The 57,671-nt window shown below is 41.2% G+C and carries 47 protein-coding genes and 1 pseudogene (1 of these 48 running past the window's edge); 36 read left to right on the top strand and 12 right to left on the bottom strand.

What is annotated here, in order from left to right:
- From sdhD to ACS8FC_RS05480, 12 genes are all read left to right on the top strand, one after another.
- Positions 1–215 carry the 3' portion of a succinate dehydrogenase, hydrophobic membrane anchor protein gene (gene sdhD, locus ACS8FC_RS05535; protein WP_439262617.1) on the top strand. The gene continues 172 nt to the left of window position 1, outside the view, so 215 of the gene's 387 nt are visible here — the last part of the coding sequence; its start codon lies off the left edge, out of view; the stop codon is at positions 213–215.
- 381 nt (positions 216–596) lie between these two features.
- Positions 597–2,447, top strand: a complete 1,851-nt coding sequence (gene sdhA, locus ACS8FC_RS05530; RefSeq protein WP_439262447.1) for a succinate dehydrogenase flavoprotein subunit — start codon at positions 597–599, stop codon at positions 2,445–2,447.
- Positions 2,448–2,626: 179 nt separating this feature from the next.
- Positions 2,627–3,337 carry a succinate dehydrogenase iron-sulfur subunit gene (locus tag ACS8FC_RS05525; protein WP_439262445.1) on the top strand — a complete coding sequence of 237 codons (711 nt, stop codon included), beginning with the start codon at positions 2,627–2,629 and terminating at the stop codon, positions 3,335–3,337.
- Between the two features lie 937 nt (positions 3,338–4,274).
- Complete coding sequence (locus tag ACS8FC_RS05520) at positions 4,275–7,160, top strand: 2-oxoglutarate dehydrogenase E1 component (protein WP_439296104.1); 2,886 nt, start codon at positions 4,275–4,277, stop codon at positions 7,158–7,160.
- Between the two features lie 184 nt (positions 7,161–7,344).
- Positions 7,345–8,598: a 2-oxoglutarate dehydrogenase complex dihydrolipoyllysine-residue succinyltransferase gene (gene odhB, locus ACS8FC_RS05515; protein ID WP_439296103.1), complete on the top strand. Its 1,254-nt coding sequence runs from the start codon at positions 7,345–7,347 to the stop codon at positions 8,596–8,598.
- A 332-nt stretch (positions 8,599–8,930) separates the two neighbouring features.
- Positions 8,931–10,382, top strand: a complete 1,452-nt coding sequence (gene lpdA, locus ACS8FC_RS05510) for a dihydrolipoyl dehydrogenase (RefSeq protein ID WP_439296102.1) — start codon at positions 8,931–8,933, stop codon at positions 10,380–10,382.
- A 222-nt stretch (positions 10,383–10,604) separates the two neighbouring features.
- Positions 10,605–11,771 carry an ADP-forming succinate--CoA ligase subunit beta gene (gene sucC / locus ACS8FC_RS05505; RefSeq protein ID WP_439262437.1) on the top strand — a complete coding sequence of 389 codons (1,167 nt, stop codon included), beginning with the start codon at positions 10,605–10,607 and terminating at the stop codon, positions 11,769–11,771.
- A 134-nt stretch (positions 11,772–11,905) separates the two neighbouring features.
- Positions 11,906–12,781, top strand: a complete 876-nt coding sequence (sucD, locus tag ACS8FC_RS05500) for a succinate--CoA ligase subunit alpha (protein ID WP_439296101.1) — start codon at positions 11,906–11,908, stop codon at positions 12,779–12,781.
- A 431-nt stretch (positions 12,782–13,212) separates the two neighbouring features.
- The gene (gene neuC, locus ACS8FC_RS05495; protein WP_439296100.1) at positions 13,213–14,331 is read left to right on the top strand and encodes a UDP-N-acetylglucosamine 2-epimerase; all 1,119 of its coding nucleotides are present in this window, start codon (positions 13,213–13,215) and stop codon (positions 14,329–14,331) included.
- Positions 14,332–14,349: 18 nt separating this feature from the next.
- The gene (locus ACS8FC_RS05490) at positions 14,350–15,033 is read left to right on the top strand and encodes an acylneuraminate cytidylyltransferase family protein (RefSeq protein WP_439296099.1); all 684 of its coding nucleotides are present in this window, start codon (positions 14,350–14,352) and stop codon (positions 15,031–15,033) included.
- On the top strand, positions 15,030–16,070 hold the full coding sequence (locus ACS8FC_RS05485) for an N-acetylneuraminate synthase family protein (RefSeq protein WP_439296098.1): 1,041 nt from the start codon (positions 15,030–15,032) through the stop codon (positions 16,068–16,070). The genes ACS8FC_RS05490 and ACS8FC_RS05485 overlap by 4 nt, the downstream gene beginning before the upstream one ends.
- Positions 16,071–16,073: 3 nt before the next feature.
- On the top strand, positions 16,074–17,189 hold the full coding sequence (locus tag ACS8FC_RS05480) for a DUF6716 putative glycosyltransferase (protein WP_439296097.1): 1,116 nt from the start codon (positions 16,074–16,076) through the stop codon (positions 17,187–17,189).
- Between the two features lie 93 nt (positions 17,190–17,282).
- Here the strand turns inward: ACS8FC_RS05480 and ACS8FC_RS05475 are convergent.
- Positions 17,283–17,348, bottom strand: a pseudogene (locus ACS8FC_RS05475) (transposase); the annotation flags it as partial.
- A gap of 1,270 nt (positions 17,349–18,618) precedes the next feature.
- On the opposite strand from ACS8FC_RS05475, the gene ACS8FC_RS05470 reads away from it, so the two are divergent.
- From ACS8FC_RS05470 to ACS8FC_RS05450, 5 genes are all read left to right on the top strand, one after another.
- Positions 18,619–19,914 (top strand): alpha-2,8-polysialyltransferase family protein, encoded by a 1,296-nt coding sequence (locus tag ACS8FC_RS05470; protein ID WP_439296096.1) that lies wholly within the window; start codon positions 18,619–18,621, stop codon positions 19,912–19,914.
- A 481-nt stretch (positions 19,915–20,395) separates the two neighbouring features.
- Positions 20,396–22,261, top strand: a complete 1,866-nt coding sequence (locus ACS8FC_RS05465) for a hypothetical protein (RefSeq protein ID WP_439296095.1) — start codon at positions 20,396–20,398, stop codon at positions 22,259–22,261.
- A gap of 43 nt (positions 22,262–22,304) precedes the next feature.
- Positions 22,305–22,682 carry an HAD family hydrolase gene (locus ACS8FC_RS05460; RefSeq protein ID WP_439296094.1) on the top strand — a complete coding sequence of 126 codons (378 nt, stop codon included), beginning with the start codon at positions 22,305–22,307 and terminating at the stop codon, positions 22,680–22,682.
- A gap of 1 nt (position 22,683) precedes the next feature.
- Positions 22,684–23,412: a glycosyltransferase family protein gene (locus tag ACS8FC_RS05455; RefSeq protein ID WP_439296093.1), complete on the top strand. Its 729-nt coding sequence runs from the start codon at positions 22,684–22,686 to the stop codon at positions 23,410–23,412.
- Positions 23,409–24,974 (top strand): hypothetical protein, encoded by a 1,566-nt coding sequence (locus ACS8FC_RS05450; RefSeq protein WP_439296092.1) that lies wholly within the window; start codon positions 23,409–23,411, stop codon positions 24,972–24,974. The genes ACS8FC_RS05455 and ACS8FC_RS05450 overlap by 4 nt, the downstream gene beginning before the upstream one ends.
- Positions 24,975–25,007: 33 nt before the next feature.
- On the opposite strand, the gene ACS8FC_RS05445 is transcribed toward ACS8FC_RS05450, so the two are convergent.
- A complete protein-coding gene (locus ACS8FC_RS05445; RefSeq protein WP_439296091.1) occupies positions 25,008–26,006 on the bottom strand; it encodes a capsular polysaccharide export protein, LipB/KpsS family in 999 nt (332 codons plus the stop codon).
- Positions 26,007–26,137: 131 nt separating this feature from the next.
- Here ACS8FC_RS05445 and ACS8FC_RS05440 point away from each other — a divergent pair, with 131 nt between their 5' ends.
- The 3 genes from ACS8FC_RS05440 to ACS8FC_RS05430 are packed head-to-tail and all read left to right on the top strand — an operon-like array spanning position 26,138 to position 30,118.
- Positions 26,138–27,025 (top strand): UTP--glucose-1-phosphate uridylyltransferase, encoded by an 888-nt coding sequence (locus ACS8FC_RS05440; protein ID WP_439296090.1) that lies wholly within the window; start codon positions 26,138–26,140, stop codon positions 27,023–27,025.
- Positions 27,026–27,044: 19 nt separating this feature from the next.
- Entirely contained in the window at positions 27,045–28,724 is a 1,680-nt protein-coding gene (pgi, locus tag ACS8FC_RS05435) for a glucose-6-phosphate isomerase (protein WP_439296089.1), read from the top strand.
- A 47-nt stretch (positions 28,725–28,771) separates the two neighbouring features.
- Positions 28,772–30,118: a UDP-glucose/GDP-mannose dehydrogenase family protein gene (locus tag ACS8FC_RS05430; RefSeq protein ID WP_439296088.1), complete on the top strand. Its 1,347-nt coding sequence runs from the start codon at positions 28,772–28,774 to the stop codon at positions 30,116–30,118.
- Between the two features lie 224 nt (positions 30,119–30,342).
- Here the strand turns inward: ACS8FC_RS05430 and ACS8FC_RS05425 are convergent, their stop codons facing one another.
- The gene (locus ACS8FC_RS05425; RefSeq protein ID WP_439296087.1) at positions 30,343–31,842 is read right to left on the bottom strand and encodes a phosphohexomutase domain-containing protein; all 1,500 of its coding nucleotides are present in this window, start codon (positions 31,840–31,842) and stop codon (positions 30,343–30,345) included.
- A gap of 300 nt (positions 31,843–32,142) precedes the next feature.
- Here ACS8FC_RS05425 and mazG point away from each other — a divergent pair, with 300 nt between their 5' ends.
- From mazG to ACS8FC_RS05375, 10 genes are all read left to right on the top strand, one after another.
- Entirely contained in the window at positions 32,143–33,039 is an 897-nt protein-coding gene (gene mazG / locus ACS8FC_RS05420) for a nucleoside triphosphate pyrophosphohydrolase (protein ID WP_439296086.1), read from the top strand.
- Positions 33,036–33,410, top strand: a complete 375-nt coding sequence (locus tag ACS8FC_RS05415; RefSeq protein ID WP_439296085.1) for a ComEA family DNA-binding protein — start codon at positions 33,036–33,038, stop codon at positions 33,408–33,410. Before mazG ends, ACS8FC_RS05415 begins: the two co-directional genes overlap by 4 nt.
- Before the next feature lie 166 nt (positions 33,411–33,576).
- Complete coding sequence (gene pcnB / locus ACS8FC_RS05410) at positions 33,577–35,823, top strand: polynucleotide adenylyltransferase PcnB (RefSeq protein ID WP_439296084.1); 2,247 nt, start codon at positions 33,577–33,579, stop codon at positions 35,821–35,823.
- On the top strand, positions 35,816–36,337 hold the full coding sequence (folK, locus tag ACS8FC_RS05405) for a 2-amino-4-hydroxy-6-hydroxymethyldihydropteridine diphosphokinase (RefSeq protein WP_439296083.1): 522 nt from the start codon (positions 35,816–35,818) through the stop codon (positions 36,335–36,337). The genes pcnB and folK overlap by 8 nt, the downstream gene beginning before the upstream one ends.
- A 242-nt stretch (positions 36,338–36,579) precedes the next feature.
- The gene (panB, locus tag ACS8FC_RS05400; RefSeq protein ID WP_439296082.1) at positions 36,580–37,380 is read left to right on the top strand and encodes a 3-methyl-2-oxobutanoate hydroxymethyltransferase; all 801 of its coding nucleotides are present in this window, start codon (positions 36,580–36,582) and stop codon (positions 37,378–37,380) included.
- Positions 37,381–37,438: 58 nt separating this feature from the next.
- Complete coding sequence (gene panC, locus ACS8FC_RS05395) at positions 37,439–38,314, top strand: pantoate--beta-alanine ligase (protein WP_439296081.1); 876 nt, start codon at positions 37,439–37,441, stop codon at positions 38,312–38,314.
- A 282-nt stretch (positions 38,315–38,596) separates the two neighbouring features.
- Complete coding sequence (gene rapZ / locus ACS8FC_RS05390; protein WP_439262613.1) at positions 38,597–39,556, top strand: RNase adapter RapZ; 960 nt, start codon at positions 38,597–38,599, stop codon at positions 39,554–39,556.
- Positions 39,557–39,675: 119 nt separating this feature from the next.
- Positions 39,676–40,188: a ribosome biogenesis factor YjgA gene (yjgA, locus tag ACS8FC_RS05385; RefSeq protein WP_439262397.1), complete on the top strand. Its 513-nt coding sequence runs from the start codon at positions 39,676–39,678 to the stop codon at positions 40,186–40,188.
- 319 nt (positions 40,189–40,507) lie between these two features.
- Entirely contained in the window at positions 40,508–40,780 is a 273-nt protein-coding gene (locus ACS8FC_RS05380) for a hypothetical protein (RefSeq protein ID WP_299218612.1), read from the top strand.
- A 44-nt stretch (positions 40,781–40,824) separates the two neighbouring features.
- Positions 40,825–42,486 (top strand): S8 family peptidase, encoded by a 1,662-nt coding sequence (locus ACS8FC_RS05375; protein ID WP_439262395.1) that lies wholly within the window; start codon positions 40,825–40,827, stop codon positions 42,484–42,486.
- A 176-nt stretch (positions 42,487–42,662) separates the two neighbouring features.
- Here ACS8FC_RS05375 and ACS8FC_RS05370 read toward each other — a convergent pair whose 3' ends face one another.
- Entirely contained in the window at positions 42,663–43,283 is a 621-nt protein-coding gene (locus ACS8FC_RS05370) for a thiol:disulfide interchange protein DsbA/DsbL (RefSeq protein ID WP_299218608.1), read from the bottom strand.
- 455 nt (positions 43,284–43,738) lie between these two features.
- On the opposite strand from ACS8FC_RS05370, the gene ubiG reads away from it, so the two are divergent.
- The 4 genes from ubiG to ACS8FC_RS05350 all read left to right on the top strand — a co-directional run bounded on the left by ubiG (position 43,739) and on the right by ACS8FC_RS05350 (position 46,553).
- Entirely contained in the window at positions 43,739–44,566 is an 828-nt protein-coding gene (gene ubiG, locus ACS8FC_RS05365; protein ID WP_439296213.1) for a bifunctional 2-polyprenyl-6-hydroxyphenol methylase/3-demethylubiquinol 3-O-methyltransferase UbiG, read from the top strand.
- Between the two features lie 14 nt (positions 44,567–44,580).
- Entirely contained in the window at positions 44,581–45,291 is a 711-nt protein-coding gene (locus ACS8FC_RS05360) for an HAD family hydrolase (protein WP_439296080.1), read from the top strand.
- 103 nt (positions 45,292–45,394) lie between these two features.
- Positions 45,395–46,183: a YciK family oxidoreductase gene (locus ACS8FC_RS05355; protein ID WP_439296079.1), complete on the top strand. Its 789-nt coding sequence runs from the start codon at positions 45,395–45,397 to the stop codon at positions 46,181–46,183.
- 103 nt (positions 46,184–46,286) lie between these two features.
- On the top strand, positions 46,287–46,553 hold the full coding sequence (locus ACS8FC_RS05350) for a DksA/TraR family C4-type zinc finger protein (protein ID WP_439296078.1): 267 nt from the start codon (positions 46,287–46,289) through the stop codon (positions 46,551–46,553).
- A gap of 52 nt (positions 46,554–46,605) precedes the next feature.
- Here the strand turns inward: ACS8FC_RS05350 and ACS8FC_RS05345 are convergent, their stop codons facing one another.
- Positions 46,606–47,307, bottom strand: coding sequence for an exopolysaccharide biosynthesis protein (locus ACS8FC_RS05345; protein ID WP_439296077.1), 702 nt, complete (start codon positions 47,305–47,307; stop codon positions 46,606–46,608).
- A 20-nt stretch (positions 47,308–47,327) separates the two neighbouring features.
- The gene (gene ompR / locus ACS8FC_RS05340) at positions 47,328–48,089 is read right to left on the bottom strand and encodes an osmolarity response regulator transcription factor OmpR (protein ID WP_439262386.1); all 762 of its coding nucleotides are present in this window, start codon (positions 48,087–48,089) and stop codon (positions 47,328–47,330) included.
- Positions 48,090–48,661: 572 nt separating this feature from the next.
- On the opposite strand from ompR, the gene ACS8FC_RS05335 reads away from it, so the two are divergent.
- Positions 48,662–51,178 (top strand): Tex family protein, encoded by a 2,517-nt coding sequence (locus tag ACS8FC_RS05335; protein ID WP_439296076.1) that lies wholly within the window; start codon positions 48,662–48,664, stop codon positions 51,176–51,178.
- A 129-nt stretch (positions 51,179–51,307) separates the two neighbouring features.
- Here the strand turns inward: ACS8FC_RS05335 and ACS8FC_RS05330 are convergent, their stop codons facing one another.
- From ACS8FC_RS05330 to ACS8FC_RS05320, 3 genes are all read right to left on the bottom strand, one after another.
- Positions 51,308–51,907, bottom strand: a complete 600-nt coding sequence (locus ACS8FC_RS05330; protein ID WP_439296075.1) for a hypothetical protein — start codon at positions 51,905–51,907, stop codon at positions 51,308–51,310.
- A 418-nt stretch (positions 51,908–52,325) separates the two neighbouring features.
- Positions 52,326–53,141 carry a hypothetical protein gene (locus ACS8FC_RS05325; RefSeq protein WP_439296074.1) on the bottom strand — a complete coding sequence of 272 codons (816 nt, stop codon included), beginning with the start codon at positions 53,139–53,141 and terminating at the stop codon, positions 52,326–52,328.
- Positions 53,142–53,657: 516 nt separating this feature from the next.
- Positions 53,658–54,953: a saccharopine dehydrogenase family protein gene (locus ACS8FC_RS05320; protein WP_439296073.1), complete on the bottom strand. Its 1,296-nt coding sequence runs from the start codon at positions 54,951–54,953 to the stop codon at positions 53,658–53,660.
- Between the two features lie 433 nt (positions 54,954–55,386).
- On the opposite strand from ACS8FC_RS05320, the gene ACS8FC_RS05315 reads away from it, so the two are divergent.
- The gene (locus ACS8FC_RS05315; protein WP_021814049.1) at positions 55,387–55,542 is read left to right on the top strand and encodes a DUF1328 domain-containing protein; all 156 of its coding nucleotides are present in this window, start codon (positions 55,387–55,389) and stop codon (positions 55,540–55,542) included.
- Between the two features lie 127 nt (positions 55,543–55,669).
- Here the strand turns inward: ACS8FC_RS05315 and ACS8FC_RS05310 are convergent, their stop codons facing one another.
- The 3 genes from ACS8FC_RS05310 to ACS8FC_RS05300 all read right to left on the bottom strand — a co-directional run.
- Positions 55,670–55,963 carry a 4a-hydroxytetrahydrobiopterin dehydratase gene (locus tag ACS8FC_RS05310; RefSeq protein WP_299218597.1) on the bottom strand — a complete coding sequence of 98 codons (294 nt, stop codon included), beginning with the start codon at positions 55,961–55,963 and terminating at the stop codon, positions 55,670–55,672.
- A gap of 359 nt (positions 55,964–56,322) precedes the next feature.
- The gene (locus ACS8FC_RS05305; RefSeq protein WP_439262375.1) at positions 56,323–56,607 is read right to left on the bottom strand and encodes a GNAT family N-acetyltransferase; all 285 of its coding nucleotides are present in this window, start codon (positions 56,605–56,607) and stop codon (positions 56,323–56,325) included.
- A 56-nt stretch (positions 56,608–56,663) separates the two neighbouring features.
- On the bottom strand, positions 56,664–57,671 hold a 1,008-nt coding region (locus ACS8FC_RS05300), incomplete at its 5' end, for a fatty acid desaturase family protein (protein WP_439296072.1).

Genomic DNA, 57,671 nt, shown 5'->3' with positions numbered 1-57,671 from the left:
TATTCAGTTTGGTTGCGGTACTTGCACTTGCTGGCCACGCTTGGGTCGGTATGTGGACCATATTCACTGACTATATTACCTCTGGTAAGATGGGTGAAAGCGCGCCAAAACTACGTATGGTATTACAAACCTTAATGATTATCGCCATTTTAGTTTATCTATTCTGGGGAGTTATGATCTTTTGGGGTAGTGGCTTCGGTGTTGTGGCTGTTTAATTATTATAGACACCTCATTTTTAGACGCTACGATGACAGACTGTATAGTTAACTTTAATTGCTTTTAACGCCTTTAAAAGCAGTCAGTCAGTGGCCATATTAGATTCATCATATTGTATTGGGCGGATTTACAGTGTCAATTAGGCGTATCCATAACTATAGAGTACGCGACATCATGTAGTGAGCACCGTTACAAAGCTTATTGAGCGACAGACATCCTAAGCTGAGTATGATGAAGAATATGCAAATTTTAGTAAGTGGCTAAAGGTGGTCTACAAATATTACTAGATTGATGAGCATGGTCAAAAGACGCTTAAAAATCTGACGTGATATTTGATTGGACTTCCTTATATTTACTTCACAAGCATTAGGAAAACCGTAATGGCAACAAGACAAGATAATACCATTAGTAACATCAAAACCTTAAATTACGATGCAGTCATCGTCGGTGGTGGCGGTTCAGGTATGCGTGCTTCACTACATTTGGCTGAAGCGGGTATGAAGGTTGCAGTTTTGACCAAAGTATTCCCAACCCGTTCGCACACAGTTGCAGCGCAGGGCGGTATTGGGGCAAGCTTAGGTAACATGAGTAACGACAACTGGCACTTTCACTTTTATGATACTGTAAAAGGCTCAGATTGGTTGGGTGATCAAGACGCTATCGAGTATATGTGCCGTGAAGCGCCAAAAGTCGTCTATGAGCTTGAGCACATGGGTATGCCATTTGACCGTAACGAAGATGGCACGATTTACCAGCGTCCATTTGGTGGTCATACGTCGAACTATGGTGAAAAAGCGGTTCAACGTGCTTGCGCTGCTGCTGACCGTACTGGTCACGCACTATTACACACTTTGTATCAGAAAAACTTACAGCAAGGTACTGAGTTCTTTATCGAGTGGATTGCACTTGATTTGATCAAAGACGAAGCTGGCAACATCAATGGTGTGGTAGCACTTGAGCAAGAAACAGGCGCGGTAGCTGTGTTCCAGTCACCGATTACGGTGTTAGCGACAGGCGGTGCTGGTCGTATTTTTGCCGCTTCTACCAACGCTTATATTAACACTGGTGACGGTATTGGTATGGCGGTTCGCGCTGGCATTCCATTACAAGATATGGAGTTTTGGCAGTTCCATCCAACGGGTGTTCACGGAGCAGGGGTGCTGTTGACTGAAGGTTGCCGCGGTGAAGGGGCAATCTTACGTAATAAAGACGGTGAAGCCTTTATGGAGCGTTATGCCCCAACCGTTAAAGACTTAGCACCCCGTGATCTGGTATCGCGCTCTATGGACCAAGAGATCAAAGAAGGTCGTGGTTGTGGTCCCAATGCAGATCATATCGTTATGGATATGACGCATTTAGGGGTAGATACCATCATGAAGCGCCTACCATCGGTATTTGAGATTGGTAAAAACTTTGCGAACGTTGATATCACTAAAGAGCCTATTCCAGTTATCCCTACCATTCATTATATGATGGGCGGTATTCCTACTACGATTCATGGTCAAGTGGTTGTACCAGATTTAGAAGCGGGTAAGGATGAAGACGGTCTTTATGCCAAAGGCGATGTCGTCAAAGGTCTATATGCTATTGGTGAGTGTGCGTGTGTTAGTGTCCATGGTGCCAACCGTTTAGGTACCAACTCATTGCTTGATTTATTAGTATTTGGACGTGCAGCAGGTAAGCATATCGTTGATGAATATCATCATGCTGATCATAACTACAAGCCGCTCGACCCGCATGTACTAGACTTTACGGTACGTCGTTTGGATAAATTGCAGCAATCTACAGAAGGCTACAATGCGCAAGACGTGGCAGATGAGATTCGTGCAACTATGCAAAAGCATGCAAGTGTATTCCGTACGCAAGCATTGATGGATGAAGGCGTAGAGAAAATCCTAGCATTGGGCGAGAAGATTGATCAGATTCATTTGGCTGATAAATCACAAGTATTTAATACAGCTCGTATCGAAGCATTTGAAGTCGCTAATCTGTATGAAGTTGCAAAAGCCACGATGATATCAGCAGCGAGTCGACATGAGAGCCGCGGTGCACACAGTGTCTCTGACTACGATCGTCCAGAAGACGATGATTACGCACCAAACGGTCGTAATGATCACGACTGGATGAAGCATACTCTATGGTATTCTGAAGGCAACCGTATTATCTACAAGCCAGTTCGTAAAGTTCCACTAACTGTCGATTATGTTGAGCCAAAAGTTCGCGTTTATTAATTTTATACGACATGCATCTTGTATACGTATAGGATTACCGTTTTATCCCTTATTAATTTATTAAAAAGGTGACCGCTAGCTACAAGCTTATACCAGTGCTATGATATAAATTGAACAATAGCGCTGGTATGATGCACATTTTGTATGCCCGCCATCACCTACGTGTGGAGTTTAGCATTATGAGCCGAGGTACTCGCACCATCGAAATCTATCGCTACGATCCTGATGTGGACGCAGCGCCGCGCATGCAGACTTATACGATTGAGCTACAAGACTCAGATCGTATGTTGCTTGATGTGTTATTGCGTCTCAAAAAGGAAGATGAAACCATCACCTTTCGCCGCTCATGTCGCGAAGGCATCTGTGGTTCTGATGGCGTAAACATTAATGGTAAAAATGGTTTGGCCTGTTTGATTAACATGAACACATTGCCTGAAAAAGTTACTGTTCGTCCATTGCCGGGCTTACCTGTTGTCCGTGACTTAGTCGTTGATATGAACCAGTTCTATGAGCAATACGAAAAAGTACATCCGTACTTGATCAATGAGCAGCCAGCGCCGCCAACCGAGCGTTTGCAGTCACCTGAGCAGCGTGAAAAGATGAATGGTCTGTACGAATGCATCTTATGTGCTTGCTGTTCTACCAGCTGTCCGTCATTTTGGTGGAACCCTGATAAGTTCTTAGGACCAGCAGCACTACTTAATGCCAACCGCTTTGTGGTTGATAGCCGTGATACTGATACCCAAGCTCGCCTAGCACGCTTGGATGATCCGTTCAGCCTATTCCGTTGCCGCGGTATTATGAACTGTGTATCGGTCTGTCCAAAAGGTCTAAACCCTACTAAAGCGATCGGCAACCTACGTAATTTATTATTAGATCAAGCTGGTTAACCAAATATCTAGGTATTCTTATACATACAAAGACACCGTCTGTTAATCAGGCGGTTTTTTTATTGCACAAGATGCTCTATTGCTAGATTAGCAAGAAGAGAGTCATTTATCTTAACTAATGTAAGTCTATGCGTACAGTACGTTGGTAGCATGTAAGAGATTATAGATTGACTATTATTTACCTGTACAATTTATACATGATAAAAAGCTTGTTGATTTGATAGGTCATCATACAATTTTGTCGATTGTAAAAGTTAAAGATTCGTTTAGCGCGAAGAAATCGTTTCTTTATGAGTTTTTTAGGAAAGTAACGTCTGTCATAATCAAGACTGTCTTATAAATAAAGTTGGTGTTTCGCAACTTATGATAAATATTGCTTCATAAAAATGTTATCATAGCGCTACTAAACAACGTTAAAAAATAGACTCTTTACACTAACTCTCTACGAACTTTTAGCCATGCCATCATTAATAATATACGCCTGATGTCCGTAAAGTGATGACTAATATTCGAAAAGTAATAGTTAATATTTAATATGTAAATACTTAGTATTGAACAAACAAACTATGTCAGGTAATTTATGCATGTTACCTTATACAGCAGTGTATGCTCGTTATAGATGACACTTTAAATGGTTTTTAAACATTTTTTGCAAAGCAATTGTTTATCTAAGTGACTAACATCAGTGAAGCTTGGACTTGATATTATCGTGGCTCATACTCATTTATAATATCAAGCGATCATAAGTAGCGCTTAGCGTAATCAGTCAATGACCATTATTCACAAACTATTACTCAAGAACAGTAACTATCGATAAGTAATAACTAGTAAATAGTATTTCATGATGTATACCAACTTTTTTAAAAGCTTAGCGTATAATAGAACACACAATAATAAGCACGATTCCATTCATTTATCTATCAAATAGACGATTATTATGAATAGTATAACGAAAGAAGCAGCCGGCGTAGAACATACTGAACTTGCCGCTGACAATGCCCTTTATATCGAATCCCTTTATGAGCAGTTTTTAAGCGACCCAGACAGTGTCGATACGGATTGGCAAGATTATTTTAAGCAGTACCAATCTCCTAACGATGCCAAGCATAATGCCATTAAAGATCAATTCTTATTGCTTGCCCGTAATCAGACAGCCAATAAAGTTGGCCCCGCCTCTGACAATACAACTACAAGCACCCCAGAAGACTGTGCAGACCCTAAACAGATGGCTGTCCAGCAATTGATTTCGGCGTATCGTCGTCGTGGTCATCGCCGTGCACAGCTTGATCCTTTAGAGCTGCATCCGCGCGCTGAAGTCGAAGATTTGACCCTCGCTTACCATGGCTTATCAGAAGCCGATCTCGATACTGTATATCCTACTAGCGATCTTAATATCGGTAAAAAAGAAGCGCCATTGCGTGAAATTATCGAAATTATGGAGCGCGTCTATTGCCGTCATATCGGTGTAGAGTACATGCACGTGACCACCAGTACCGAAAAACGTTGGATGGAAAAGTATCTCGAGACCAATCTAGGTTATATCAAGTTTGACGAGGAAAAACGCTTATCTATTTTGGAGCGTTTGACGGCTGCTGAAGGATTAGAGAAGTACTTAGCGCGTAAATATACGGGCGTAAAACGTTTTGGTTTAGAAGGCGGCGAAAGCTTTATTCCTGCGGTTAGCGAAATCATTCAACGTGCTGGTAGTTACGGTACCAAAGAGATGGTTATCGGTATGGCTCACCGTGGACGTCTTAACTTATTGGTTAACGTCTTGGGTAAAAATCCTGCTGATCTATTTGACGAGTTTGATGGGAAAGTACAGCCAGAAAAAGGCTCAGGCGATGTCAAATACCACAATGGTTATTCATCTAATGTAATGACACCAGGCGGTGAAGCGCATTTAGCACTGGCCTTTAACCCATCGCACCTTGAGATTGTTGCTCCAGTACTACAAGGTTCAGTACGCGCACGTCAAGTACGCCGTAATGATCAAGCTCGTCATAATGATAAAGATGGCAACTCAGTATTGCCAATTGTTGTGCATGGTGATGCAGCGTTTGCTGGTCAAGGCGTGGTGCAAGAGACTTTTCAGATGTCACAGACGCGTGCTTATACCACGGGTGGTACGGTACATATTGTCATAAACAACCAAGTTGGCTTTACGACCAGTCGTCAAGAAGATTTGCGTTCGACAGAATACTGTACCGATGTCGCCAAAATGGTTCATGCTCCTATTTTACATGTAAACGGTGATGATCCTGAATCGGTTGTTTTTGCCGCGCAGCTTGCACTTGATTACCGTCATGAGTTTGATAAAGATATTATTATCGATCTGTTTTGTTATCGCCGTAACGGTCACAACGAAGCCGATGAGCCTTCTGCAACTCAGCCATTGATGTATGCCGTTATCAAAAAGTTACCAACGACTCGTGCACTCTATGCACAGCAATTAGTAGAAGCTGGTGTGATCGATGAAGAAAAAGCCAAAAACTACGAGGACTTATACCGTGAGTCGCTAGATCGTGGTGATTATGTGGTGAATTCTTTAGTCAACGATCCTGATGAAGCGCTTTTTGTTAACTGGAAACCGTATTTAGGTCATGACTTGGTTGACGATTGGGATACCAGTGTCGATATCGAAAAGTTAAAAGAGTATGGTCACCGCATGGCGAAAATGCCAGAAGGTTATAAGCTACAGCGTCAAGTGCAAAAGCTTGTTGATCAGCGTTTAGCGATGCAAACTGGTGAAGAGCCTCTTAACTGGGGCGCAGCAGAAACGCTTGCTTATGCTTCTCTTGTCGACAATGATGATGTATTAGTACGTATCACTGGTGAAGATGTTGGCCGCGGTACTTTCTCACATCGCCATAGCGAAATTTATAACGTCAACGATGGCAGTATGTATGTGCCACTTGCGCATATAAGCGAGACCCAAGCGCGTTTTGCCACCTACAACTCATTGCTATCAGAAGAAGCGGTACTAGCCTTTGAGTATGGCTATGCAACGACAGTTCCTAACGCGTTGATTGTATGGGAAGCGCAGTTTGGCGATTTCGTTAACGGTGCGCAGGTGGTTATCGACCAGTTTATCTCTAGTGGTGAGACCAAATGGCAGCGTGTTTGCGGTCTAACGATGCTCTTACCACATGGTTATGAAGGTCAAGGCCCTGAACATTCTTCAGCACGTCTTGAGCGCTTTTTACAGTTATGTGCTGAAGACAATATGCAGGTCATTACTCCGACTACGCCAGCGCAAATCTATCATGCACTACGTCGTCAAGCAGTACGTCCAATTCGTAAACCCTTGATCGTGATGTCACCCAAAAGCTTATTACGTCATAAGCTTGCAACTTCACAATTAGAAGAGCTTGCTAACGGCAAATTTGAAACAGTACTACCAGAGATTGATCAGCAAAACGCCGATCAGATCACACGTTTGGTACTGTGCGGTGGTAAAGTTTATTATGACCTACTTGAGCAGCGCCGCGCATTGGGTCTGGAGCATGTGGCCATCGTTCGTATTGAGCAGTTATATCCACTTCCAGAAAAACGCTTGATTGCTGAGATAGAAAAATACAGCAATCTAGAAGAGATCGTTTGGTCACAAGAAGAACCATTGAACCAAGGTGCTTGGTATTATTTAGCGCCGCATATGTTCCGTATTGTGGTACCGCATCCGACTAAAGCGAAAGTGATGGATCCAGTAGCACGTCCTCCTAGTGCAGCGCCAGCGACTGGTTCACCAAAGTTGCATGCTCAGCAGCAGCAAACACTGGTTGCCGAGAGTCTAGGTGTTAGTGTGGATAAATTGGCTGAATAAGTGTCACCAATATAAGATTAATCAATGAGACGATAGCAGTTAGCTCCTATTACATGGTTATATGATCAAGAAGTAAATGAGGTATGAGGGTATGTTTTTATTAATGACATATCCTTAAATAGGAAATAGCTGTCTATCACGACGTAATAATAAATAGTAATATCTAAATCTAAGGAGTATATCGATGGCTGAAATCAATGCCCCCGTTTTTCCAGAATCGATTGCCGACGGCACGATTGTTGAATGGCATGTCACTGAAGGTCAACAGGTTAATCGTGATGACCTATTAGCAGAGATCGAAACTGATAAAGTAGTATTAGAAGTCGTTGCACCTGATGACGGTGTAGTGACCAAAATCGTCAAGCAAGTCGATGATACTGTTGAATCAGCTGACTTAATCGCAGAGTTCGAAGCTGGCGCAAGTGGCAGTTCTGATGCTGGCTCTAATGAAGCGCCAGCCGTAGATCCAGATCAACCTGCTGCACCAGTACAACAAAAAGAAACTGGTTATGGCGATACCCCAAGTCGTCCAGATGCGCCGCATGATGAAGCCGATCATAAAGATCAAAGTCCAGCGGTACGTAAAGCTGCCAAAGAAAGTGGCGTAAATCCTAAAGAAGTCGAAGGCAGTGGTCGCGGCGGCCGAGTAACCAAGACTGACATGGCAAGCCCAAAGCTAAAAGCTGATAGCTCTATCAAGTCTGACAGTGGTCGTCCTGTCGCTGAGTCAACGGGCGAGCGTACTGAAAAACGCGTACCAATGACCCGTTTACGTAAGCGTGTTGCTGAGCGTCTATTGTCAGCATCACAAGATACAGCGATGCTAACGACGTTTAACGAAGTCAACATGAAGCCGTTGATGGACTTACGTACTAAGTATAAAGAGAAGTTTGAAAAACGTCATGGTGTACGTCTAGGCTTTATGTCATTGTTCGTACGCGCCGCTACCGAAGCGCTAAAACGTTTCCCAGCAGTAAACGCCTCATTAGATGGCGATGATATCGTTTATCATGGTTTTTATGATATCGGTGTTGCCGTCTCATCAGATCGCGGCCTAGTTGTGCCAGTATTGCGTGATACCGATCGCATGAGCATGGCAGATGTCGAAAGCAAAATCCGTGAGCTTGGCGGTAAAGCACAAGAAGGCAAATTAGGTCTAGATGAGATGACTGGTGGTACGTTCACTATCTCAAACGGCGGTGTCTTTGGCTCACTGATGTCAACGCCTATCTTGAATCCGCCGCAAACGGCTATTTTAGGTATGCATGCTATCAATGATCGCCCAATGGCTGTTGATGGCAAAGTTGAAATCCTACCGATGATGTATCTGGCGCTGTCTTACGACCACCGTATGATTGATGGTAAAGAGGCGGTACAGTTCTTAGTGACTATCAAAGAGCTCGTTGAAGATCCATCATTATTACTATTAGATCTATAAGTGTTTAAGCTTGTATTGGTAATCACCGATACAAGCTTTTTTAGCTTTGTGACAAAAGCTCTCCCAGTTATTCTGCAATTCTCACGGTTACACATCAGCGTTATACGGCATAAGATACTGAAGTAGTGTATTGACTATACGGTTATCTGCTGGCTGATTACGTTTGTTATTAATAAATTGCTTAATAGCTTAAACGATAACGAATACCAAACCTAAAAAATATGATTGGCCATGTCAAACTTGCTTAGTCTACTAATAGGTAGCGTTTGCACCGGTTTTTCTGGTTACTCAAGCTTTTAGGCATAGTATAAAATTTGAAATAGGAACGGACTATGAAAGACAATTATGATTTGGTCGTCATTGGCGGCGGTCCCGGTGGTTATGAAGCAGCTATCCGTGCAGGACAGCTGGGTATGAGTGTGGCTTGTATCGAAAAACGCGTTTATAAAGGCGAGCCTGCTCTTGGCGGTACGTGCTTAAACGTCGGTTGTATCCCATCAAAAGCACTCCTTGACAGCTCGCATCGTTATGAAGCGACTAAACATGATCTTGATGAGCATGGCATTAGTACAGGCGACGTCTCTATCAACATCGAGCAAATGATAGAGCGTAAAGAAGGTATTGTTAAGCAGTTGACTGGCGGTGTAGCAGCATTATTAAAAGGTAACGGCGTTGACTGGCTACAAGGCTGGGGCACGTTAGTTGACGGTAAAGGTGGTGACAAAAAAGTTAAGTTTGTCGCTTTAGAAGATGAATCTGAGACCACCATCACTGCAAAAAACGTTATTTTGGCAGCAGGCTCTGTGCCTATCGAGATTCCAGTCGCCAAAACTGACGGCGATCGTATCGTTGACTCAACAGGCGCGCTTGATTTCACTGAAGTGCCTAAACGTTTAGGCGTTATCGGTGCTGGTGTTATCGGCCTTGAGCTTGGCTCTGTATGGCGTCGCTTAGGTAGTGAAGTGGTTGTATACGAAGCGCTACCTGAATTTTTAGCCGCTGCTGATAAAGACATCGCTAAAGAATCTCGTAAGATGTTTAAAAAGCAAGGCCTTGATATCCGTGTCGATACCAAAGTCACCAATGCTGAAGTACAAGGAGATGAAGTCGTCGTCACTAGTGAAAACAAAGGCGAATCGAGCGAGGAGCGTTTTGATAAGCTCATCGTTTGTGTTGGCCGCCGTGCTTACTCTGAAAAACTACTGGGTGATGACAGCGGTGTTACCTTGACTGAACGTGGTCTGATTGACGTGAATGACCAATGTAAAACCAATCTTGATGGTGTATATGCAATCGGTGATTTAGTCCGTGGTCCTATGCTGGCGCATAAAGCAATGGAAGAGGGCATGATGGCGGTTGAGCGTATCCATGGTGAAAAAGCACAAGTCAACTATGATACTATTATCAACGTTATCTATACGCATCCAGAAATCGCATGGGTTGGTTTGACTGAACAAGAAGCGACTGAAGCAGGCTATGAAGTCAAAACTGGTTCATTTAACCTAGCTGCTAACGGCCGTGCTCTTGCGCAAAGTGAAGCGCAAGGCTCTATCAAAGTCGTTGCTGATGCAAAAACAGACCGCCTATTAGGCATGCATGCTATCTCAGCTGGTGCTGGTGATATCGTCCATCAAGGTATGATTGCGATGGAGTTTGTTTCTAGTGTTGAAGACTTGCAGCTAATGACGTTTGCGCATCCAACGATATCAGAAGCCGTACACGAAGCGGCACTATCAGCCGATGGCCGTGCTATTCACGCCATTCAGCGTAAAAAACGTAAGTAATCGCTAACGTTTACCGAGTAGGTATTAAGGTATAAATTGACCGTAGTACAGTAGACGTCATGACTATGATAACTATGATGATCATGATGACTATGCTTATGATAAGGGTTATAACGATAAGCGTTATAACCACTGGAGCTACGGCTATAAGTGCACTATATAAATATTATCGTGCACTTATTTTCACTTTTTATTAATTGTAAAAAATAAAGGATACAATCAATGAATTTACATGAGTATCAAGCAAAAGAGCTATTAAAAAGCTACGGTTTGCCAATTCAAGAAGGCATCATTGCCCATAGTGGCGACGAAGCAGCAGCTGCCTTTGATAAAACCCCAACGGATATCGCCGTTATCAAAGCACAGGTCCATGCTGGTGGTCGCGGTAAAGCTGGTGGTGTAAAGCTGGTTAAGACTCGTGAAGAAGCTAAGCAAGTCGCTGATGAGCTTATCGGTACTAATCTAGTAACCTTCCAAACTGACGCTGATGGTCAACCAGTCAACTTCGTATTGGTTGCAGAAGATATGTACCCAGTACAAACTGAGCTATATCTTGGCGCAGTTGTCGATCGTTCTACGCGCCGCGTTACCTTTATGGCATCAACTGAAGGCGGTGTCGATATCGAAGAAGTCGCTAATGAGACGCCAGAAAAAATCTTTAAAGTGAGCGTAGATCCATTGGTAGGTCTAATGCCTTACCAAGCGCGTGATGTCGCGTTTCAGTTGGGTTTAGAAGGTAAACAAATCAACCAGTTTGTAAAAATCATGACTGGCGCTTATCAAGCATTCGTCGAAAATGATTTTGCCTTACTTGAAGTCAACCCGCTAGCAGTTCGTGAAAACGGCGAGATCGTTTGTGTTGATGGCAAAATCGGTATCGACTCAAACGCACTATATCGTCTACCAAAAATCGCAGCACTACAAGACAAAACGCAAGAAAACGAGCGTGAGCTAAAAGCGGCTGAATTTGATCTAAACTATGTGGCCCTAGAAGGCAACATCGGTTGTATGGTCAACGGTGCTGGTCTGGCTATGGCGACTATGGACATCATCAAATTGTATGGCGGCAAGCCTGCTAACTTCCTAGACGTTGGCGGCGGCGCAACTAAAGACCGTGTGGTTGAAGCGTTCAAAATCATTTTAGAAGACAGCAGTGTCGAAGGCGTTCTAATCAACATCTTTGGCGGTATCGTACGCTGTGACATGATTGCAGAAGCGATCATCGCAGCAGTCAAAGAAGTTGATGTACAAGTACCAGTCGTAGTACGTCTAGAAGGTAACAACGCTGAATTAGGCTTGCAGATCCTAGAAGAGTCTGGTCTGAAGCTGACGTCAGCTCAGGGCCTTGCAGATGCAGCACAAAAAATTGTCGACGCAGTTCAAGCATAATTCTCTATATATAGAGTCTTGAATATAGTAGTCAAAGCGTAATAGCAGTTTTAGTGATGATGAATCGTTAATATTCAACGATATATCAGTTTACAAGCTGCTATTACAAGACAACCGAATACAAGGAAAAAACAATGAGTGTATTAATTGATAAAGATACCAAAGTATTGGTACAAGGTTTCACTGGTAAAAACGGTACGTTCCACTCTGAGCAAGCCATCGAATACGGTACTAAAGTCGTTGGCGGTGTCACGCCAGGTAAAGGCGGGCAAACGCACTTAGGCCTACCAGTATTTAACACCATGGCGGAAGCGATGGAAGCGACTCAAGCTGATGCATCAGTTATCTATGTACCAGCACCATTCGTACTAGATTCTATCGTAGAAGCTGTCGATGCAGGCGTAAAGCTTATCGTTGTGATCACTGAAGGCGTACCGACGATCGATATGCTAAAAGCAAAGCGTTATATCGAAGAAGCAGATGATGTACGTATGGTTGGCCCTAACTGCCCAGGTGTCATCACGCCAGGCCAGTGCAAAATCGGTATCATGCCAGGCCATATCCATCAGCCAGGTAAAGTCGGTATCATCTCACGCTCTGGTACGCTAACGTATGAAGCGGTTGCGCAAACGACGAAGCTTGGCTTTGGTCAGTCAACCTGTATCGGTATCGGCGGTGATCCTATCCCTGGTATGAACCAGATCGACGCGCTAAAACTGTTCCAAGACGATCCACAAACCGAAGCTATCGTACTAATCGGTGAGATCGGTGGTACGGCTGAAGAAGAAGCAGCTGCTTATATCAAAGAAAACGTGACTAAGCCAGTCGTTGGTTACATCGCTGGTGTAACGGCTCCTGAAGGCAAGCGTATGGGTCATGCTGGCGCTATCATCTCTGGTGGTCAAGGTACTGCTGAAGAGAAATTCAAAGCCTTTGAAGATGCAGGCATCGCGTATACTCGCGATCCAGCTAAAATCGGTGATAAGTTAAAAGAAGTTACTGGTTGGTAATACAGATCTAGTTCTGATATATAGGCATAAAATATTATTAGAAGAAACACTCCTATATTGGGGTGTTTTTTTTAGTCGATAAAAAGAATATGTTTAATAGATCTTAATATCGCTACGAGTAGAGCTTACCAAGCTATCGTACTAAGGTATTGTTATGATAACTTGGATAAAGTAAACAATTATGGCGATAATCGGTTTTTTATTCTAAAAATCAAATATTTTTGGTTAAGTTTTAGGGCCGATCATAAATATATTTACTATTATGAATATTTTGTAAGGCTTATCAGTTAAAGCTTACATTGATAAAAGTAAATAAACGAGTAAACAACGTAGATTTGATCCCTTCTACCCCCTAAATTAACACCTTGAAAAAACTTTACTACAACCCTACAATGAGGTGTTTTTTATTCAAAATCGGACGAAATTTGTATATGAAGAAAATATTGTTTGTAACAGGTACTAGAGCAGATTTCGGTAAAATAAAAAGCTTAATGGATAAAGTTGAAAGTATGGAAGGTTTTGAGCTTCACGTCTTAGTAACAGGGATGCATATGATGAAGCTATATGGTTCAACTTTCAATGAAGTAAAAAAGCAGAAATATAAGAATAGTTATCTTATCTCAAACCAACATATTGATGAGCCCATGTGCTCTATATTGTCTAATACTATTAGTATCATCTCAAGGTTAGTAAATTCTATCGAACCTGATATGATCGTTGTACATGGAGATCGTATAGAAGCGTTGGCTGGAGCTACAGTAGGAGCTCTTAATCATATTCGAGTATGTCATATAGAAGGTGGTGAGTTATCAGGAACTATCGATGACTCAATAAGACATTCTATTACTAAGCTTTCTCATATTCATATGGTTGCTAATGACGAAGCTAAGCAAAGACTGATTCAAATGGGTGAAAATAATAATGCTATCTTTATTATAGGTTCTCCTGATTTAGATATTATGGACTCTGCAAGTTTACCTAGTCTAAAAGCAGCAAAAAAACATTACGAAATTGACTACGAAAACTACGGTATTGTGATGTTCCATCCTGTAACCAGTGAAGAAAAAGATATTAAACTATATGCTGAGAATCTATTTAGAGTTCTTGATAGCTCAGGTAGAAACTATATAGTTATCTACCCAAATAATGATCCTGGTAGTTTGAAGTTGTTAGATGTTATCGAAACGTATGAAGACAATCCAAGTTTTAGAATATTTCCTTCCATCAACTTTGAGTTCTTCTTAGTTCTACTGAAAAATTCGGAGTTTATTATAGGTAATTCAAGTGCCGGAGTAAGAGAAGCTCCTTTCTATGGCTTACCAAGTATAAATATAGGTACTCGTCAAAACTCTCGCTTTAGAGGTCCTTCAGTGTTGGATTGTGCTTATTCAGAAGAAGATATTAAGCAATCTCTTACGAAGATTGACACACTTGATGTTGAGAAATCTACTTGGTTTGGTAAGGGAAATAGTACTGAGCTATTTGAGTCTCATATCGTTAGTAAAAGAATGTGGGATATCCCAGTTCAAAAAGTTTTTGTGGATCTATGAATCTGGGGTTAAGTAACTATGACATATATTGCAGTTATACCAGCGCGCGGTGGTTCAAAGGGTATAAAAGATAAAAATTTACAGTTAGTCGATGGTACTTCTCTATTAGCCAGAGCTATAAAGTCAGCCAAATCTATACCTAGCATTAGTAGAGTGATCGTATCTACAGATTCTAAAAATATAATGGAAGAAGCATTACTACACGATGCTGAAGTTCATGAAAGACGAGAACTTACATCATCAGACAGTGCAAAAACTATTGAAGTTTTGAAAGATATATATTGTGAGATGCAGCTTTCTAATGAAATATGTATTCTTTTACAGCCTACTAGTCCATTACGTGAAGTTGAAAATATAGAGGCTTGTATAGATGAATACGAAAGCGATATCTCTGTAAATTCTGTAGTATCGGTGACTGAATGTGAACATCACCCTTACAAAGTTGTCGTTCAAGATGTTGATGGTCAAATGGTTCCCATAAGGGATATTTCAGATTTAGAGGCTCCAAGACAGTTATTACCAAAAGCATTACGTATCAATGGAGCTGTTTATATCGTTTCTTTCAAAAACTTGATTAAAAATGAGTCCTTTTTCTGCCAACCTGTAAAATTTATTGCAATGGATGAAGAGGAGTCTATTGATATTGATAGTCATGCAGATTTAGATAGAGCCAACTTAATTATTAAAGGTAGAACATTATGAAACCAAGCTTTAAAATCGGAAATCGCGATATCGGCTATGATTTTGAACCGTTAGTTATTGCGGAAATTGGAATTAATCACGAAGGCTCTTTAGACGTTGCTAAAGAAATGGTAGACGCAGCTCATAGAGCTGGTGCAGAGATGGTAAAACATCAAACACACGTAGTAGAAGATGAGATGTCTGAAGAAGCGAAATCTGTAATTCCAGGTAATGCAGACGTGTCTATCTATGAAATCATGGAAAGGTGTGCGCTGAACGAAGAAGATGAAACTGCTCTTAAAGAGTATATTGAGTCTAAAGGGATGATATTCATTAGTACTCCTTTTTCAAGAGAAGCAGCCTACCGTCTCAAACGTATGGGTGTAGAAGCTTATAAAATAGGGTCGGGTGAATGTAACAACTATCCACTTATCAAACTTGTTGCCTCATTTGGTAAGCCTATTATCTTATCCACTGGTATGAATAGTATTGAAAGTATTCGAAAGTCTGTCGAAATATTGGAATCTGCAAAAGTACCATATTCACTTTTACATTGCACGAACGTATATCCGACTCCATACGAATTGGTACGTTTAGGTGCATTGACCGAATTGGAAGAGGCGTTCCCTAATGCTGTGATTGGGCTGTCTGACCACTGTGTAGATAATTATGCATGCTTAGGAGCAGTAGCATTAGGAGCTAGCGTACTAGAGCGTCATTTCACGGATAGTTTCGATCGCGCGGGTCCAGATATCAATTGTTCTATGGACTCTGATGGGATGGCCGAGCTTATTAAAGGTAGCAAGGCTATTGCAAAAGCTCGTGGCGGTTCTAAGGGTGCAGTTGCTGAAGAAAAATCAACAATTGATTTTGCTTTCGCTTCTGTAGTCGCTTATAAGGATATCGAGGAAGGTGAAACCTTTACCGAAGAGAATTTATGGGTACGTCGTCCTGGAACTGGAGACTTCTTAGTTGACCAATATGAATCATTAATTGGTAAAACTGCTCAAACTAATATTGGCAAAGGTGAGCAGCTCAAAAAAAATCAAGTGAGCTAGACATTGAAAATTGCTTTTCTATTTAAAAGAGACTCTCATTTTAAGGCTGTCAAATCGACAGCCTTAAGGGTATGCGCACAATATAATTGCCAACCTGTGTTTATAGGTATTGATGCAATTTATCATCCAAAAAATTTCAAAGAAATATTGTATCTTCAAAAAGACAATTTGGATTCTCTGGTCGACTATGATTATGTCGTTGCTTGTTTGGGGGGATACCTTCTAAATCATGTTATTAGTAGGTTAGCCAGTACACAAACTAAGGTAATTTCGATATTTCCTGGTATCGTTAGTCATTATCAATTAGATGCCTTTATAAGTAGAGTAAATGCAGACCAAGTTTGGTTGAACTCAAAGGCGGACTACCAACTATACAAAAAGATTTGTAAAGCTCTTGGATGTAGAGATAATGGTATAGCTTATGGAATGAGTTGGTTGAACTTAAAATTATGCTCGCATGTAGTGAATAATAATAGTCCAAAAGAGAGTGCAATAATATTTGAACAAACAGAAATTCTCTCTAGTGCTGAAGATGAAATAAGATGGAAAGAGTTGCTAAAGAAAATAATAGTATCCAACCCTGAAGTAAGATTTAAATATAAAGCTAGAGATAACACTTCAGATAATTATTTCATAGAATTAAGGTCGACTTTAAACAGTTATGATAACGTGACAGTTATTTCTGACCTAGACTCTGATGATATTTTGAAATCTAAGTACTTTTTGAGTATCTCATCTTCAGCTCTTGTGGAAGGTGTAGTTTACGATAAAATCAGTTTAATAATCGGAAAAACATTTCAGGATTTCGATAGTAAAGAATACTATCACAAGAGTAATTTAAAGTTAACTAGTTATATACTTAAAGAAAATACTAGAAAAATAAATAGTGGTTGGGCTAGAAAACGTATTCTCATTCCAAGAGAAAAAGTAGACATCCTCAAGCTAAAAAAAAATAACCTTCTTAGGGTTGAGTCGAGAGGATATTATTATATAAAGTTATTACTTTCTAGACTCATAATTTATAATCCAAAGATAGTATTTCTAATCTATAATAAAAATAAGATAAAGAAATTACAAAAGTCTTTAGAGTATTTAAATATTCAACATTCAGATATATAGTCAATACAGAATAAAAGGGATACGATCCATATGATAAAACAGTTTAGGCAAATCATTTTCTATCCAATCTTGGTGTAGAAACTTCGCTTGTGCCTACTTCTTTTCAATGGGATTTAAATCAGGGCTGTACGGTGGTAGCCATAGAATACGATGTCCATGTCTATTAAGTAGTTTTTAATACATTTATTTTTATGAAAACGGGCATTACCCATGACAATCACGCATTTGGTTTTAAGACTTGGAATTAACGTGTATTTATACCAGTGGTAGAATATGCTGCTGTTAATGTTGTGCTTAAAGTAATCAAGCGCAAACAGCATCTTTTCATAGAGAGCACCGATGAAATTAGCACGCTTTTTGCTTGCCAGTTATAGCGATCAATACAAGATTTACCTATCGATATATAGCCTTAAGGACGAATAGTCCTCGCCTCAAAGCCACTCTCGTCCATATATACAATAGGGTAGCCTTGCTGTGTGAAGCTATTTAACTTAATGTGATACGCCGCTCTTTTTATTAGGCACGCTTTTGGATACTTTAAGGTTTTTTTTGACTGATACCAAGGCGCTTTAAGGCATGGTAAATGCCTGTTTTACTACAGTTTAAACGACGAGCTTTTTCGTACTGCTAATCATTAGGATGTTCCTTGATATCATTAAGTAGCACATCATCTAGTATTTTTATAGGGTTTGGTTTGGTTTGTCTTGTTGTTTTGCTATGAACATGTCTCGACCAGTTTTATATGATGGTTGGGCTGAGACTATAGAATTCAGCCGCTTGAACATAGCTCATACCGTCACCTATACTTTTAAGAACTTGTCTACGAAAATCTGGTGAGTAAGTCATGGTCTTTATAATAACAATTTGGTTTTATAATTAATTTATAACACTTTTAAGTGAGCTTGACTATATTATAATAGTTAAGGGTGTTTATAGATACTGACTTGAAGTAGGAAAGAAAGGGTGGATAAATTTATAAATACCTGTAGGATCAATTTTTAAATTTATAATGGTTAATTTGAAAAACATTTGAATATCGAAAAAAACTTAATGCACAAGAAAGCGGTAATGCGGTATCTGAAAGCATTAGACTCTAAAGACTTATTAAGAAATGTATAATAATTAATTGATTACTTTTGATTCAAGAGGTTAAATAATAAAGGTTTTAATTTTTGTCTTGTGGATTTCAGAAAAAAACAAGCTTAAGCATACTTATCTAAACCTAAATTTACTACAATGTACAGTAAGGTTTTTATTATTTATACATATCCGTGATAGCTTTAAATCCAAGTATAGAAATCCATCTATGTATATCCCATAATTTATTAATCGATCTATATGTGGTGTTTAGAAATTTAATGAAATTATAGTAATATTGAGAATAAGTTGTTATTTTTTATAGTTAATCCACTTCCAGGGTGAATTTTGTATGAGTTTAAAAGTATATAGACCTAAAACGTACTTAAATATAGAGGATTTACCTCATGAAAATATAAATTATGTAAGCAATTTGTTTGTTATATCAAATCTTGGTCAGCTTAAACACGTAACAGGATTGATTGAGAAGATGAATATTACAAATAGTTTTTTATTGGTAGTTTATACCGATGCAAACCTAACGGTGCCACAATTGATACATGGTATGTTTAATTTAAATGCATTCGATGGTGTGCTATTTCACAAGCTACCGGTTAATCCAAATAGCATCTTATTTAGTAATATTAAGCTTATTGAAGCAAATTATAGAAAGATTTTAAAGGCAATTAATCCTAGAACTCTTTACTTAAACAGCTTCCAATTTCATTATGCCATTCTAGCAAATATAGCCAAACGCAACAAAGTTAAGCTTATTTTAATAGAAGAAGGTCTAGGGACTTATAGGCTTGAAGAAAATGAAAATTATGAACCTAATGGTTCAGTCGATTTTGATCTAGTGAGAAAGCTCTCTAGAGAGACTTTGAGTCAAACTGAAGTTTTTAAAAGAATGTATAAAAAATACAAATTGACTAAAGAATTTGTAACTGAGGCTAAGAGGTTAGCTAAGATGGTATGTTTCAGTCCCGAAGTTCAAAGTAAAATAGTAAATATTTATCCAAATTCAAATTTCAAAAGCTTTTATAAACCGTTTGTTGATTTTGATGAATCTTTTACGAGCTTTCCTGACTTAACAAAAAAAACATTTAAAGTGAGTCAGAGTAATTATTATCTTTCTTTTGAAAAACCAACTCAAGACGAAAAAAGATATGCTTTATCAATTATTGATAAATATAATATCAAACCTAAAGACTATATATATCTTAGTCAGAAATTTAGAGTCAATACAAATGAGTATTTACGCATCATAAAAACAACTTTATTAAATTTAATAGAATCTACTGAATCAAATATTTTCGTTAAGCTACACCCAAAAAAAGAACCTGAGCTTGTAATGAAAGGTTTTCTAGATTTGGAAAGAGAAACTAAGGGAAGAATTAAAGTTATAAAGGAATCTGATTTTTTAATAGAGGAGGTTATTAGGTTATCGAAAGTACAGGGTATAATTGGTATAACTTCTTCTGCTTTAGTTTATTCGCCTTTAATAGCGCCAGAATGTAAATCCATGTCCATCGCTTATATTCTTACTAAAAATCTATTGGATAATAAAAATAATAAGAAGGGAGTTGAAATGATTAAGTCTCATACTAAAATCTTAGAGAAGTTCGATAATATATTTTTTCTTGAGTAAACGTAAATAATTAACCATTCAACTTTATTTTCAAGTATCTACGGCTAATAGTATATTTACCCCTAAATAAAATAAATATAAATGTTATAACGCTCTACCGACTACCGATATAAATTTTTATTGCTTGCTGTACGCTTCACATTTTAGAGGTTTCGAAAAATTGATACCAATAAAACTGTACTTATCTTATAGTGGATCGACTACACTGAACTGATTCTTGTTCTAAAGCTGTTTTATGTTAGTACTATTCTAAAAAATGATTTAGTATTTTATTCCTACATCATTTTTTTACTTATTCCTAAGTATTAAAATCATAAATTCTTTAAAAATTTATATATCAATTAGCTTGTCTGTTATAAGAAAAGATGAATATAATAAGAGTCATTGGTATTACGTCAAAGCTACTATTTTTGTATATCTTGCTTACCAATTTTTATACTCAAATTTAAAAAATTAAAAATTATTTGTTTTGGAGAGGTTTATGAACAATCAGGATTATATGAAAGAGCTTTTGAGAACTCAGATGCAAGATTTGTTGAGAGCCAATAATAACAATATCCAGGTCTTTTCTGATATCAATAAAGTCGATAGAGAGGATCGTAACTTAGTTTTATTTACTGATTTAATAAAAAAAGGTGAGTCAGCTATAAGATTATTTGAGTATTTAAATAGTAGAGAAGCTCATTTCAATGATTATATATATTTTCTTGATTTATCTTTTTCGCACAGAAGAGTTGACGTGTACGACGAGGTATTGAGGCTAGCGTTTCAAAAATTCGAATCAAACTCACACTTAGCCTATTACCAAGTCCTATTTGGAAAATATAAATATCTAAGTAACGATGAGCTGATCGAGAATTTACTTAGTAGTAATATATTTAGGTATATTGAGCGTGGGTTAGTTTATAAAGTAAAGTTGCTATCTTCTAGTATTGAATCTGATGAAGTAAAGAATTATTTTGAGCTAGTTGAATCAACTAATTTACCAAAATCATTCAAATCTCCATATATAGAAATATTTTCACATGTAGTGAAAACAATGGATGGTAAAAGGCGTAAAAACTACGAATTAGATGCTAATAAGTTAATTAATCTATTTAACTTATATTTGGCTGATTTTAAGCATCCTTGGTATTTAAGGTTATTTATAAGAATTTACATGTCAACTCTTAAAGGCTACGATCCTGAACTTTACAAGAAAGCTTATAATGCATATCAACACGATATGTATGATATCGATACTGCTAAATATAATTTATTACACTTATTTAACTACTATAACATTAACAATTTAGAGGTAGAAGATACCTTTCTTGATGAGAGTACGAGACATTCGCTAGAAGACCATCCGAGTACGCTATTACTTCGAAGTACTAAGCAGAATACTAGAATACGGCCCATACGTAAGAAGAAAGTAGGTGTCATTATTGCGGGCCAAATTAGAGGTACAAAAAATGGCCAACTAAATTTCAGTAATAGTGATGAGTACGAGTTTGATGTGTTTATTTCATGTTGGGAAAAGAAAGGATTTAAAATACCCTATAATGTGGTTACGAAACCTTATTACCGCATATTTGATCAGGATATTGTTAAGTTGTTCTCTCATGAGGGAGTCTTAGGTAGTCATCTGTATCAGCGTTACCCATCCATCGAAAAGTTACTTTTAGAAGGATCTGTTGTTAAGGACAGCCTAATTAAGAAAAATAAATGGATATCAGAAGGAACTAATTATTCAATCAAGAATGTTCGAACTTATTCTGAGGCTGATAGTGAATTAAATAAGGTTTTTAAAGAATATAAGCTTAATAAGATGTCTAATAATGCATTTAATAACCAGCTTAAAATGTTTTATATGAATTATTGTGGTTACCAAACTCTCTGTGAAGAAGAAGATAGGCTACAAGAAAGCTATGAGTATATTATCAAAGTAAGACCTGATATGGAGATTAGTATAGATATAGCTAGCATCATGAGTGAGCTTGAAGGCAAACAGGCTGTCTCCGCAGATGTTCTTCGTTCTTATGATTGTGGGGATAGAATAGCCGTTGGAAATAGAATTATTATGGGTCAGTACTTAAGAATGTTTGAGAACCTGAGCCTATATCAGAATCAGCCAAATACAATGTATGGTTGTGGAAGATTCAGAGCGCATTCTCCAATTGATTATCAAATAGTTAGTTCTGGCGGGCAGGTTTATAGATCTAAATATGTTGAACATGGCGATTATCTAGAGTTAGATGTAGTTGATAGGGGATTATTGATTGATGGAATGCTAGAGGATGCAAAAAGTAGAGGGTTTGATGATACTGACTATAGAATATTCGAAGCTTTTGGTGTTGAATTCTAAACACCTTTAGTCGATAAAAAATTAAATATTATATGGAGCTCTAATGAAAAGATTAATATTTGACCTCGATGATACTATTAGCTTTACTACTAATGGCGATTACCCTAACGCTGCCCCTAACCATCTGTTAATTAAGAAAATGAAAGAGTATAAAGCGCTTGGTTTTGAGGTTATTATTTCTACCAGTAGAAACATGAGAACGTATGAAGGGAATACTGGTAAGATTAATGCAAATACTCTACCTATAATAATAGATTGGCTTAACAAACACGAAGTTCCGTATGATGAACTATATACTGGTAAACCTTGGTGTGGATTTGAGGGGTTTTACATAGACGACAAGGCTATAAGACCCAATGAATTTACAGAACTAAGTTATACAGAGATTACCCAGCTAATCAATAACAATAAGGAGACATAATGTGAGTACTTTTGTTATACCAATGGCTGGTTTAAGTAGTCGTTTTTTTGACTCTGGCTTTAACGTTCCTAAATACCAGTTACCTATAGAAAATGAAAGCATGTTTGCATGGTCTCTAAGTTCTTTTAAATGCTATTTTTCGAAAGATTACTTTCTTTTTATAGTAAGAGATATTTACGATACTCCGAGTTTTGTTCATAGAGAATGTTTGCGGATGGGCATTGAGAGTTTCCATATTTGTGTTTTAGATCGTGAGACTAAAGGACAGGCTGAAACGGTATCTCTTGGTTTAAAAGAGTTGCCTGAAAGGTTTGACTCGGATATCTTAATTTTTAATATTGATTCTCAACGAAAAGACTATCTTAAACCTGATTGGATAAATCAATGTGATGGGTATTTAGAGCTTTTTATTGCAGAAGGGGATCATTGGTCTTTCGCTAAGTTAGATATGAGTAATATTGTAACTAGTACTGCAGAGAAAAGACGGATAAGTCAATACGCAAGTAATGGGCTTTATTACTTTAGTAATACATCATTGTTTAATGAAGCTTATAAAGATTCGCTAGAGAATAACAAGTTAGAAGCTGGAGAGTTGTATGTTGCCCCGCTGTATAATTATTTGATTCAAGAAGGCTATAAAATAAAAGGTCAGATAATTGATGAAGAAGTTACTCAGGTAGCAGGAACACCTGAAGAGTATAGAAGAATTATGAGTGGGGAAAAGCTGTGATTATTATAAACTCAGGGGCATATGTTATACCAGAGTTTCAAGCAGAGGTCGGAAAAATACCTCCTTGTTTTCTGCCTATAGGGAATAAAAAATTATTAGAACACCAAGTTCAAGTTTTGAAAAATGAGATTAATGAACCTATAGTCTTATCATTACCAGATAGCTATCTACTAAATAGAAGTGAGCAATTATTGTTAGAGGAATTAGAAGTCGATCTTATCCAAGTACCTAGCGACTTCTCGTTGGGCGAAAATATATTATATGTGCTCAATACAATTGATACCCGATATAGATCAGAGCCGATAAGATTCCTTCACGGTGATACTCTAATCAGAGGCTTGCAATGTATAAAAGGAGATTGTATAGGTATCGGCTATACCAATGAGCTTTACAACTGGGAAGCTGCTAGTACGTTAAATCTTAGTGAGAATAGCTTTAAAGTATGGTGTGGTTTCTTTTCCTTTTCTAACGTATCTAAACTGATTAGACTGTTAGCGATTAATAGAGGAGATTTTACTAAATCGGTTCACGAGTACCATGATCTATATGAGTTAACTGAAGTTGTATTTGATAAATGGTATGACTGCGGACATATTAACTCTTTCTTCAAAACTCGTGGTGAGATGACTACAGAAAGGGCTTTCAACGAGATAAGAATGATAGAAAATGTCATATATAAAAGTGGAAGTTTCTCATCTAAGATAGAAGCAGAGGCTTATTGGTTTGAGAGCTTACCTGCCGAGTTAAAGCGTTTTACTCCACATCTAATAGACTCAGGAACTTCTGAAGAGGGATTTTCGTATGCTTTAGAATATCTACCTAACTTGCCATTAAATGAACTCTTCGTGCATGGCAAATTACATCATAATCAATGGGTAAATATTATTAACAAAATAGCAGCTTTTATCAGCTCAAGTAGTCAAGTCGAAATCGACCCAAAGTTGTTAGGTAGCATCAACAAAAGTTTTACGAATTTAGTAGTAGATAAGACTTGTCAACGAATTATGAAGTATAGCTCTTCAAATAATATCGATTTAGATAAGTCTTTTGTCGTAAACAATCAGGAGTCACCTTCACTAAATAGTATTATTTCTAGATGCATTGATAAAATATTAGCTTTACCGACACAGAGCTCGGTGTTACACGGTGATCTTTGCTTTAGTAATATTTTGTATGACTCCAGAATAAATGACATTAAGTTGATTGACCCAAGAGGGATGGACTTTCATGGAAATTTTACAATATATGGTGATCAGAGGTACGACATAGCTAAGTTAACTCACTCTGTGATAGGATTGTATGACCATATTATTGCCAATCGATATAAATTAGAAGTTATAGAAGATTATCAGTACAACCTAAGCTTTGAGTTATCATCCGAAATAGAAGAGTTTCAGCATTTCTTTCTTACAAAGTCTTTTAATGGTATAGAGGTTAAATCGATAATGCCATTAACAGTTTTGTTATTTTTGTCGATGTTGCCTCTACATTCTGATAGAGAGGATAGACAGCAAGCTCTACTGATTAATGCTATAAGGCTTTATAATGAGTTTTTAGCTTAGTGCTAGCATTTTAAAGCCATCTATATAATTGAACTATTTCGCAGCAAGGTTTGTGATATTAAAGTTGTATTTAAGAATTAAATAAAATATAACTGTTTGTCTTTTCTTTAAAGTACTGTTGCTATTAGTCTCTAAGAGCTGATAATAAAAAGGTCGCCCTAATACGGTGACCTTCTTGCCTCTAAGTAACGCCTCAAATCCACCTAATGAAGTAATCGTATAGACATGATCGACTGTCTCTAACGCGTCGACTAAATGAATAGACTGAGTGAGGATAAGGCAATCTAGTTCAGTCAGCGCACTGACGATAGACGGATCATCCAGCGTCATCGGGTGCGGTTTCACGATAATTTGGGCCTCAGGATTTTCTTCAATGGCCTTGTTGACCACATCAAGCAGCGTAATACCCTCACTGCCACCGTACTTTAATGAATCATCATGAGGTACCTGTCCTAATACCAATACTCGCTTCTTATTCTTAACCCCATAGATAGGCTGCACATCCACATAGGGCTGATGATTATATTTGCTCACTCGATGCGAGATGTAATAATTTAGCATCTCCTGTGCCAATTCCCCATTATAACCGTCTTGATCAAAGTCGAAGTTAGCGATTAAATCTGTTAAATCGTTCGGCCGTGTCGTATCAAAGTAGGGCGCTTGGCTGTCCATGACGATAGATAATGGCGGCGTACTGCTGTCATCGTTAGGGCCTGAGCGGATAAAACCATCTTCTAAAAAGAAAATATCTAGGCCTTGTTCTCGTATATAGTCAATAAAGTATTCAGGCGCTTTATATCCCCATATATAAATGACAGGATTTACAAGTTTGATAAAGGGTTTTAACCATAGGTTAAAGTAGCGTTTACTAAAATGCCGCTGTATCTGTATATGCGCTGGCTCAAATACCCAGTCTCCAACCATATCCTGCCACGGCTGCATACCGACTACTAATGCTAAGCGCTGTGGCGAGCGTTTATAATGAATACAATAGCCTGACAGAAGCGGTTGAATATATTGGTTAAAATTCATGGGCTGATACAACCTATCTTTTGATAGCGGGTAAATTTTATTATGATACGCTATAGCTCCTGTATTTTAAATTATTTCCACAATAAGTAGATTACGCATATTATTATAAGTGCTAATAGGATTATTCAAACATGCCCAATATCACCCACGCCGTCATCCCCGTCGCAGGCTTCGGCACCCGTATGCTACCGCTATCTAAATCCGTACCAAAAGAGCTGCTGCCGCTTGGCAATCGCCCAGCCATTCATTATGTCGTTGAGGAGGCCATCGCTGCCGGTATTAAACATATTGTCTTAGTCGGGCATGCACAAAAAAGCGCAATTGAAAACTACTTCGATATCAATGCCGAGCTCGATAATCAACTGCGTTATAAAGGTAAAGACGAGCTTGCCGATAGCTTAAACTGGCTACCAGACGATGTGACCGTATCGATGATCCGTCAGGGTAAGCCGCTAGGGTTGGGCCATGCGGTGTTGGCCGCGCGTCCCATTATAGGCGCGCATGATTTTGCTGTCCTATTACCGGATGTGGTCCTCGACCCCTTTACCACTGATATGACCACTGATAATTTAGCCTTTATGATTGATGCCTTTGCTAAGGATAAGCATTCGCAAATATTGGTAGATAAAGTCGCTGATGAGGACGTGCATAAGTACGGTATCGCTAAGTTAAAGAATGATGATGCCAAAGATATCAATGATAAGTCTGCTACAAAAGATAGTAATGCTAGTTTTGCAGTGGCGGGATTTGTAGAAAAGCCGAGCTTAGACGATGCGCCATCCAACTTAGCGGTGGTTGGTCGTTATGTATTTAGCAATCAAATCTTTGATTATCTAGCCAATACCACAGCCTCGGTCGGCGGTGAGATTCAGCTGACTGATGCGATTGATGCACTTATTAACGAATACGGGGTCAATGTGACGACTATGCGCGGCGATAGCTATGATGCAGGTGATATGCGCTCATATATGCAGGCATTTATCTATTTTGCTGAGCAGCAACTAGCAGATGCTAAATAACTGACGGGTAATATCACTAATGAATAATATCAAGGATGATAACGCCTATAATAGCGCGCGCCGCTCTAAGTATTGGCAGCAGTTGCAAAGCCTAGCAGATCAGCCGTGGTCGCTTACCGCCTTGTTTGCTCAAGATTATGAGCGTGCCACACGCTTTAGCACGCAGGCTGGTGCGCTCTATATGGACTATAGCAAGCAGCGTATCGATGAGACGGTGTTATCCAATCTGCTACATCTAGCAAAGAGCTGTGATTTATCAGCTCGTATCAAAGCACTATTACAAGGGGCGATGGTCAATACCAGTGAACAGCGTGCCGCCCTACATACCGCGTTACGCCTGCCTGAGACTGCAACGCTACAAGTCGATGAGCAAGATGTGGTGGCAGATGTGCATCATAGTCTGGCGCAGGTTGCTAGGTTATCTGAGCGGGTCCGTAGCGGTACGTGGCGCGGGTTTTCGGGTAAGGCGATTACCGATGTCGTCAATATCGGCGTTGGCGGCTCTGATCTTGGGCCACTGATGGCGACGACTGCACTTGATGAGTGGGCAGATACGGATATCGAAGTGCACTTTGTTTCCAATATGGATGGAACTCATCTTGATAATTTGCTCAAGCATTTAAATCCTGAGACCACTTTATTTATCATTTCTTCTAAATCTTTTGGTACCGTTGATACGTTATCCAATGCGAAGACGGCATTATCATGGCTACTTGCTACTGCCAAGCGCCGTGATGGGACAGAGGGTAGCGTATTACGTCGCCACTTTATCGGTATATCGGCTAATGGTGAGAAGATGAGTGCTTGGGGTATCCATCCTGAGCATCAGTTGCAGCTTTGGGAATGGGTCGGTGGTCGATTTTCGCTATGGTCGGCGATTGGACTGGCGATTGCGATTCGTATTGGTATGTCTGGCTTTAAAGGTTTATTGGCGGGTGCTCATAGTATGGATGAGCACTTTGCGCAGGCGGAATTTGCCCGAAACTTACCAGTATTATTAGGTTTACTTGCTGTTTGGAACAGTACTTTTTTGCGGGTAAATGCGCATACAGTATTGCCTTATGATGGGCGCTTAAACTATTTGCCAAGCTACTTAACCCAGCTTGAGATGGAGAGTAATGGCAAGTCGGTCACCCAGCACGGCGATCATATTGATTATGATACCTGTCCGATACTATGGGGCGAGATTGGCTCCAATGCGCAGCATGCATTTTATCAGCTACTACACCAAGGGACGCAGCAGGTCTCTTGCGACTTTATCGCCTGCGTCCGTCGTTATGACGATAAGGTCCACAATGCCTCATTGCAACAGCAGCATGAGCTGTCATTGGCCAACTGTCTGGCACAAAGCCGCGTACTGGCCTTTGGTAACGCTGCGATTGAAGATACTATCACTGATGCTACGGCCCATATCATGTCTGAAGCGGACAAATACAAGTACTATCATGGCAACCAGCCATCGACGACGCTACTTATCGATGAGCTGACGCCGCATAGCTTGGGGGCGCTGATTGCACTGTATGAGCATAAAGTCTATGTGATGGCCAGTATTTGGGATATTAATCCGTTCGATCAATGGGGCGTTGAGATGGGTAAGCAGATGGCTGAGTCGGTGCATCATGCAATGCAGCAAGAGGGTAGTGCTCTATTTGATACCTCTACTGATCAGCTCTTACAACATATCAAGCGCTTCTCTTAATGTGAATCAGATAATGTTATTAACATAAAAATATTGAAGGTCACTCTATGTCAGCTCAACTGCTTCATCAATCCAAAAATCCTGCAGTTTGCGTTATCGTTGGTCACGGTATCGAGGCCATTACCAGTGCCGTAGTGCTGGCAAGCTTGGGTCAGACTGTCCACTTATATGCAGACTTAGGGATGCTAGAGCAGCAGTTGCAGCAATATGGCTTTGAGCGGCATTTGCAGGCGCTATGGCAGATGTATGATCAGCAAGAGCAGATTATCAGTCAAGCGTTGCCAAGTAGTGCTCATCAGTTATTGCATACTTATGAGTCCGCCAGTGATGACAGTGAACCACGCTCAAAAGTGGCGCTTTATTGGCTGTTTTTGGACAGTATAAAGTCAGTATGGGTGGAGGAGAGCTGGGTGACTGCGTTTAATCAAAGTCGCCAGCAAGCGTTACCGATTATCATGAGTAGTATTGAGCAATTAGGGCATATCTCAGCGCTTGCCCAGCGCTTGCAACGTGCATGGGTATATTACATACCCTTTGTGTTTTTGCAAGATGGCGCTGCCTATAGCTCGATGTTGACACCGTCACTATGGCTGCTTGGCGAAAAGACAGCGGACAGTAGCCGTCAGCATCTAAGTGCGCTACAGCCTTTGATGCAACAAGCTCGTGTCAATCATAGTGCCGATATTGCAACGATAGAGTTTGCCCGCAGTAGCATCATGAGTATGCTGGCGACGCGAGTAAGCTTTATGAATGAGATGTCGCGCCTTGCTGATAGTCACGACGTCGACATTCAGCAAGTCAGTCACATCATGGGATTAGATGAGCGCGTTGGGAGTAGCTATTTGCAAGCAGGCTGGGGCTTTGGTGGTAATACACTACCGACGGAGCTATTACAGCTACAGCAATCGGGGCAGGCGAGCCGCGTGGATATGCCGATGCTACAGTCAGTGCTCGATATCAATGAAGACCAAAAAGAGCTGATATTTCGTAAGTTCTGGCAATATTTCGATGGTTTTATCGATAATAAGACCGTGATGATCTGGGGCGGTAGCTACAAGTCAGGGTCCGGTCGCACCGTAGGATCAGCGATTCATCCACTGTTAGCATTGCTATGGTCGTATAATATTCAGACGATTATCTACAGCGAAAAGGCGCAGACTGAATTAGAGACACTATACGGCAAGCAGCCTTTATTAACGCTAGTTGAAGATCCTTATACAAGACTTGATGATACTCAAGCCTTGTTTATCATGAGCTGGCCATTGGACAAGGATTTGGATATCAGTCAAATCAACAAAACCGCGCAACCTATATTTGATACGCAAAACGCTTTAACCTTTACCCAGATGGATAATCTGATCGGTGATTATATAGGTATTGGCCGCGCTAAATAATCAGCGTTTATTCATACATAGTAGATCGACTATAAGATAAATACAGCACTACTGGAGTAAATTTTGCGTAGCCTCTGTCTGCGTAGGCACTACAAGCAAGAAAAAATTAACCCAGTCATGCGTTGTAATTTTTGTACCGCTTTTATATAGGACTGACTATAGATAGGAACAAACGCTTTTTCTATAAACTTATAACCAAGATTTTATTTTGTGTGGACAAAGTTTTAAGCCAACACCGCGCCTTGCTCGCTCAGCCATGCCTTTATTTCTCGTACCTTATCGGCTAACAACGACTTATCACCATGGGTTTCGATATTAAGCCTAATAAGCGGTTCGGTGTTGGAAGCGCGTAGATTCAAACGCCAGTCACCGAAGTTAAGACTTAAACCATCAAGCATCGACTTGCTCGGATTTTGAGCGTCAAACTTATCTTCGATAGCACGAATGATAGTCGGCGCATCATGGGTAGTCAGACGAAAATTAAGCTCACCTGAGCTAGGATACGCGTGAATATAGCCTGTGACCAACTCTGATAGCGTCTTGCCAGTAGTGGATAATAGCTCAATGGTTAATAGCCATGGAATCATGCCGCTGTCACAATAGAAAAAGTCGCGAAAATAGTGATGCGCGGACATCTCACCCCCATAGACTGCGCCCGATTCGCGCATGACTTGCTTGATAAATGAGTGCCCCGACTTACTGATGACCGCCTTGCCATTATGTGCTTCGATAACTGCTTCGGTATTGTAAATTACTCGTGGATCATAGACGATGGATTCGCCTTGTTCTTGGTGTTGATACTTATTCAAAAATGCTTGTGCCAGCATGCCAACGACGTAGCTGCCATCAATAAATTCGCCATTCTCATCGAATAAAAAACAACGATCAAAATCCCCATCAAAAGCAATACCGAGGTCGGCTTTGTTTTCTAAGACAGCTTGCTGGGTAGCGACTCTATTGGCTTCAATCATTGGGTTGGGGATGCCATTGGGGAAGCTGCCATCGGGGGTATGATGCAGTTTGATGACTTCAATCGGTGCGCCAGCTTGTGCCAGTTTATCAACTAATAGATCAACGACAGGGCCTGCACTGCCATTACCAGAGTTGATAACCAGTTTAAGTGGTTTGAGTTTGTCAGTATCGATAAAGCTTATAACGTGATCAACATAGGCGCTTTTATCGTCTAATAACTGCAATTTTCCTGCCTGATGCGCCGTGGTAAATTGTCCCGTCTCTGCTAATGCTTGAATCTCTGCCAGACCCTCATCAGCACTGATGGGTTTTGAATGCTCTTTTACCAGTTTTAGCCCATTATAGTTAATAGGGTTGTGGCTGGCCGTGACTTCGATACCGCCGAGCGCTTGGTAGTGACTGGTCGCAAAATATACCTCTTCTGTCCCCGTCATACCCAAATCGATGACATCGACACCTGCGTCGATAATACCCTTGAGGGTCGCTTGTTTTAATTGCTCGCTTGAGTGGCGAATATCACTACCGATAACGATAGCAGGTTGTAAGTCTGTCAAATCGCTATCTTGCTGATCGGCTGCTGCGTTATAACGCTGATATAAAATCTGTGCAAAAGCACGCCCGATACGGTAAGCGATATCTTCATCAAGATTGACCCCAAGCTCACCGCGAATATCATAAGCTTTAAATGAGCTAATCGTAATAGAATGAAATTCAGTTGCTGGCTGGTAGCTAGTGGTCGCAGAAGTAGACATAATGACAAGATTCCTTGCGCTAAAGCAGTGGTAAAATAACGAAGTAGATAGCACAATTATAAGCTAATAAGCATTCAATGCTACACTAATGACAAAATCGTTATGAAATTAACGTCATTCTATTCAACAATAAATAAAAGTTGTAGGCTGGGTTTTTAACCCAGCATTGTAATTTTGCAAAATCTCAAATCTGGGTTAAAAATCCAGCCTACGCTAACTACGCTAACAAATTTAATGGGTTGAGCCATTAGATAATGAGTAGTAAATATAAGCAATAATAAAAAGATAAGAGTATCTGTTATGAGCCGTCAAGACATAAAACCCCAAGACAGTTTAGATAAGAATCTTCAAGTTCTGCCTCCCACAACTGTACAAGGCACTCCAGAAGCGAGTGGGCAACTTGATGACTTGTTAGCACTGATGGCAAGATTGCGCGCTGACTGTCCGTGGGATAAAAAACAAAGCAATCATAGCCTCATTCCCTATGCCATTGAAGAAGCCTATGAGCTAGGCGAGGCGGTACAAAGCGATGATGACGAAGATATCAAAGGTGAGCTTGGCGATGTGCTGCTACAAGTCGTCTTTCATTGCCAGATGTATGCTGAGCAAGGGCGTTTCGATATGGGCGATGTCATTACCACTCTACAAGAGAAGCTGATTCGCCGTCATCCGCACGTATTTGAGGCTGAAACCCTAACAGACGAAGCGGCGGTTAAAGCGCGCTGGAATGAGATTAAATTGGAGGAGCAGCAAGCGCGCGAGGCACGGGGCAAATTAAAGCGTCGTTTGGATAATATCAAAGCAGGAAGTGCTTTGATGCAAGCGCAAGAGGTACAAAAGCAGGCGTCAAAGTTAGGCTTTGATTGGGAAGGCGTAGCAGGCGCTTTTGAAAAACTTGAAGAAGAGATTAGTGAGTTAAAGTCTGAGCTGATAGAGAAATCCAAATTTGAAATTGAAGCCAATACTAGAGAGATTGAAAAAGAGCTGGGCGATTGCATGTTTGCCCTAGTCAACGTCGCGCGCAAATTAAACCTTGACGCTGAGACAGCGACCCTTACTTGCGTGCATAAATTTAAGTCGCGTTTTGGTTATATTGAAGAACAACTGGCTGCGGTTGGTAAGCATTTGGAAGATAGTGATATAACAGAAATGGATGCACTATGGGATGCAGCGAAACGACATGAAAGATCGTTATGAGTACTTATCACAAAGCCCCATTCGTTCGTTTATTAATGATCGCTACTTTGGGCTTTATTTTGGTTACTATAATAGCCAGTAGTGCAAATGCAGCGCCTTGTTTTGATAACCCACAAAGCGCTTATAAGTACCTGTTGGCGCAGGAAAATGCTAAAACACAAGCGCGCGAGCAAACGACAGTGAATATCAATCGTGCCTCTGAAGGTGAGCTGGTTTCACTAAACGGTATCGGTAGTAGTAAAGCCCAAGCGATTATTTTATATCGTGACATGTTTGGCGATTTTAAAAGCGTTGATGAGCTAGCAAAGGTCAAAGGTATCGGCGCAAAAACGGTTGAGAAAAATCGAAGTCGTTTAAGGGTGCAAGATTAATAGCATTATTTTGCTTTAATTAACCCTAATATTGACAAAATAGCACGTAAGTAAATGTCATAACGCACCTACCACGCACAAAATTTGTTAAACTAGTAGTTACATCCGCCTGACAAACGCTGTGTTCGTCAGTGGTGGTTAAAGAATACCGGCGAGGAGTAGATGCATGGCCGAGCGTGCCGCCAAGCAATTAGAGCTAAATAAATCTGAATTACCCAATTCCATTACTGAAGTGATTGCCACATTAACCCGAGCTGGGTTCGATGCTTATATCGTTGGTGGCGGCGTGCGCGATACCTTGCTAGGTCTGCGCCCAAAGGACTTTGATGCGGTCACCGATGCCAAACCGCATGAGATCAAAGACGTTTTTGGTAAGCGTTGTCGCATTATCGGTCGCCGCTTTCAGTTGGCGCATGTGTACTCCGGGCGCGAGTTGATTGAAGTGGCTACTTTTCGCGGGCCACCAACGAGTGACGCCAATACCAATCAGGATGGTATGATCTTGCGTGACAATGTCTGGGGCGATATCAAACAAGACTTCTCTCGTCGTGATTTTTCTATTAATGCACTTTATTATCAGCCACTTAAAGGCGTGGTTCATGATTTTTGCGGAGCGCTGGAAGACATTGATAATAAAATCATTCGCCTATTAGGTCATGCGCCAGTTCGTATCGAAGAAGATCCGGTAAGGTTATTGCGCGCGTTACGCTTCAAAGCCAAATTGGGCTTTGAGTTTGACGAAGAGTTGTCTCAGCAGTTTCACGATGATAATTGGGCATTGCTTGAGCAAATATCACCGCATCGTCTCTATGATGAAACGCAAAAGATGTTTACTGGCGGCTACTTAGTACCATTGTTGCCGCTATTGTTTGAATCGGGTGCGATTGACAGCTTGGTTATCTATCCGCCATCTGAGCCAAGCGCTTTAGTCAAACAAGTCGCCATCAATACCGATAAACGCATTGCAGCGGGCAAAAGCATCAATCCCGCATTTTTCTATGCAGCTCTATTATGGGAAAACTACTTACATCAGCTAGAAAAAGCCAAAAAGCGTAACATGCCTTTTGCAGAAGCACAGATGTATGCGGCTGGTAAGGTTATTGATCGCCAACGTATTAAGACTGCGATTCCAAAGTTTGCTGAGCAATTTATCCGTGATATTTGGATATTGCAGCCAAAGCTTGCTGCTCCGCGCAACAAGCAAATCGTTCAGCTTTCTGAACATCCACGCTTTCGTGCTGGTTTTGACTTTTTGTTATTGCGTGAGCAGTGCGGGGATGCTGAGCATCCATTATCAGAGTCGACCAATGGTATGGGCGACTGGTGGCAGACTTATCAGACTCTATCTGAGCGTCAGCAGCAGCAAGCGATCGATGACTTTGATGAAAGTATTCGCCGCGGCGCTTACAAAAAATCTCAGCGTGGTCGCGGGCGCAATCGTCAAAAGTCAGCAGCAGATACCGCTGACAAATGGACGTCCAATCAAAAAAGCGTGTCGGACAGCAAGGTTAATGGTAGATCCAGTAGCAGTGCCGAAGACCGTAGTAGTGACCAGACAATGGTAAATGATTCATCAACTATTCCAGCACGTCGCCGCCGTGCGACAAGTCAGTCTGCTAAAGCTACGCAGTCTGATAGCCATAAAGGTAAAACTGATGTTACGCAGCCATTAAAGCAAGCCACTGATGAGCTTGCTCAGTTACAAAAACTGTCTCTTGCCAGTAGCAATAAGCAAATGTCGGATAAGCAGCAAAACGCCCAACCTGCGCCGTTGTTCGTCATCGAACACCAAAGCGTCGTGCCGCCATTACAAAAGCAGCTATCAGGTAGCGATAAGCATAAGACGGCTGGAGATAAGACTAAGCCTCATCAACAGCCTGAGCAAAAAAAGACCGTCGCTAAAAATGCATCGGCTAATAAGGAAGCGCATCAGTCAGAGCACTTAGAAGACAAACCATCACCTTCTACCTCTAAAGAAAAGGCCACTCAAACGATAGCAAGATCGCCTGCGCTTGTCAGTATGAATAACGAGCCGATACCGCATAAGCGTCGCCGCCGTGAGCCTAGCGTTGCTAACAGCGCTAATAATGAGCCTGTATCAAAAACTGCCCCTAAGTACGCCAAAAAAGCGCCTAAGCCAGCAACTCAGTCTAATGGAAAAGCTAATACTAAAGTTGAGAAAACGGTAAAGCATGCCGAAGCTACGGCAGGAAACAAGTCAGAAAACAAGGCAAGTACTAATAAAGCAACTACGCCTGTGAAAGCGAGAAAACCAGCTAAAACTGCAGAAGCAAAGTCTGATAAAACCAGTCAAGCTGCTAACGGCAAGGTTAATTCTGGTAAAGTGATTGATAATAAAGGGCCTGTCCCATCGAAGCGTCGCCGCCGTCAGCCTAGTACCGATAATGTCTAATATGAATAACGATACGGGCAACGCCCATTGGGTAACTTCCTATGTAGGCTTGGGTAGCAATCTGGCTAATGAATTAGGTTCACCTATAGAGCATTTGCAGCAAGCACTTGCACTGATGCGTGCACATCAGCAAATATATGACGTTCGTGTTTCTTCATTCTACGCCTCAGCGCCTATGGGACCACAAGATCAGCCCGACTTTGTTAATGCGGTCGCTGGTTTTGAGACAACGTTGCCACCTTTTGCGTTGCTCGCATTTTGTCAGCAGCTAGAAGAGCAAGCTAAGCGTGCGCGCATACGACGTTGGGGTGAACGTAGTCTTGATGTCGATATTTTATTGTATGGTGAAGCGCAAATTGCAGAGCCGCAATTAACCATACCGCATGCTGGACTGCTTGAACGTAATTTTGTCTTAATACCGCTACGAGAGCTAGCTCCAGAGCTAGTAGTTGCCGGCAAGTCGATAGATGCTTATCCACAAAGTAAAGATTGGACAGATTTAAAGCTACTATAGTTAATTTATTATTGAATTGAATCAACTATAAAGTAAATATAGCGCTATTGGGATAAATTTTGCGCAGCCTCTGTCTGCGTAGGCACAGCAAGCAAGGAAAAATTATCCCAATAGCGCATCACAATTTTTGTGTTTTTTGTGTTTAGGATGACTATATATTAAGAAATTGCTAAGTTTTTTGATCACAAGCAGAATAACAATTACTAGTAAGTTAAAAGCATTGCAGATTAATCGAGGGTCATATGACGACGTTATCTACGTTAAATAAGTTTAAAAAAGACGGTACTAAGTTCACATGTCTGACGTGTTATGACTCAATGTTTGCACGCATGATGGACAAGGCGCAGATTGATACTATCTTGATAGGTGATAGCTTGGGCATGGTCGTCCAAGGTCACGACTCAACACTGCCAGTTACCGTCGACGATATGGTATATCATACGGCTAATGTCGCGCAGAGTAACAATAGCGCCCTGATATTGGCTGACTTGCCGTTTATGAGCTATGTGACGCTGCCAGACGCAGTAGCCAATAGTCGCAGACTTATGCAAGCAGGGGCACATGTCATTAAGATTGAAGGCGGCGATGAGCTTTGTGAGTTGGTCGCCACATTAGCGCAAGCAGGCACGCCAACTTGTGTCCATCTTGGTTTGACCCCGCAATCAGTCAATGTTTTTGGTGGCTACAAAATCCAAGGTCGCGGTGATGCAGCAGCCGATAAACTGTTGTCTGATGCCAAAGCAGTCGTCGCTGCAGGTGCAGCGCTACTTGTACTAGAGTGTGTTCCAGCTGAGCTTGCCAAAGCAGTCACCCAAGCGGTTGCAGTGCCGGTGATCGGAATCGGTGCAGGCGCAGATACAGACGGTCAGGTATTGGTCATGCATGATATGCTAGGTATGGCACATGGCCGTGTGCCGCGTTTTGTGCATGACTTTTTGACTGATGAGCGCAATACGGCGCATAGTATTGAAGGCGCTTTTGCGCTTTATCAGCAGTCAGTACGCGAAAGCAGTTTTCCAGCAGAGCAGCACCAGTTTAGTTAAGGTATGCTCTAGCTTTTTACGCTCATCTTTTTATGTTTATAAAGAAGAATATTTAATAATGCCAATCATTTACCATCATATCTCAGCGATGCGTACTGCTTTACAGACCCATCGCGGGCAGCAGCGCATTGCTTTAGTGCCAACGATGGGCAATTTGCATAAAGGTCATCTTGAGCTAGTAACGCTTGCTAAACAGCATGCTGATATTGTAATCGTGAGTATCTTTGTCAATCCTACTCAGTTTGGGGAAGGAGAGGATTTTGACAGTTATCCACGCACACTTGATAGTGACGTTGCCAAGCTGACATCAGTCGATGCTGATTATATCTTTGCGCCGAGTATTGATGAGATGTATCCCGTATTGCCGCCTCCGACCTGTGTGCTTGCGGGTGCTATTGCCAATCAATTGTGTGGTCAGTCGCGTCCTGGTCACTTCGATGGTGTTGGGATTGTGGTATCTAAACTGTTTAATATTATCCAACCCGATTTGGCAGTATTTGGACAAAAAGACTATCAACAGTTGGCAATTATTAAGCAATTGGTACGTGACTTAAGTTATCCGATCGAAATCATAGGCGCGCCCATTATCCGTGCTGATGATGGTTTGGCGTTGTCCTCGCGCAATCAGTATTTAACTAGCGCTGAGCGTCACATTGCGTCGGTACTACATCAAGCGCTCCAACGTTTGGCTCAGCAGCTAGCAACTGGCAAGCTAAGTCAACAAAGGATGCAAGCATTATTGGCAGAGACACGCATGTACCTTACTGATGCTGGATTCACGATTGATTATCTAGAGATAAAAACGGATCAGCTAGTCTCAATAACTACTGCTGAAGGCTCCGAGATAGTTGAAAAACGGTTTATTATTTTAGTTGCCGCTTGGTTGGGAAGAGCCCGTCTATTAGATAACGAGTTTGTCACTATTAATGAGTAGTTTTAATGATGGATTCACAACGTGTGGTAATACCTAAAAGACAGAAAACGCTTAACATGCTCGTAGACAAAGTAGACGATAAGATATGGTCAATTCGCTATAAAAACAATACAGCGAGACTGGTATAAATTTTTTGCAGCCTCTGTCAGCGTAGACACAGCAAGCAGAAAGAATTTATACCAGTTACGCATCATGTTACAACGTATCGATTTTATTTGGTATCGACTATACAACGTATGCATCAGTGATTGAACAAACTAGGATGGTGGGATCATGGAAGCAATAGGGACAAATCAAGACAACAAAGTAACGTCAGGACCAGTAGTAACAGACAAGTCGCAAGATGACAGCGTCAGTATTCTGGTGGTGTCAGGTCGTTCAGGGTCGGGTAAGACCTCGGTATTAAATATTTTAGAAGATTTGGGCTATTATTCTATCGACAATTTACCCCTGTCTTTGGTACCAAGTGCCGTCGATAAATTAGTTGGTGAGAGCAGTATTCGCCGTATTGCCCTTGGTGTCGATATCCGCACTCCACGCGCAGATTTAAGCAATTTTGCCTCTATTCATAAGATGCTTAAGCAAACCTATGGCGAACAGACGGTCAAAGTAATCTACGTGACCGCGCAGGACACTATTTTAGTGGCACGCTTTAACGCCACTCGCCGCGTACATCCTCTAATGGCACAAGAGTATGAAAGCTCTACTTATCCGACATACAATCTGCCTGCTGCTATCAAAAAAGAAGAAGAGTTACTAGAGCCTATTGCCAGCTATGCTGATATAAAGATTGATACGAGTAAATTAAACATTCATCAGCTAAAAGAGCGCCTGCGAGATCATATTGGTGCAGACAATAAGATTGTGATCAATCTGCTATCTTTTGGCTTTAAATATGGCAGTCCTATCGATGCCGATTTTATATTTGATGTAAGAATTTTACCAAACCCGCATTGGAACCCTGAGCTGCGTACCGCAACTGGTCTTGATCCAGAGGTTGATGAGTTCTTCGCTGATTATCCAGAGGTCGCCGAGATGACTGACGATATTGCAAAATTTTTGGATCGTTGGTTGCCAGATTTTTTACATAACAATCGCCATACGGTGACAGTTGCTATTGGCTGTACGGGCGGCAAGCATCGTTCTGTTTTTATCACCGATAAGCTGCAACGTTATCTTGCAAAGAGTCTACCTCAAGGTTTGGTAGTGGCCGCAAAGCATCGTGAAAAGCGCCGTTGGTAGCTTTATTGCCGCTGTTCTATTAGCAGATAGGCGATATGTATGATGTAGTATAAAAATTGTGCTGGTACAAATGGTTGCCAGCCATCTCTCATTTTTATTTATTATTTTGGAAAGCTTGTATGATTGATTGGTCAGAACAGGACATGCGCGTCTCGCGTACTGAACTTAAAAAAGCTCATGAACGCTTGCAAGAATTATCAATACCGCTTGCTAGCTTATCGAAAAAGCAACTCAAAAACCTACCAGCTAGTGACTACTTTATGGCTGAATTGATGGCATTGGCAGATATTAGCAGTGCAAATGCCCGCAATCGCCAGACCAAACGTGTTGGTAAACTCATTAGCGAAGAAAACCGCCATGAACTGGTAAAAGCATTGTTTGATGCTTTTTTTCCTAACGAGCAGATTGCTAAAATTGAAAGCTGGCGGGGTAGGCTTAATATTAACGACGAAGGTACGCTCAAGCAGTTTGTAAAACAGTACAAAGCCTCAGAGCGCAACAGCTTATATCAACTGCTGCTTTGGATTGAGTACGCCAAACACATGCAAGATGACGAGCTACTAGTAGAGTCAGAACAAGATCTGGCCAGTTACATCCGAGAAGTTGCGATTTTAACGCAGCTAAAATATTAAATATCTAATCATAAGATATAAAAGCCGACTAAGTTTAGTCGGCTTTTTGCTATATATCGTTTATATAAAATGAATTTTATAAAGGAAAAATATTAAACCGTACGTTTTATGTCGGACAATTTAAGAACTATTATCGGTGTTGCTAACAACATATTTATTGTAGGTTAAGTAAGTTGTTTACAAGTCATATCTCGCCTTATGGTATTTTCTATGCTATCTATATGATATTAAGGTGTATTTATTTTTTGGATAAGTACAGTTACGTTAACATCGTTTCTTTTATTAATCGTTCCTTATACATCAGGTAGGAGTATTATCATTGGCTGAACCTATAATAGTAACTGTGATTTTGAATCCAGTACCGGATCCATCTTTTGATGAGCCAATGTATCACGCCTTTGTGATGCTAAAAGAATGGGCCGCTGATCACAACGTAACCGTACAACCTCCTATAGACACTGATGCGGAAGCTTTACGGTATGCAGCTTTGCTGGTTCCTGATAAGGAACAGGTAAATACATTGATTGTCGAGCTTTTAGAGCTAACGTTCGTTGATACCTGCTATAAAAAGCCAACTGACGTTCCTCCCTAAGTAGTCCTTGCTAAGCAATTTTTGTCTTAATAGGAGTGATAATTATGATAAATAGTTCAGGAAAAAAAGCGCTTGCAGCCCCACGTGAGACGATTGTTATTATGCAGCCTGATGTGGGACTGCGTGCCTCCGATGGGCGTCTTGAGACCACCACAGCAGAACCAGTATCTGATATAAAAAAAGTATTAGATACATATCAAGCTAATATGGTTCCTATGTTTGGCAGTACAGAGGAGAGAGTTGAGCAACAGATGATGGCCGAGTCTGCTGAAGGCGTGGCAGATATACCGATGCCGAATCTGTGTCGATTTTATAAGCTGGAAGTGGATCAAGAAAGGGCGCAAGAAGCTGCTGAGGCAATGGCCAGTTTGAGCCGAGTTGAAGCCTCTTATGTAAAACCTGGTGCTGAACCTCCTGTGATGCTAGATGAACAAAATGCCGCTATACAGGATGAAGTACCTGCTCTTGTGACCCCAGACTTTGTGTCGCACCAACTTTATTTAGAACCCAGCCCTGTAGGGGTGAATGCCCAATGGGCGCACGCACGTGAAGGTGGCCGAGGACAGAATGTTCGCATCATTGATATTGAAGGAGCATGGCGCTTCACTCACGAAGACTTACGCCAACTCCAAGGCGGCGTAGTTGGTGGCACTCAATCACCAGATCTTGGCTGGCGCAATCACGGTACGGCAGTGTTAGGCATATATTCTGGTGATCACAATCGATTTGGGGTATCTGGCATCAGTGATCAGGCTATGGCATCAGCAGTGTCAATCTTTGGTAGTATGGGATCGGCAGCTGCGATCCGCAGTGCAACAGCGCGGTTACGAAGCGGTGACGTGTTGTTGCTAGAGCTTCATCGTCCAGGGCCACGCTATGACTTTCAAGCTCGAGAAGATCAAAAAGGATATATTGCCATTGAGTGGTGGGAGGATGACTATGCTGCTATTTTAGCGGCAACTCGTCGTGGCATCATCGTGGTCGAAGCGGCTGGCAATGGTGCTGAAAATCTGGATGATGATATCTATGAGGTGCGACCAAACAATTTTCCAAGTAGTTGGCGTAATTCTTTTCGCCGATCAAATCGAGATTCTGGCGCTATTTTCGTTGGCGCAGGAGCACCGCCGCCTGGTACTCATGGACGCGATCATGGACCAGATAGATCAAGATTGGGTTTTTCAAACTACGGCGCACTGATCGATGCACAAGGCTGGGGTCGTGAAGTGACGACGTGTGGCTATGGTGATCTACAAAGCGGTTTAGACGAGGACGTTTGGTACACAGATACTTTTTCAGGCACGTCGTCTGCATCACCTATTGTGGTTGGAGCCGTGGCCTCATTGCAAGGTATGGCGCGTGCCCGCGGTAGTGCAATCCTAACACCTACCCAAATACGCCAGTGCTTACGTGCGACAGGCGCTGAACAAACTGATGCACCTGAACGTCCACGTACACAGCGTATCGGCAATAGACCCGATATAAAAGCATTATACCAATATGCCTTTGAGGGCACTCAAGCGATGATAGAAATTGAAAAAAGCAAAGAAGAAGAGTCTATTAAAGCGTTCCAAGAGTTTGAAGCGTTCAAAGCGTTTGAAAGGTTTGAACGCTTCAAACAATTCAGAGCGTTTGAGGAATTCAAAGCGTTCAAAGAAAAAGATCGTGAAGCGTTCGATACAAACGTGGGAAAAGAGACTGACACCTGATAAGAGCTTGCTCGACACGCAGTCTAACTTTCTAGAGCTTGTACCGTTACAAGCTTATCCATAAACAAGCTCTTTTTTCGTAAACTTAATTCTTTAAGACAAAACAACTAAACATAAAAAAGCCAATCGTTAACGATTGGCTTTTTTATTGTCAATAGTAATTGGTGCTCACTAAACTATTTTTTTTCAGCGCGAACTTTATCTACCAAATAATCGACTACTTTAGGAACGGTTGCACCTTCACCCGTTACCACATATTTGCCTTGCACAACTACTGCTGGTACACCAGAGAGTTGATAGCGCTTAGCACCCGCTTGTGAGCGGCCGATTTTGGTGCCTACTGCAAATGAGTTATATAAGCTATTAAACTTCTTTTGATCAACACCTTTTGTAGCGTACCATTTGCTTAGTGAAGCTTGATCAAACAGCTGCTTGCCGTCTTTGTGGACAGCGTCAAACAAAGCATCGTGGGTTTTGTCTTCATAACCCAATAGCTGAGCGGCATAAAAACCGCGTGCACTGGCTTCCCAAACTGGATTTAGCGCAGCTGGCGTCTTAAAGAAAGCCACGTCTTTGTCTTTGGTCTTAGCCCATTTTTCCATATGCGGATTAAGGACGTTACAATGAGGGCAACCATACCAAAAGAATTCGCGTACGATAATAGCATCACCGCTGATTTTCTCTGGGTTATCTAGGACACGGTAGTCCTTTCCTGCGACATAATCGGCTGCTTGTGCGCCCATATTGGCGATTCCAATGGCAATAGCCAGACCAGTCAATGTGATGACACGTTTCATACGTCTTCCTTTGGGAATAAATGTTTGAATTTTTAATGACGATGTTTGCTGAGAAAGCGCGAGGCGCAAGCTGCTTATCATAACGTAAAATAGGGCTGTTTGTGAACCGGATTCTTAATCTACCGTTGTAAAGCTGTTAGACATTATTTATGCAACCTTACCTATAAACAAATTAAACAGTTGTTTTTGACCTGTCAATCCATGATTGAGAGACATATTTCACTTGGCATAAGTTAACAATACCCCTCATAATCGGTCACGATGTCCTTACGCAAAATGCGCGCGCTCATGCTACCATAAAGCCCATGACAGCGCGTAACAACGCACAACAGATAAGTAATGCATAATAGATAAGTAATGACACTAAAGGAAACCTCATGAGCTCAGCCATTCCCCCTTCATCTAACGATCTTCAGTCAGATACGATGACAAACGACATCCCAGATAATACGGATATGACCGAAGTAGAAGCCACGCATACACAGAGGAACGCGTCTACCAATGTCGATCCAAGCGAAGTCGATAAGTTTAATAAACTTGCTAATGAATGGTGGGATAGTACGGGTGCATTTGCAACGTTGCACCATATTAATCCGCTACGTCTTAATTGGATAGAAGAAAACGTCAAACGTGGCTATCAAAATAGCAATCAAGACGGTAATCAAAGTCATGACGCAAAGAAAACGGCTGAGATGGGTCTGAGTGGTAAAAAAGTATTGGATGTTGGCTGCGGGGGCGGCATATTAGCCGAATCGATGGCACGTCGCGGCGCTGATGTCACTGGTATCGATTTGGGTACTGAAAACTTAAAAGCGGCCAGCTTACATGCAGAGCAAAGCCATTTAGAAGACTGTTTACGTTATCAGCATGTACCCGTTGAGAGCTTAGCAGCCACTCATGCAGGTCAGTTCGATGTCGTGACCTGCATGGAGATGCTCGAGCATGTACCAGATCCTAGTGCAATTGTACAAGCATGTTATGATCTGCTGGCCCCAGGCGGTGTCTGTGTGCTCTCTACCCTCAATCGCAATCCAAAATCTTACTTGTTTGCGATCATTGGAGCAGAGTATGTATTGCGCCTGCTAGATCGTGGCACCCATGACTATGCAAAATTTATTACCCCAGCTGAGCTTGATAAAATGGCATTAAACTCAGGCTTTCGTCGTCAAGATATCATCGGGTTACATTACAATCCATTAACCAAACGCTATTGGTTGGCACAAAATGTCGATGTTAATTATATGTTGGCTGTTCAAAAGCCACTGATTGAAGATAAATTTTAATAAGAGCAGACGATATGACTCAATTTGTAAAAGCTGTTTTATTTGATTTAGACGGTACGCTCATTGATACTGCAGCAGATTTTGTACGTATTATTGGTAAGATGAGTGCCCAAAACAATTGGCAAGCCCCGCCTGAGGCCCAGATTCGTGAGCAAGTTTCTGCTGGTGCATCGGCCATGGTGCAGCTGATGCTACGTTATAATGATCAAATCGAGATGAGCGAAGACGCCTTACTGGCTTTTCGTCAGCAGTTTTTGGATGATTATGAGACAGATATTTGTGTCGATAGCTGCGTGTTCGATGAGTTGGAAACGGTACTAGTAGCGCTTGAAGAAAAAGGCGTGCCTTGGGGTATTGTAACTAATAAACCGCGTTACTTATCAGAGCAACTGCTCAAAGTAATGCAATTGGATGAGCGCTGTGCTGTTTTGGTATGTCCCGATGACGTCTCACGCAGTAAGCCGGATCCAGAGCCGATGTATATGGCCCTAGAAAAGCTTGGAATACCCCGTGGCGCTGCTGGTTGCGTGGTTTATGTAGGCGATCATATACGTGACATAGACGCTGGTAGGGCTGCTGGTATGTCGACGATTTTGGCCGCTTATGGGTATATCCCTCCTGAAGATCAAAACAACTTAAAAAGCTGGGGCGCAGACCATATTATCGATACGCCCAAGCAATTGAGCAAATTGTTATTATCCCCCAGCAAGTTTGAATATATATAATTTAAGCGTATTGGTTTGGATATTTCTGGTCAGTGATATCCAACCAGTCTGAGATATTCCAAACATAAACTTTATTATAAATAGATAAGTAGTGGACGAACCTATGAGCGACAATGTGAATCAACCTCTAAGCCATGATGATATTCGTACTTTTGAGCCGCAGGATAATTGTCTAAATGGTAAAACCATCTTAGTGACAGGGGCAGGGGATGGTATCGGACGTATCGCTGCTTTGACCTATGCGCGCTATGGCGCAACGGTACTATTACTTGGTCGTACTACCAGTAAGCTTGAAACTGTCTATGATGAGATCGAGAGCTTGGGCGGTAAACAACCTGCAATGCTACCGATGGATTTAGAGAAAGCCACTTATTCTGAAATGCAGCAATTAGAAGGTTTGATCGTCAAAGAAATCGGTCAACTTGATGGCATACTACATAATGCAGGGATATTAGGCGAGCTGACACCGCTTGAGATGTACGATGTCGATACCTTTGCCAAGGTGATGCAGGTCAACTTTACCGCCACCTTTATGCTCACTCAAGCACTATTACCGTTACTTAAAGACGCTGCTAATGGATCTATTGTCTTTACCTCCAGTACTGTCGGTACATATCCACGCGCATTTTGGGGTGCATATGCGCTCTCAAAACAAGCCGTAGAAGGCATGAGTGATATCTTCACTCAAGAAACGCAAAACACGACTCGTTTACGCTTTAACTGTATCAATCCAGGTGGTACGCGTACCAATATGCGCGCGCATGCTTTTCCGGGTGAAAGCCCGATGAGTCTTAAAACACCTGAGGATATCATGGCAGGTTATGTCTGTCTGATGAGCGATGACAGCATTGGTGTACGCGGTCAAGTTGTGGCATTACAACCAAAAGATTGAAACGCATAATAACTGGCTTTATTTTCTTCAGTATTGAAAACAAGGCTGTTTAGCCCCATCTATTTGTTCTTAAAGACTTTTATTAAATAAGAAAGGATAAGTTATGGCAGGTGGCTGGTCAAGAGATGGTGCTGAGCACGAACAGATGGATGCAACTGTGAATGATGCATTAGATCGTGTCAGAAGTGCTATACCTACAGGCGATAGCGCTGAGTTTTGTGATGAGTGTGGTAGCCCAATTCCACAAGCGCGGCGTATAGCTGTACCTGGTGTTCAGCATTGTGTCGGCTGTCAGACGGAGCTTGAACAAGATGCCAAAGCGGCAGAGCTATTTAATCGCCGTGGTAGTAAAGACAGTCAACTGCGCTAATAATCTTATGTTATGTTTATCATAAAAAACCAACCCGATGCGGTTGGTTTTTTTATAAAAGTACTTGAGTAATTAAAAAATAAATAGTGGCCAGATTCAACAGTAAGCCAGCTAAAAACACATACCCATCTTCTGTAATCAAAGCGATGGCAAATAAAATGACAGAAGCCGCAGGTATCATAACCGCGAAAGGTATGAGCTCAAGAGGAATCATAGCAAGGGCAGCAAAAATACAAAGGGCTGCCGCTACCTTTTTTGCCTTATTAGAGGTTAGCGACTTAAGTCTGGGTTTAACGACTTTGTCGATCCACCTTGTGGCTTTTGATGCAATGTTCACACCTTTGTGCAGTTTGTCCTCATCAAAAGAGATATTATCAACAAATTGTGGTAACCAAGGTCTCTCTTTACCAAAGAGCATCTGAATACTAATCAAAATAATTATAACACCGCAAACTGTCGGCACCCCAGGGATGCCGCCTGTTGGCATGATAGCAATGAGAGCGGGGGCAAATATTAAAGATCCAAAGCCTTTAGAGTTAAGCGTATCCATGATATCGCCGATATCTACCTTGCCCGCATCTTTATCAGGGTCTAATTGCTCAAGTACAGCAGTCAGACTGTGTTCTGATGAAGAATGACTCGACTCTGAATCTTCATTATCACGATGAGCACTTTTATGCTTATCTAGAGTAGCTGAATGGTGGTCTGTACGAACGCCAGATTTATGAGGAAAAGAGTTATCGTCTGTCATCATAGTTCCTAAGCGCTTAGCTTTTATCCGTTTTCAGCTTCAGCATCCGACTCTGACTCATCAGGAACAAAGACATAGCCCACACCCCAAACTGTTTGAATATAACGGGCCTGTGATGGGTTGTCTTCTATTAGGCGGCGCAAGCGCGATACTTGAACATCGATTGAGCGCTCCATCGCGCCCCATTCACGGCCACGTGCAAGATTCATAAGCTTATCACGCGTCAATGGTTCGCGCGGATGCTGTACGAGGGCCTTTAAGACAGAAAACTCTCCTGTCGTCAATGTCACGACGTTGCCGTCACGTTTAAGTGTACGCGTCGATAAATCAAGCGTCCATGGTCCAAACTCAACCACTTCTAGCTGATAGCTTGGTGCACCTGGCAGCTCGCGGTTTTGACGACGCAATACCGCTTTGATACGTGCTAATAGCTCTTTTGGGTTAAAGGGCTTTGGCAAGTAATCATCAGCGCCTGCCTCCAAACCGGCAATACGATCCGCATCGCCACCTTTGGCGGTCAGCATGATGATTGGAATATCACCGTTGTCATCACGTAGACGTCTACAAATACTGATACCGTCTTCTCCTGGTAGCATCAAATCCAATACTACTAAAGAAAACAATTCACGCTGCATTAGTTTGTCCATTTGACTGGCATCGTGAGCCGTCCGTACTACAAAGCCATCATCTTCTAGAAAACGCTGTAATAAAGAACGTAGGCGTGCATCATCATCGACGACTAAAATACGTTGGGTCATGCTATCGGTGCTTTTATTATCAGTCATGCAGATATCCTTTAATGAATAGTGTTGTTACCAAAAACTGTTGTTACCAAAGATTGTCATTGCCAAGAGCCACTATATTGTCAAAAATTATGATTGTTATTGATAATCGACACATTAGATACTAGTACCATCTTGAGGGTAGTGGTTGTTATGAGTTCATATCAATCTATTTAACAGTCAATTTATGTGGTATCCATCCCACTAAATACTTATAACACAAAATCAAAAATGCTACGGTCAAAAATTCTAAAAAAGTAATAGTAACAAAAACCGTTTTTAGAGCAAATCTGACCATTCATACCTTTATTGAAGGGTTTGAGGAAGATTGATATTTTTAATCTTATAGCTTTAGTGTATAAGATTGGACAGGCAATTGCATCATCCATAGACATAAATGCTGTATGCGTTTGTTTAACGTAGCGATTAACGCTAGTTTATATGAAAACTTAAACCATAAAGACTATTATTTGAGCGATAAAGACTATGATAAGTAATGAAGATATAAAAAGGATTTTTATTCATGCAGCTTTTGCTATAATGCCAAACTACATTTCTCAACGATTGATACGGATATGAGTAGCACTGATACCTTAACGGCGTCTCAACCCTCGACAAATACACAGGGCCTAGATGCAACCACACACGCGAATATTCACGACAAACTTGCTCGCGCGCTTGGCATTAAGACTGCTCAAGTCAATGCGTTTGTCAAACTCTACGATGAAGGGGCCACTGTCCCGTTTATTGCACGTTATCGCAAAGAAAAGACGCAAAATCTTGACGATGCGCAGCTACGTGCTTTAGAAAAATCGCTCAATTATGAGCGCGATATGGCAACACGTCGCCTCAAAATTACTGAGCTTCTCAGCACACAAGGCAATTTGACAGACGAGTTGCAGACCCGTATTGATAATGCGACGTCTAAGCTTGAGCTTGAAGACATCTACCTGCCATACCGTCCGCGTCGCCGTTCACCGGCTGCCAAAGCACGCGCCGCTGGTCTCGATGTTGCTGCGCAAGCGGTCTTGACGCAAGGGATCACGCCAACAGATGCACTGGCTGACTATCAAGCGCCATCTAGTATCTCTGACGATAGCGGCAATGAGATTGAAGTTGACTTCAGTGATCTTGAAAAGCAACTGGCTGGTGTCCAAGCTATCATCGTCGATGAGTGGACACAGGCATTGGATTTGCTTGATGGTCTGCGTAATGGTTTTGCTAAAACGGCTAGTATCGTATCGAACGTGGCCAGTGACGAGAAGCGTGAAGTAGGCGAGAAGTTCAAAGATTACTTTGAGCATAGCGAAAGCCTTGCGCGTCTGCCCAACCATCGTCTATTAGCGATGCTACGCGGTCGCCAAGAAAACGTCTTAGGTCTCAAAATCGAAGGCGAAGATGCCCCTTTTATCGAAAAAATCATTAGTCATTTCGATGTCGATTCTAAAGCGCCAGCTGAGCGCCGTGAGTTTTTAGCAGAAGCTGCTAGCAGCTTATGGAAAGATAAATGGCGTCCGCATATCGAACATCGCTTATTGACTGAAAAGCGTCTGACTGCTGAGGCGGATGCGATTGATGTATTTGCTAATAATTTACAGCATCTACTCATGTCAGCACCTGCTGGTCGTAAAGTTATTTTAGGTGTCGATCCTGGTATTCGTCATGGCGTCAAAATGGCGATTGTCGATGCCCAAGGCCACGTCATGCTAGATAGCGAAGACAAGCCTGTGGTGGCGACTGTCTATCCATTTGCTCCTGACAATAAGATGGATGAAGCCAAAAAAGTCATTGATGAGTTATTAAGTACTTATAACGTTGATCTAGTGGCTATTGGCAATGGTACTGCTAGCCGCGAAACAGATGCGATGGTTAAAGAGATATTGGCTGCGAATGATGCTCTAAAAGCCAAAGCTGTTATCGTTAATGAGTCTGGCGCATCTGTCTATTCTGCCAGTGAGCTTGCTAGTGATGAGCTTGCCAACCTAGATGTCTCTGTACGCGGCGCGGTATCTATCGCTCGCCGCTTGCAAGATCCACTCTCAGAGCTGGTCAAGGTTGACCCAAAAGCGATTGGTGTTGGTCAATATCAGCATGATGTGAACCAAAGCCAGTTAGCTGATAGCCTTGATAAAGTTACCCAAGACAGCGTGAACGCGGTTGGTGTTGATGTAAATACGGCGAGCCCTGCCATCTTGGCTCATATCGCTGGTCTGAACCGCAATGTCGCGCAGCAAATCGTCACTTATCGTAAAGAGCATGGCGCATTTGATAGCCGTGAGGCGCTCAAAAACGTACCGCGCTTAGGTGCTAAGACCTTTGAGCAGGCAGCAGGCTTCTTACGTATCCATGACGGTAGCAATCCACTTGACGCCACTGGCGTGCATCCAGAAAGCTATGAGCTGGTCGACAGCTTATTGGCGCAAACAGACAAGGTATTATCAGAGGTGCTCGGTAATGATGGTGTGCTAAATACTATCGATACCAATGCGCTCGCGGCAAATGATGACAATATCAGTGTAAAAGCGATTATTGAAGAGCTGGCAAAACCAGCACGCGATCCACGTCCTGAGTTCAAAACTGCTAGTTTCCGTGAAGACGTCAATAGCATTAAGGACTTAGAAGAAGGCATGCAGCTTGAAGGCGTCGTGACCAACGTGACCGCTTTTGGTTGTTTCGTTGATGTTGGCGTACATCAAGACGGCTTAGTACATATCTCACAGATGGCCAATGACTTCGTTGCAGATCCGATGAACCGCGTTAAACCAGGTGACATCGTTTCGGTGCGCGTCATTTCTATTGATGAAAAACGTGGCCGCATTGGTTTTAGTATGAAGCCTGAGTCTGAAAAGCCAGCGCGTTCAGTAGCAAAGCCTACTTCAAGCACTGGTAATGATGACAAAGCCAGCCGCCCACGTAGCAACCGCCCAGCCGCCGATAAACGCCCATCAAAACCACGTGGCAACCGTCAAGACAAAGACAGCGCTAATAACCGCAGTAAAGCGCCTAGAGCTGATAAAGCTGAAGCGCCTAGCAAAATGGGTACACTTGGTGCACTGCTACAAGAAGCGGGTGTAACAAAAACTAAGAAATAATAGCAAGTAATTGATAAAGAGACATAAAAAGGCAGCCTAACGGCTGCCTTTTTTATGCACACAACATATGTTTCCAGTAGTGATATATCTTTAACAAGCCATCGCTGAATTATCGTTAGTTAAACAACATTAACGTGGCATAACACGGCGATTTTCGCTAAATTCAACTTCAGCAGGCTGAGTTGCTAGTAATTCACCACGGTTATCTTTAGTTTTCTCTTGCAGCGTAACTGTTGCGTTTGCGCTGTTAGGGTCATCGTTAAGCACTTCACCTGCAATCAATGGCTGATATTCATTATTGCTATGTTGTTGGTTTAGGGCTTGCGGGGCAGCTTGCTCAGAGTCGAGATTGGTCATCTCATCAGGGTTGCCCATCATGTTTGAATCGTTCATCTCATCAGGATTGCCCATCATGTCTGGATCGTTCATCTCATCAGGATTGCCCATCATGTTTGGGTCATTCATCTCATCAGGGTTACCCATCATGTTTGGGTCGTTCATCTCATCAGGGTTCGTTTCAGCAATATTTACATCACTTTCTACTTCACCCGGTTGAGTGGCCAATAACTCACCATCTGGGCCTTCAATCTCAGCTTGTAAAGTATTAGGTGCAGGAGTATCGCGCATATCTGCTGGTGTAATATTGCCCTGATCCATAGGAGCAGCCATGGCAATACTTGGCATTACTAAAGCTGCGCCGATGATTAATGATAAAGTACGATTTTGCATCAGTTAATTCCTTGAGTCACAAGTTTTATTAATCAGCTTAAAAATATGTTTAAGCTTGATCGTTATTCCTTTAGTTATCCATCTACTTAACGTCTTAAATATAACTGTTTAATATATTTAAAACGTCAACTGTAGATAGAACAAAATCATGACAACTGGGTTATAGGTTGTCATGACACATATAAGTAAAAGATTTATAAAATAGCTATAATCTCAACACGCAAAGTACCAGCTCTCATGCTGGTACTTCAGTAGTAAACTCATTAAAGGTCTAACAGATTGATGTATTCGTGTGACGATATGCAAGTGCTGTGTCTGTAAATATGTATAAATTTTGACCGATAATTTAGGATTTAATATCAATAAAATATGACACGTTATCCTTTGATGGTAAGCCAACTATACATTCTACAATGAGCTATTCGGCAGTATCTGGGTCCACAACACGTGATGATGTATCATTGTTAGGTACACGAGTAACTGGAAAAGTCTGATTGATTTCGATTTCATCAACGATTTGCTCGTCAGCTTCTTGACCAACAATCGTAGCACGCTCAGTACCATCTTCGATGGCTACTGCTGTACCTTCCGCCGTTTTGATACGTTTAATCTGGTCTTCTGGAGCATAGATGACCTCTTTCACACTATATTTAGTAGGACGAATAACGCGCTTAGTTGCAACGACGACTGGCTCTACAGTACGCGCTTCTGCCACAGCCACTTGCGCTTCAAGAGATGTCACTTCGCTTACTACAGGAGTTGGAAACTTATCACTAAAATGATTGTCGCACTGTTGCATGCTCAAACGTATAGGGTCACCACTTTTATTCATGTAGACATTAACTGGCATATCAGGGGCGATAGGCACGTATTTACCGACCAATGCACCCGAAACACCATAACGATCATCCGATTGACCGACACCCAAATCACAAGCACCAGCTGCATAATCTGACGTTTGCAAATTATTGCCGCTAACCACATTTTGAGGAATCATAACTTCGGACAAACGCATTGTTTTGACAGAAGCTTCACCAGCGCGGCGTTTTGGCTTTTGATAGGTATAAGGGGTGTAGAATGTAGCAGAGCCGTCTTTTACCGCGGTGACACATTCTTCATAGCTGTCGTAGCCTACGTTACCATGTTCATCAGTAACCATAGCTGCATTGGCAGAATGCGCAAACATAGCTAGGCCTGACGCTAACATGGCTGTCGTTAATATATTCAATTTCATAATAGATTCCTCTCAATGACTGTTGGTTGTCGTTGTTATTCAACCGTTATTTTACGATTTCAGTTTAAAGAACAGTTATTTGAGCGTTATTTTCTTGCTCTTAACTTATCGTTTTTTAGCTATTTGAACTGGTTATTGAAGCCTTATCTAATCAATTTTATAGACACAATCTTCACAGGTTGATAACTTTATTAAGGGTACGTGATATAAATGATGGTCGCTGTTTCATTGCATTAACGAAATGTGTCGTTATGTGGCACATAACCATGAATTGGTGATAATACTTACGTAAGAAATACACAATTATCGTTCGTTAACATTGCTGACTTTAATACTTATTTAACACATTTACTAAATATTAGTTTAGTCATGTGCTACCTCTTTTATCTTGACTCGACTATCACTCTGTTAATTTATCCAGTCGTTTAGAAGTCTAAATAGTAAAGCTCAAAGCAACAAAAAAGCCGCACTCTATAATTAAAGTGCGGCTATCATTCATGATATATTTTACGGTTATTATTGGTCAACGACTTCAAAGCTAAGACCAGCGTGAGTCTCTAAGCGCGTTAATAGCTTATCACCCATCGCAGAAGCGGGTGTCCAAAAACCACCTGACACATCCTCTTTAGCGATATCTTGAGCAAGACATAAGGCTGATTGAGCAAGCATACGTGAGGTGCTGCCATAGCCTGGGTCTTTATTGCCTGTGACCTTAGTATTGATACTATCCTTGTTGGCAGTCTCACCAAAAAAACGAATATCAAAGTAGCCGTTTTCTTGTTCAGACTTAGAAGGTCCAGAGCCTGACTTTGGTAAGATATGTTTTGAGAGCAGCTCGCGACTCGGTTTAAACACCATTGCCGTAGCAAACCCCAACAATCCAACGCTCATACCGTAGCTCATTAGTTTGCCTTTCACCCCATCCTTCATCCACATCGCTTCGTCATATTTAAAATCACGGCCATATTCGTAGCCTAAGAGCTGATTACTACGATGAACGATGCGCGTATTAATGCTTGCCATCACAAAAGGCGCCAACCAACGTTCCTGTTGCTCATCATACTCAGGTCGGCTGACATTCTCTTGACGCACGCTAGGCGCGTCTTTATCGTCGTTGAGTAAGTAGGGGTTAGCAACTTGCTTACGGCGCCCTTTATCTTGACCGACTTCTTCAAATATAGTGGCCATAGAAGCAACTGTACCGCCCGACAAGCCACCTTTTGCCGCTTTTACTCTCATATTGATGACCGTACAGGCTTCATTAAACTGCTTCTCAGCTTTTTGCTGGGTGTAGTAGACACCTAGGTCTGAGGGGATAGAGTCAAATCCGCACGAATTAACAATACGTGCGCCGCTTTGCTTCGCAGCGTCTTGATATTTGTCCATCATATCTTTAATAAAAATGGCTTCGCCTGTAAGGTCGACATAGTCGGTACCATTTTTGGTACACGATTTAATCAAAGGTTCGCCATATTTGAGGTAGGGACCAACCGTTGAGATAATAACTTGTGTTTGTTCGGTCATCTTATCCAGACTGGCATCATCATTACTATTAGCGACGATGATATCGATCTTCGCTTTAGTATCTCCATTCTGCTGCACTGAGCTAAGCTCAGATTGCAGTTTTTCTAATTTTTCTTGGTCGCGACCAGCGATTGCCCAAGTGACGGATTGTGAATCTGCATCACTTTGCTTGCTGGTATCTGCCAAAAATTGCGCTAAATAATGCGCAGTAATTTGACCGACAAAACTCGTTGCACCGTATAAAACGACAGCATATGTGCGTTGTTGAGTATCCATATCATTATTCATATTTTTTCCTTACTATTTTTTAGATAAATGAGAGCAGAGTAATGCTTAGATTTTTACGTCATATAAACGTTTGATAGCGTTATGAGTTCAAAGTCAACTTAGAACCATACCAGTTATATATCGGTTTGATAAACGACCAATAACCCAACTTTGTCCAAAACAGGGCAATGAGCATACATAAGTTACATAACATATCGTGATCATTACCAAACTGAACGTTTATCTGCTCTAAAAGGTTGTTAATCTACTACTACAACTTATAAGAAATAATATTAACAACAATAAGCATTAAGAGTAATCGAATTTAGCGAACCTGGCAGTATTGATTGTTTATAGGACTTATCGTCTGTAGGTTGATAACCGATCATATTACTAATATGCGTTGGTTTGCTCTATTTATATTCTGGATGTTTTTTGTTTAAGGAGAAAGATTATGTTTCGTTGGGCGATTATATTTGCTGTTATTGCGCTATTAGCAAGTTTGTTAGGGTTTGGCGGCGTTGCTGGACTATCTGCTAATTTGGCCTATATTTTCTTAGCAGTAGCAGTTATCTTGTTTATCGTGGCGTTTGTTAGCCGTAAAATGTAAACAGCACAACATATTCATAATTGATAAATGCTGCTTATTTAGCATAAAAAAACGTCCTCAAGTGAGGACGTTTTTATTTGTGTTTTCACTAAGTCGGTATTAATTAAAAATATTGAGCAATACAATCTTATAGACGTTTAGGTTGAATAATATGTTCCATACGTTTTGCTAAGCGAATATCATGGCTGGTAATACCGCCCGTATCATTAGTCGTCAAACGTACCTCGACGATGTTATAAATATTTTTCCATTCAGGATGATGCTCAAGTGCTTCAGCATAGAATGCTGCTTGATTCATAAAACTCATGGCTTCGACGAAGTTACTAAAATGGTAAGTTTTTACTATACTGTTCCCATCACGCTGCCAACCAGTAAGGTCTTCTAGCTGCATATCAACTTGTTTGTCGGATAAACTACTCATACCGATATCCTTTATTATTATGTCGTGGTTAATAAGAGTGTTGTCGTCATTGATTAAAATGCTATCAATAATCGCACCTTTTTTATTGGTAAAACTGGTATTTTGTTTTAACTATTACTATTTGATACTTATATTCAAGCGTATTACGTATTGCTACTTAATAGAGAACAAAAAACCCACCTATCCTTTACATCCTGCCATATATCCATGGATAAATATATAGTTAGATAGCTTAAATAGATAGGTAGGCAATGGGTTAGTCGGTTCTGTTAGGTAAGATTAAGGCGGCCCATTTAAATACTTAGACATACTATGACAGGTATTTTAGGCTGTCATATTGATACTGTATCATACAGCTACTACACCAAGTCTTTGTATTCTGGATGCTTGCTAATATAAGAGGATACAAACGAGCATTGTGGCACGACTTTTTTGTCATGATCACGTGCATAGTCTAGAGCATGTTTGACTAATTTTGAACCCACTCCGCGCCCACCAAGCGCTGGCGGTACAATCGTATGGTCATAAACCAAAGCATCACCACGTTCTTGATAACTAATATAGCCAGTTTGACCTTCTATCGTAGTCTCAAAGCGATTGCGATCTTCATTATGCGTGATATCTAACGGTTGTTGATTACTCATATAAATCTCCAGTTATTGGGTATATTTTATTGATGTGATTCAACATAGAATAAAGATTATTTATAATAAAATAAAGCATGACGCACGACGGGTGGCAAGTATTTACTCAGACCTTGCGTAACAGTTAAGGACGTCTTTGCTTGGCTTGTCTCATTATTTTTATCCATAACCATTTGCGTTTGCAAGTATGAATCTCGCTTATCATTACTTGGTTTACTAAAGTGATAAATACGTTTAATGACTTGGGTAAGCTGCGCACCAAAGCTGCCTGTATTGTAAGGTAGGCCATACTTTTTGCATATCTCTTGTACTTGCGGGGCCACGCGTGTGTAATGGTTGGCTGGCATATCAGGATAAATATGATGTTCAATTTGATGCGACAAATGACCGGTCAAAATATGGAACCACTTGCGACCTGTGATGTTGCTTGATCCTAATATCTGTCTGGTATACCAGTCGCCGCGACTCTCATTGTCATCTAAATGCGTATAGATATGTGCCTGCTCGGTAAAATGACCACAAAATATCACCGCCCAAGTCCAAACATTACGTACGATATTGGCAGTCACGTTGCCACTGGCTGTCGTCATAGCACTACGCGCGCCAAATACCAGCCCACTAAACATAGGCAGAACCAGATAATCTTTGCCTATTTGTCGCTTTATCTTGTCAAATAGCGCTTGTGACTTGGGTGTCATGACATCTACCAAGTGCGCGTCATGTGCATATTCATCAACACTGATCTGAATATCGTGAAAGGCCACTGCCCATTCAAACCCTAATGCCAGTATCATGGTGATCAATAAATTATTACTATCGCTTGGCGTCCAAGGCTGCTCATCGGTCACTCGAATCAGATGATACCCCACATCGTGGTCACGACCAACGATGTTGGTAAAGGTATGGTGTAAGTAATTGTGCGAGTGCTGCCAAAGCGGCGCAGGACAGACAATGTCCCAATCGAACTTTTGACTGTTCAGATGCGGATGCTGCATCCAATCATACTGACCGTGCATGACATTGTGACCAAGCTCCATGTTGTTTAATATCTTGCTAAAACTTAG

The sequence above is a fragment of the Psychrobacter sp. 1Y4 genome (assembly GCF_051847555.1).
Note: the sequence above shows the minus strand (reverse complement) of the source record. Positions and strands in the feature narration are given on the sequence as shown.

Excerpts from the sequence above, each read along its gene's own strand:
- sdhA (WP_439262447.1), top strand. The coding sequence starts at position 597 with ATGGCAACAAGACAAGATAATACCATTAGTAACATCAAAACCTTAAAT.
- ACS8FC_RS05525 (WP_439262445.1), top strand. The coding sequence starts at position 2,627 with ATGAGCCGAGGTACTCGCACCATCGAAATCTATCGCTACGATCCTGAT.
- ACS8FC_RS05520 (WP_439296104.1), top strand. The coding sequence starts at position 4,275 with ATGAATAGTATAACGAAAGAAGCAGCCGGCGTAGAACATACTGAACTT.
- odhB (WP_439296103.1), top strand. The coding sequence starts at position 7,345 with ATGGCTGAAATCAATGCCCCCGTTTTTCCAGAATCGATTGCCGACGGC.
- lpdA (WP_439296102.1), top strand. The coding sequence starts at position 8,931 with ATGAAAGACAATTATGATTTGGTCGTCATTGGCGGCGGTCCCGGTGGT.
- sucC (WP_439262437.1), top strand. The coding sequence starts at position 10,605 with ATGAATTTACATGAGTATCAAGCAAAAGAGCTATTAAAAAGCTACGGT.
- sucD (WP_439296101.1), top strand. The coding sequence starts at position 11,906 with ATGAGTGTATTAATTGATAAAGATACCAAAGTATTGGTACAAGGTTTC.
- neuC (WP_439296100.1), top strand. The coding sequence starts at position 13,213 with ATGAAGAAAATATTGTTTGTAACAGGTACTAGAGCAGATTTCGGTAAA.
- ACS8FC_RS05490 (WP_439296099.1), top strand. The coding sequence starts at position 14,350 with ATGACATATATTGCAGTTATACCAGCGCGCGGTGGTTCAAAGGGTATA.
- ACS8FC_RS05485 (WP_439296098.1), top strand. The coding sequence starts at position 15,030 with ATGAAACCAAGCTTTAAAATCGGAAATCGCGATATCGGCTATGATTTT.
- ACS8FC_RS05470 (WP_439296096.1), top strand. The coding sequence starts at position 18,619 with ATGAGTTTAAAAGTATATAGACCTAAAACGTACTTAAATATAGAGGAT.
- ACS8FC_RS05465 (WP_439296095.1), top strand. The coding sequence starts at position 20,396 with ATGAACAATCAGGATTATATGAAAGAGCTTTTGAGAACTCAGATGCAA.
- ACS8FC_RS05460 (WP_439296094.1), top strand. The coding sequence starts at position 22,305 with ATGAAAAGATTAATATTTGACCTCGATGATACTATTAGCTTTACTACT.
- ACS8FC_RS05445 (WP_439296091.1), bottom strand. The coding sequence starts at position 26,006 with ATGAATTTTAACCAATATATTCAACCGCTTCTGTCAGGCTATTGTATT.
- ACS8FC_RS05440 (WP_439296090.1), top strand. The coding sequence starts at position 26,138 with ATGCCCAATATCACCCACGCCGTCATCCCCGTCGCAGGCTTCGGCACC.
- pgi (WP_439296089.1), top strand. The coding sequence starts at position 27,045 with ATGAATAATATCAAGGATGATAACGCCTATAATAGCGCGCGCCGCTCT.
- ACS8FC_RS05430 (WP_439296088.1), top strand. The coding sequence starts at position 28,772 with ATGTCAGCTCAACTGCTTCATCAATCCAAAAATCCTGCAGTTTGCGTT.
- ACS8FC_RS05425 (WP_439296087.1), bottom strand. The coding sequence starts at position 31,842 with ATGTCTACTTCTGCGACCACTAGCTACCAGCCAGCAACTGAATTTCAT.
- mazG (WP_439296086.1), top strand. The coding sequence starts at position 32,143 with ATGAGCCGTCAAGACATAAAACCCCAAGACAGTTTAGATAAGAATCTT.
- ACS8FC_RS05415 (WP_439296085.1), top strand. The coding sequence starts at position 33,036 with ATGAGTACTTATCACAAAGCCCCATTCGTTCGTTTATTAATGATCGCT.
- pcnB (WP_439296084.1), top strand. The coding sequence starts at position 33,577 with ATGGCCGAGCGTGCCGCCAAGCAATTAGAGCTAAATAAATCTGAATTA.
- folK (WP_439296083.1), top strand. The coding sequence starts at position 35,816 with ATGTCTAATATGAATAACGATACGGGCAACGCCCATTGGGTAACTTCC.
- panB (WP_439296082.1), top strand. The coding sequence starts at position 36,580 with ATGACGACGTTATCTACGTTAAATAAGTTTAAAAAAGACGGTACTAAG.
- panC (WP_439296081.1), top strand. The coding sequence starts at position 37,439 with ATGCCAATCATTTACCATCATATCTCAGCGATGCGTACTGCTTTACAG.
- yjgA (WP_439262397.1), top strand. The coding sequence starts at position 39,676 with ATGATTGATTGGTCAGAACAGGACATGCGCGTCTCGCGTACTGAACTT.
- ACS8FC_RS05375 (WP_439262395.1), top strand. The coding sequence starts at position 40,825 with ATGATAAATAGTTCAGGAAAAAAAGCGCTTGCAGCCCCACGTGAGACG.
- ACS8FC_RS05370 (WP_299218608.1), bottom strand. The coding sequence starts at position 43,283 with ATGAAACGTGTCATCACATTGACTGGTCTGGCTATTGCCATTGGAATC.
- ubiG (WP_439296213.1), top strand. The coding sequence starts at position 43,739 with ATGACCGAAGTAGAAGCCACGCATACACAGAGGAACGCGTCTACCAAT.
- ACS8FC_RS05360 (WP_439296080.1), top strand. The coding sequence starts at position 44,581 with ATGACTCAATTTGTAAAAGCTGTTTTATTTGATTTAGACGGTACGCTC.
- ACS8FC_RS05355 (WP_439296079.1), top strand. The coding sequence starts at position 45,395 with ATGAGCGACAATGTGAATCAACCTCTAAGCCATGATGATATTCGTACT.
- ACS8FC_RS05350 (WP_439296078.1), top strand. The coding sequence starts at position 46,287 with ATGGCAGGTGGCTGGTCAAGAGATGGTGCTGAGCACGAACAGATGGAT.
- ACS8FC_RS05345 (WP_439296077.1), bottom strand. The coding sequence starts at position 47,307 with ATGATGACAGACGATAACTCTTTTCCTCATAAATCTGGCGTTCGTACA.
- ompR (WP_439262386.1), bottom strand. The coding sequence starts at position 48,089 with ATGACTGATAATAAAAGCACCGATAGCATGACCCAACGTATTTTAGTC.
- ACS8FC_RS05335 (WP_439296076.1), top strand. The coding sequence starts at position 48,662 with ATGAGTAGCACTGATACCTTAACGGCGTCTCAACCCTCGACAAATACA.
- ACS8FC_RS05330 (WP_439296075.1), bottom strand. The coding sequence starts at position 51,907 with ATGCAAAATCGTACTTTATCATTAATCATCGGCGCAGCTTTAGTAATG.
- ACS8FC_RS05325 (WP_439296074.1), bottom strand. The coding sequence starts at position 53,141 with ATGAAATTGAATATATTAACGACAGCCATGTTAGCGTCAGGCCTAGCT.
- ACS8FC_RS05320 (WP_439296073.1), bottom strand. The coding sequence starts at position 54,953 with ATGAATAATGATATGGATACTCAACAACGCACATATGCTGTCGTTTTA.
- ACS8FC_RS05315 (WP_021814049.1), top strand. The coding sequence starts at position 55,387 with ATGTTTCGTTGGGCGATTATATTTGCTGTTATTGCGCTATTAGCAAGT.
- ACS8FC_RS05310 (WP_299218597.1), bottom strand. The coding sequence starts at position 55,963 with ATGAGTAGTTTATCCGACAAACAAGTTGATATGCAGCTAGAAGACCTT.
- ACS8FC_RS05305 (WP_439262375.1), bottom strand. The coding sequence starts at position 56,607 with ATGAGTAATCAACAACCGTTAGATATCACGCATAATGAAGATCGCAAT.